The sequence below is a fragment of the Nonomuraea glycinis genome (assembly GCF_014646515.1).
Classification (GTDB): Bacteria; Actinomycetota; Actinomycetes; order Streptosporangiales; family Streptosporangiaceae; genus Nonomuraea; species Nonomuraea glycinis.
Window position 1 is genome coordinate 340902 of sequence record NZ_BMNK01000007.1, and the last position, 57671, is coordinate 398572.

33 protein-coding genes (2 of these 33 cut by a window edge) are annotated in these 57671 nt (G+C 72.6%); 21 read left to right on the forward strand and 12 right to left on the reverse strand.

The window, feature by feature from the left end:
• From IEY87_RS22065 to IEY87_RS22080, 4 genes are all read right to left on the reverse strand, one after another.
• Nucleotides 1–166, reverse strand: the 5' portion of a protein-coding gene (locus IEY87_RS22065; protein WP_189140618.1) for a PP2C family protein-serine/threonine phosphatase. 914 nt of this gene lie to the left of the window's left edge; only the first 166 of its 1080 coding nucleotides appear in the window; its start codon is at nt 164–166; its stop codon lies beyond the left edge, outside the window.
• Nucleotides 167–346: 180 nt separating this feature from the next.
• The gene (locus IEY87_RS22070) at nt 347–688 is read right to left on the reverse strand and encodes a TraR/DksA family transcriptional regulator (RefSeq protein ID WP_189140619.1); all 342 of its coding nucleotides are present in this window, start codon (nt 686–688) and stop codon (nt 347–349) included.
• Nucleotides 689–984: 296 nt separating this feature from the next.
• Nucleotides 985–1404: a TraR/DksA family transcriptional regulator gene (locus IEY87_RS22075; RefSeq protein WP_189140620.1), complete on the reverse strand. Its 420-nt coding sequence runs from the start codon at nt 1402–1404 to the stop codon at nt 985–987.
• A 132-nt stretch (nt 1405–1536) separates the two neighbouring features.
• Nucleotides 1537–1893 (reverse strand): hypothetical protein, encoded by a 357-nt coding sequence (locus IEY87_RS22080; protein WP_189140621.1) that lies wholly within the window; start codon nt 1891–1893, stop codon nt 1537–1539.
• A gap of 195 nt (nt 1894–2088) precedes the next feature.
• Between IEY87_RS22080 and IEY87_RS22085 the strand changes: the two genes are divergently transcribed.
• The 3 genes from IEY87_RS22085 (at nt 2089) to IEY87_RS22095 (ending at nt 6153) form a co-directional block, all read left to right on the forward strand.
• The gene (locus tag IEY87_RS22085) at nt 2089–2430 is read left to right on the forward strand and encodes a hypothetical protein (RefSeq protein ID WP_189140622.1); all 342 of its coding nucleotides are present in this window, start codon (nt 2089–2091) and stop codon (nt 2428–2430) included.
• A 51-nt stretch (nt 2431–2481) separates the two neighbouring features.
• Nucleotides 2482–4725, forward strand: a complete 2244-nt coding sequence (secD, locus tag IEY87_RS22090) for a protein translocase subunit SecD (RefSeq protein ID WP_189140623.1) — start codon at nt 2482–2484, stop codon at nt 4723–4725.
• Between the two features lie 189 nt (nt 4726–4914).
• The gene (locus IEY87_RS22095) at nt 4915–6153 is read left to right on the forward strand and encodes a PP2C family protein-serine/threonine phosphatase (protein WP_225277240.1); all 1239 of its coding nucleotides are present in this window, start codon (nt 4915–4917) and stop codon (nt 6151–6153) included.
• Nucleotides 6154–6215: 62 nt separating this feature from the next.
• Here the strand turns inward: IEY87_RS22095 and IEY87_RS22100 are convergent, their stop codons facing one another.
• Complete coding sequence (locus IEY87_RS22100) at nt 6216–6842, reverse strand: FMN-dependent NADH-azoreductase (protein ID WP_189140624.1); 627 nt, start codon at nt 6840–6842, stop codon at nt 6216–6218.
• 78 nt (nt 6843–6920) lie between these two features.
• Between IEY87_RS22100 and IEY87_RS22105 the strand changes: the two genes are divergently transcribed.
• The 3 genes from IEY87_RS22105 to IEY87_RS22115 all read left to right on the forward strand — a co-directional run bounded on the left by IEY87_RS22105 (nt 6921) and on the right by IEY87_RS22115 (nt 10038).
• Nucleotides 6921–7472, forward strand: coding sequence for a TetR/AcrR family transcriptional regulator (locus tag IEY87_RS22105; protein WP_189140625.1), 552 nt, complete (start codon nt 6921–6923; stop codon nt 7470–7472).
• Between the two features lie 280 nt (nt 7473–7752).
• Entirely contained in the window at nt 7753–9138 is a 1386-nt protein-coding gene (tnpB, locus tag IEY87_RS22110; protein ID WP_189140626.1) for an IS607 family element RNA-guided endonuclease TnpB, read from the forward strand.
• A 57-nt stretch (nt 9139–9195) separates the two neighbouring features.
• Nucleotides 9196–10038: an FRG domain-containing protein gene (locus IEY87_RS22115; RefSeq protein WP_225277241.1), complete on the forward strand. Its 843-nt coding sequence runs from the start codon at nt 9196–9198 to the stop codon at nt 10036–10038.
• Between the two features lie 34 nt (nt 10039–10072).
• Here the strand turns inward: IEY87_RS22115 and tnpA are convergent, their stop codons facing one another.
• Nucleotides 10073–10501, reverse strand: a complete 429-nt coding sequence (gene tnpA, locus IEY87_RS22120; RefSeq protein ID WP_189140627.1) for an IS200/IS605 family transposase — start codon at nt 10499–10501, stop codon at nt 10073–10075.
• A 23-nt stretch (nt 10502–10524) separates the two neighbouring features.
• Between tnpA and IEY87_RS22125 the strand changes: the two genes are divergently transcribed.
• The 10 genes from IEY87_RS22125 to IEY87_RS22170 all read left to right on the forward strand — a co-directional run bounded on the left by IEY87_RS22125 (nt 10525) and on the right by IEY87_RS22170 (nt 41571).
• On the forward strand, nt 10525–11793 hold the full coding sequence (locus tag IEY87_RS22125; protein ID WP_225277242.1) for an RNA-guided endonuclease InsQ/TnpB family protein: 1269 nt from the start codon (nt 10525–10527) through the stop codon (nt 11791–11793).
• A 109-nt stretch (nt 11794–11902) separates the two neighbouring features.
• A complete protein-coding gene (locus IEY87_RS22130; protein ID WP_189140628.1) occupies nt 11903–13042 on the forward strand; it encodes a carboxylate-amine ligase in 1140 nt (379 codons plus the stop codon).
• A 1095-nt stretch (nt 13043–14137) separates the two neighbouring features.
• Nucleotides 14138–15430 carry a thioesterase II family protein gene (locus tag IEY87_RS22135; protein ID WP_189140629.1) on the forward strand — a complete coding sequence of 431 codons (1293 nt, stop codon included), beginning with the start codon at nt 14138–14140 and terminating at the stop codon, nt 15428–15430.
• Nucleotides 15431–15443: 13 nt separating this feature from the next.
• Nucleotides 15444–20429, forward strand: coding sequence for a non-ribosomal peptide synthetase (locus IEY87_RS22140; protein WP_189140630.1), 4986 nt, complete (start codon nt 15444–15446; stop codon nt 20427–20429).
• Nucleotides 20426–25903 (forward strand): type I polyketide synthase, encoded by a 5478-nt coding sequence (locus IEY87_RS22145; protein WP_189140631.1) that lies wholly within the window; start codon nt 20426–20428, stop codon nt 25901–25903. Before IEY87_RS22140 ends, IEY87_RS22145 begins: the two co-directional genes overlap by 4 nt.
• A 1-nt stretch (nt 25904) precedes the next feature.
• A complete protein-coding gene (locus IEY87_RS22150; RefSeq protein ID WP_189140632.1) occupies nt 25905–26096 on the forward strand; it encodes an MbtH family protein in 192 nt (63 codons plus the stop codon).
• Between the two features lie 11 nt (nt 26097–26107).
• Nucleotides 26108–29347 carry a non-ribosomal peptide synthetase gene (locus IEY87_RS22155; RefSeq protein ID WP_189140633.1) on the forward strand — a complete coding sequence of 1080 codons (3240 nt, stop codon included), beginning with the start codon at nt 26108–26110 and terminating at the stop codon, nt 29345–29347.
• A 5-nt stretch (nt 29348–29352) separates the two neighbouring features.
• A complete protein-coding gene (locus IEY87_RS22160; protein ID WP_225277277.1) occupies nt 29353–36411 on the forward strand; it encodes a non-ribosomal peptide synthetase in 7059 nt (2352 codons plus the stop codon).
• A complete protein-coding gene (locus IEY87_RS22165) occupies nt 36408–40325 on the forward strand; it encodes a non-ribosomal peptide synthetase (RefSeq protein ID WP_189140635.1) in 3918 nt (1305 codons plus the stop codon). The genes IEY87_RS22160 and IEY87_RS22165 overlap by 4 nt, the downstream gene beginning before the upstream one ends.
• Complete coding sequence (locus tag IEY87_RS22170) at nt 40303–41571, forward strand: MFS transporter (RefSeq protein WP_189140636.1); 1269 nt, start codon at nt 40303–40305, stop codon at nt 41569–41571. The genes IEY87_RS22165 and IEY87_RS22170 overlap by 23 nt, the downstream gene beginning before the upstream one ends.
• On the opposite strand, the gene IEY87_RS22175 is transcribed toward IEY87_RS22170, so the two are convergent.
• The 3 genes from IEY87_RS22175 to IEY87_RS22185 form a co-directional block, all read right to left on the reverse strand.
• Complete coding sequence (locus IEY87_RS22175) at nt 41561–42598, reverse strand: LLM class F420-dependent oxidoreductase (protein ID WP_189140637.1); 1038 nt, start codon at nt 42596–42598, stop codon at nt 41561–41563. The genes IEY87_RS22170 and IEY87_RS22175 overlap by 11 nt on opposite strands.
• Before the next feature lie 94 nt (nt 42599–42692).
• Entirely contained in the window at nt 42693–43226 is a 534-nt protein-coding gene (locus IEY87_RS22180) for a dihydrofolate reductase family protein (RefSeq protein ID WP_189140638.1), read from the reverse strand.
• A gap of 84 nt (nt 43227–43310) precedes the next feature.
• The gene (locus IEY87_RS22185; RefSeq protein ID WP_189140639.1) at nt 43311–44072 is read right to left on the reverse strand and encodes an SDR family NAD(P)-dependent oxidoreductase; all 762 of its coding nucleotides are present in this window, start codon (nt 44070–44072) and stop codon (nt 43311–43313) included.
• Between the two features lie 115 nt (nt 44073–44187).
• Between IEY87_RS22185 and IEY87_RS22190 the strand changes: the two genes are divergently transcribed.
• The gene (locus tag IEY87_RS22190) at nt 44188–46476 is read left to right on the forward strand and encodes a HelD family protein (protein WP_189140640.1); all 2289 of its coding nucleotides are present in this window, start codon (nt 44188–44190) and stop codon (nt 46474–46476) included.
• 13 nt (nt 46477–46489) lie between these two features.
• Here the strand turns inward: IEY87_RS22190 and IEY87_RS22195 are convergent, their stop codons facing one another.
• Complete coding sequence (locus IEY87_RS22195; RefSeq protein WP_189140641.1) at nt 46490–46936, reverse strand: MarR family winged helix-turn-helix transcriptional regulator; 447 nt, start codon at nt 46934–46936, stop codon at nt 46490–46492.
• A gap of 149 nt (nt 46937–47085) precedes the next feature.
• Between IEY87_RS22195 and IEY87_RS22200 the strand changes: the two genes are divergently transcribed.
• From IEY87_RS22200 to IEY87_RS22210, 3 genes are all read left to right on the forward strand, one after another.
• Nucleotides 47086–50274: an efflux RND transporter permease subunit gene (locus IEY87_RS22200; protein WP_229699372.1), complete on the forward strand. Its 3189-nt coding sequence runs from the start codon at nt 47086–47088 to the stop codon at nt 50272–50274.
• Nucleotides 50275–50355: 81 nt separating this feature from the next.
• Nucleotides 50356–51786 (forward strand): adenylosuccinate lyase, encoded by a 1431-nt coding sequence (purB, locus tag IEY87_RS22205; protein WP_189140643.1) that lies wholly within the window; start codon nt 50356–50358, stop codon nt 51784–51786.
• A 246-nt stretch (nt 51787–52032) separates the two neighbouring features.
• Nucleotides 52033–52593 carry a hypothetical protein gene (locus IEY87_RS22210; RefSeq protein WP_229699367.1) on the forward strand — a complete coding sequence of 187 codons (561 nt, stop codon included), beginning with the start codon at nt 52033–52035 and terminating at the stop codon, nt 52591–52593.
• A 139-nt stretch (nt 52594–52732) separates the two neighbouring features.
• Here IEY87_RS22210 and IEY87_RS22215 read toward each other — a convergent pair whose 3' ends face one another.
• Complete coding sequence (locus tag IEY87_RS22215) at nt 52733–53863, reverse strand: serine hydrolase domain-containing protein (protein WP_225277278.1); 1131 nt, start codon at nt 53861–53863, stop codon at nt 52733–52735.
• Between the two features lie 437 nt (nt 53864–54300).
• Here IEY87_RS22215 and IEY87_RS22220 point away from each other — a divergent pair, with 437 nt between their 5' ends.
• Nucleotides 54301–55359, forward strand: coding sequence for a DUF4037 domain-containing protein (locus tag IEY87_RS22220; RefSeq protein ID WP_189140646.1), 1059 nt, complete (start codon nt 54301–54303; stop codon nt 55357–55359).
• A gap of 55 nt (nt 55360–55414) precedes the next feature.
• Here the strand turns inward: IEY87_RS22220 and IEY87_RS22225 are convergent, their stop codons facing one another.
• On the reverse strand, nt 55415–57671 hold the 3' portion of the coding sequence (locus tag IEY87_RS22225; RefSeq protein ID WP_189140647.1) for an AfsR/SARP family transcriptional regulator. Its footprint extends 830 nt past the window's final position; only the last 2257 of its 3087 coding nucleotides appear in the window; its start codon lies off the right edge, out of view; it ends in the stop codon at nt 55415–55417.

Here is a 57671-nt window from a genome sequence, read left to right on the forward strand (position 1 = left end):
ACGCGAACGTCGGGCCGAGGGTGAGGAGCGGCAGGAAGCCGAGCGACGGCCCGGCGAGCAGGTCGATCACGGCCACCGCGAACAGCACGACGAACGGCAGCCACCGCAGCGCCCCCAGCGACGTCACCGGGCGCGTCCGCAGGCGGCCCGCGTCGCCTTCTCCCATGCTTGCAGCACTGTCCCCCCACACCGCCGGTCCGACACTGGGCAAGATTCAACCATGACACGGCCTGACAGCGCTGGTCTCACTGAGCACCGGGCCGACGCCGGGCGCCCGCACCGGGTCGACGTCGCGCGCCCGCACAGGGCTGTCGCCGCGCGCCCGCACCGGGCGCGCGGCCTGTCGTCAGCGAGCCTCGTGCCGCTGGCGGCAGGGCATGCAGTGGCGGGTCAACGGCCTGATCTTCAGCCGCTCGAACGGGATCGACGCGTCGCAGTCGACGCACCGGCCGTAGGTGCCCTCCGCCAGTCGCGCCAGGCTCTTGTTGATGTCGGTGATCATCCGCTCGGTGGCGGCCAGGTCGGCGAGCACGCTCTGCCGTGACCCGTCGTCCGTTCCACCGCTGTCCACCAGCGCCCTGAGCTCGTCCAGGCGCGACGTGCGCCAGATGAGCTGCGTGCGCAGGTGCTCGGTGATGGACTGGACCTGGGTGTCGCTGATCATGGTGAACTCGTCGTGCTGGGTCATGGGTGTTCCTTCGTGAAGTCGTGGCACGGCTGACCGGCCGTGCAGGTGTGATCGCCCGCAGGGCGTCGGAGCCCGTGCGAGGTGGGCGGGAATGCCGTGCGACGTCCGGCGTCGTCTCGTTCGACGGGCGCTCGCCCGTCACCGTCCGTCCCTCGCCGCGCGCGCCAGAACGGACGCCGGGGTCCGGCGCCCGATTCGTCGATGATCAGTGAGTGGCGAGGCCCGTCAACAGGGCCGGGGTATGCGGAGAACGACCGTGGCCCGGCGGTTCAGCTCGGGCGCGCGGTCGTCACCGATCACGCCGCCGTCCCAGCGCGCCCCGCGTCCGTCCGCACGGAACCCTCTGTCCGCGCGGAACCTTCCGTCCCCAGCGGGCTCTCGGCCCGCCGCGCGCTGCGCGTCCGCCCCGTGTGCTCTGTCCGTCCCGCGCTGCCGCAGCCGGCGCAGAGTTGTTCCTGCGGAGCGCGCAGCAGGACCTCGTACGGGATGAAGGCGCTGCACCGCCGGCAGGTGCCGTACAGGCCGCGGTCCATCCGCTCGAGCGCCGCCTCGATCGCGGCGACCTGTTCCCTGGCCGGCCCCGCCTGGCTTGGCACGGCGATCCCGGCCAGCACGTCACGGGCCGCGGTGAGCCGCTCCTCCAGCAGCTCGCGCAGCTCTTCCAGACGCGCCAGGTGGTGGTCGTAGTCCTGCATGAATGTCTGCAATGAAGCCATGAGTCATCGCTCCCAGCCTGAGGATTCCGGCGCGGTCCGCGAGGCGGATACGCCGATGAGCCCCGGTGCCGTCGGGCGCGTGGCGGCGCCGCAAAGCCTCGTGGAGGCGGCAAGGGGGAAGGACGGGGACCTCTAGAGGGCCGGCGGACTTCGCGAACCGGCGGCCCGGTGCCCGGGCTGCTGAGGCCCGCGGATGCTCGCCGAGTCGGCCTCGGACCAGGCCAGCGCGGGCCGCACGGACGCGGGCTGGGCCTCGTGGCGGGGCAGCCCCAGGCGCGGCAGGTGCTCCGGGCCGCGGAAAGGCTGCAACGGCAGGGTGGACAGGGCCGACACCTCGGAGCCCGGCGTCATCACGTCGGTGATGCCGGAACGCTCGGCGCTCCCGCTCGCCCAGGTGGGCGCGGAAGCGGCCATGACCAGGGCAAGCAGCAGCAGAACCACCACCGCCGGGAAAGCGGCGGAGGAACGAGAAGTGCCCCAGGTCGCCATGAGGCCGACCATAGCCCACTTTTCTGAGAAGGGCACTTGCCCGCGCTCCCGCTTTCAGGGACAAGGCCCACTTTGGGCCCCCGCACAGCGATGTCTCCAGCGGGCACGCCGGGCGCAGGCTACGGTGAGGAGGGCCCGCGGGACCGTACGCGGCCAGACGGACCAAGGCAGAAACCGAGACAGAGGGGAGGCGCCGTGCGGACCAGACTGCCCGCCGCGCTGCTCCTGCTGCTGTCCTGGTTCCTGCCCGCCACCGGGCACGCGCACGCCGCCGCCCAGGTCGGCGTCGTGCACGAGGCGACCTGGCACGCCGAGCAGCATCCCGGCGCACGGCAGTTGCCCTTCCATCCGGCCTCGGCGCACGCGCGGACCGGCCCGTACGACGTGATCGGCGGCGGGAGCGCCGTGCTCGCGTCGGGCGGCCCGCACGCGCGCACCACCTGGGCCGTCGTCGTGCGGCGGCCCGCCACCGGCGCCCCCGTCACCCGGCACCGCGACACCACGTCCGCGCGGGCGCCGCCCTCCACAGTGCGCTGAAGACACCTTTTCTTGCACTTTTGAGCCCTTTAAGCCCTGTGGAGGCTTTTCATGTCACGTGCGCCTTTGTGGCGCGCGCTGGCGGCGTTCGCCGTCATCGCCACCTCATTGTTCCTCGCCTTCAGTACGGAGCCGCGCCTGGGACTGGACCTGCGCGGCGGCACCCAGCTCGTCTTCGAGACCAAGGACTCGCCGACGGTCAAGGCGGACTCGGAGGCCACCGACCGTGCCCTTGACGTGCTCCGCCGCCGGGCGGACGCGCTCGGGGTCGTCGACCCCACCCTGGTCCGCTCCGGCGAGAAGCGGATCATCGTCGAGCTGCCCGGCGTGCTCGACCCCCAGCAGGCGGCCGAGGTCATCGGCCGCACCGCCCAGCTCGCCTTCCACTCGGTGGAGGGCCTGGCCGAGCAGGGCGACAAGACGGCGCTGCCCGACGAGAGCGGGCAGCCGCTCAAGCTCACCCCGCCCGTGATCAGCGGCGACGGGATCACCGACGCGGCGGCGGAGAGCGACCCGCAGCGCGGTCCCGGCTGGTGGGTCAGCGTCCAGTTCCGCGACGCGGCCGCCTGGCAGAAGATGACCGGCGAGGCCGCCTGCGCCCCCGCCGGCGACCCGAAACGGCGGGTCGTGATCGTGCTCGACAAGGAGATCATCTCCTCGCCGCAGGTCGACCCGTCCGTGCCGTGCCGCGCCGGCATCCCCGGCGGCGGCACCGACATCACCGGTTCGTTCACCCATGAGGAGGCCAACGAGCTGGCCGTGCTGATCAAGGGCGGCGCCCTGCCGCTGCCGATGGACCTGGTGGAGCAGCGCACGGTCGGCCCGACGCTCGGTGCGGACGCGATCGAGGCCAGCGCCAAGGCCGCCGTCGTGGGCCTGATCGCCACCACGCTGTTCATCATCATCGTCTACCGCCTCGTCGGCCTCCTCGCCGCTGTCGCGCTGGTCTGCTACGGCCTGATCGCCTACGCGGTGCTGGTGGCGATGGGGGCGACGTTCACCTTGCCGGGACTCGCCGGGTTCGTGCTGGCGATCGGCATGGCCGTCGACGCCAACGTGCTCGTCTTCGAGCGGGCCAGGGAGGAGTACCACCAGGCGCCGGCGCGCGGCCTGAAGTCGGCGCTCGACCGGGGGTTCAAGTTCGCCTGGAGCGCCATCGCCGACTCCAACATCACCACCCTGATCGCCGCCGGCCTGCTGTTCTGGCTGGCCTCCGGCCCGGTCAAGGGCTTCGGTGTGACGCTCGGGATCGGTGTGCTGGCCTCGCTGGTGTCAGCCATGGTGATCACTAGGGCGCTCACTCAGCTGGCCATCAACCGGATCGGGCCCCGCATCTCGGGTCTGGGCTCCATCGGCTCGGTCAGGACCTGGCTGACGCGCAAGAACCCGCAGCTCATGTCCGCCAGGAAGCTGTGGCTGATCGTGGCGGGCGGCATCGCGGTGGTGGCGCTCGCCGGGCTGTTCTCCCGCGGGCTGAACTTCGGCGTCGAGTTCACCGGCGGCAGGATCGTCGAGTTCGGCACGGCCCAGCCGCTGTCGGCGGACAAGGCCAGGCAGGCGGTGGCCCAGGCGGGCTTCCCCAACGCGGTGGTGCAGTCGTCCGGCGACGGCGTCTCCGTGCGGGCCGGCGCGCTCACCATCCCCGAGGTGGCCAAGATCGAGGCGGCGCTGGAGGGGCAGGCGGGCGAGGTGACCAAGCAGCGCGACGAGTTCATCGGCCCCAGCCTCGGCGAGGAGCTGCGGCGCAACGCCCTGATCGCGCTGGCCGTGGCCGTGGCGGCGCAGCTCGCCTACCTGGCCTTCCGGTTCAGGTGGTCGTTCGGCGCGGCGGCGGTGATCGCGCTGCTGGTGGACGTCTCCGTCGTGATCGGACTGTTCGCCTGGCTCGGCAAGCCGATCGACGGCGTCTTCCTCGCCGCGATGCTGACCGTCGTCGGCTACTCGGTCAACGACAAGGTGGTGGTGTTCGACCGGGTGCGCGAGCTGTGGGCGGCCCGGCGCAAGGCGCCGCTGTCCGAGGCGGTGAACGGGGCGATCCTGCAGACCATGCCGCGGACGGTCAACACCGGGCTGGGCGCGCTGTTCATCCTGGTGGCCCTGGCCGTCTTCGGCGGGGACTCCCTGCGCGACTTCGCCATCGCGCTGGTCGCGGGCATCGTGGTCGGCACCTTGTCGTCGTCGTTCGTGGCGGGGCCGATGGCGATCGTGCTCGGCAGATTCGACGGGCAGTCGCCCCCCGAGCCGCCCAAGCCGCGGGCCAAGCGGTCGCGCGAGGGCTCGGGCGCCGTCGTGTGACCAGGTCCTGAGGGGGCGTGACCACCAGGTCACGCCCCCTTGCGTTCCGCGTCACGATGCGGGTACGGCGAAGCGCTCCTGGTTTTCCTGGGCCGTTTAACCACCTTTGACATGGGCTTTCACGAATCAAGCGGGTGAGGCGCCGATAATTGTCAGCAAGAATCAGCCGAAACAGGGGCAAACAACGCCATGAACGGCCCTCGCAGCGTGGATCGGATGCTGGTCAGCCTGCTGGACCTCGGCGGGCAGGCCACCCTGGAACGACTGCCGTCCCTGGTGGGACAGCACCTTCCGGCGGCGGGCATCCGGGCTTGCCTGATCTACCTCGCCGACCTGCAGCAGACCAGGATGCGCCTGCTTCCTGACCTGGACGCCCCGGTGCCCGAAGGAAACGACAAACCGCCCGAAGAGCTGCGCATCGACTCCACCTACGGCGGCCGCGCCTTCCAGGAGGACCGGATTCTGCGCCATCGTGACGAGAACGGCCAGGGCTGCTGGTGGGTGCCCTTGCGCAACGGCGCCGAACGCCTGGGCGTGCTGCACGTCCTGGCCGACCGGCCCGACGACGTGGACGAGCAACTCGTCCGCGCGCTGGCCGCGATGGTGGCGCTCTTCGTGGCGAGCAAACGCGCCTTCAGCGACGCCTACCCCCGCCTGGTGCGTTCGCGGCCGATGAACGTGGCGGCGGAGATGCTCTGGCACCTGATGCCCCCGCTGACATTCGCCAACGCCGAGGTGACGGTCGCCGGGATGCTGGAGCCGGCCTACGAGATCGGCGGCGACGCCTTCGACTACGCGCTGGCGGACGACATCGTCCATCTGGCGATCTTCGATGCCATGGGGCACGACCTGGCCGCCGGGCTGGCCGCCAACCTCGCCCTGGCCACCTCCCGCAGCCTGCGCCGGCGGGGCGCGGATCTGGCCGCCAACAGCGAGGGCATCGAGAGCCTGCTGCTGAAGGAGCTGGGGGAGAGCTGCCGGTTCGTCACCGCCGTCATGGCCGACTTCGATCTGCGCACCGGCGTGCTCACCTGGGTCAACCGAGGCCACCCCCCGCCCATCCTCATCCGGGGCGGCCGGTGGATCACCGCGCTCGACTGCCCGCCCGCGCCACCGCTGGGCCTGGGCCTGGACCAGCCCGTCAGCGTCTGCCGCGAGCAGCTCGAACCGGGCGACCGCCTGCTTCTCTACACCGACGGCATCATCGAGGCCGGCAGCCATCAGGGGAAGGAGTTCGGGGTGGCCCGCTTCGTCGACTTCATCCTGCGCCACTGCGCCGCCCGGCTGCCCGTCCCCGAGACGCTGCGCCGGCTCATCAAGGACGTCCTCGACCACCATGACGGCCGGCTCCACGACGACGCGACCGTCCTGCTCACCGAATGGCACGGGCGCACGGGCACCTGCGAGGTGAGAAGCGGCCTCTCCTGAGGCTTCCTCCGCACCACGCCGGCCCCGGCCGACGCCCCGGGACACTCCTCAGGACCGGCCGGCTATCCGGCGGCCTCCTTCAGCGCCGCGGCCAGCGACTCCTCGTGCCGCTCACGCAGGTGCGCCAGCGCCGGGTCGAGGCGGGCGTTGGCCAGCTCGGCGTGGATGAACCGCACGTCCTCGACCCGGAAGTGCCCCTGGAAGAAGTCGCGCAGATAGCGCTCCTGATGGTCGTACGGCTCGCGAGGAGTGCCGGGGCCGTACGCGCCGCCGCGCGCGCTGGTCACCACGAACGACCGGCCCGCGAGCGACATCCTGGGAAAGGTGATCTGGTCCAGCCAGGCCTTCAGCGCCGAGGGGATCGAGTAGTTGTACATCGGCGTGCCGATGAGGATCACCTCGGCCGCGACCACCTCGTCGAGCAGCGGCTCCACGATGGCCCAGGCCGCACGCTGGGCAGGGGTGCGGACCGCCTCCCGATAGCGCGAGATGTCGGTGATCTCGTGTTCGAGGATGTGGTCGCACAGCTCGGTCCAGGCCTCGCCGATGTGCGGCACGGGCCGTGCGGCCAGGTCGCGGTAGACGTAGCCGGCTCCGGGATGGGCGGCCCGCCAGGTCTCGGCGTACACGCCCGACAGCTTTCGCGAGATCGACGCCCCGCGGGCACTGCCGTCCAAGTGAAGCAGCATGAGGTCTCTCCCCGTCGTATGTGGACACGGTGTCCGGTTGACTATAACCGGACGGCGTGTCCACATACAATCGGGCGTATGGAGAGAGCCGACGCCGCGCACAACCGCGCACGCATCCTCGAGGCGGCCGCGCTGCTGTTCGCGGAGCGGCCCCCGCAGGACGTGACGATGGACGACATCGCCAAGAAGGCCGGGGTGGGCCGGGGCACCCTCTACCGCCGTTACCCCGACCGGGCGTCCATCGCCGTGGCGCTGCTCGACGACCACGAACGGGAGCTGCAGGAGCGCCTGCTGCGCGGCGATCCGCCGCTGGGCCCGGGAGCGCCGCCCGCCGAGCGGCTGGCCGCCTTCTACGCCGCCATGGTGCGCCTGCTGGAGGACCACTCCCACCTGGTGCTCGGCTCGGAGGTGGGCCGCTCCCGCTTCGAGACGGGCGCGTACGGCTTCTGGCGCGCCCACGTGCGCGCGCTCCTGTCCGCCGCGGGCACCCCCGGCCCGGACGCGCTGGTCGAGGTCCTGCTCGCCCCCCTGGCCCCCGAGGTGTACGGCTACCAGCGCAGGGTGCTCGGCCTCAGCCCGGAGCAGATCGCGCGGGCGCTGGCCCGGCTCACCCGCATGCTGGATCGGTGACCCCCGGGGGTTGGCAACCGCTGTGCTTCGTATCAGTGTTCGTCAGTCTTATCTGGTTTTCTCTAGCGTGATCGCGGTGTGTCACGTGGTGATCCGGGGGCTGCGAGCTGATGGCCGGCATGACGAAGCACTGAAGGGGCCTGCGAGTTGGCGCAGCGCCTGCCCGGCGCTGCCCACCCCACCTTCGCCGTTGCGGTAAGCATGCAAAAAGTTACTCAACGTACGGTCATACTGGTAGAGTCGTTCGCACATACTCTCGAATGCGGGGGACGGGATCGTCGTGCGGGTCGTGCAGGCCTACCGTTTCGCGTTGGATCCCACGCCACGTCAAGTTGCTGTGCTGGCGTCGCATTGCGGGGCGGTGCGGGTGGCGTTCAACTGGGGCCTGGCGCAGGTGAAGGCGAATCTGGCGCAGCGGGAGGCCGAGCGCTCCTACGGCATCCCCGAGGATCAGCTCACCCCGGCCCTGTCGTGGTCGATGTACAGCCTGCGGAAACGCTGGAATCAGGTCAAGGACGAGGTGGCGCCGTGGTGGGCGGGCAACTCCAAGGAGGCCTACGCCTGCGGGCTGGCCCGCCTCGCCGACGCTCTGGCCAACTGGCGTGACTCCCAGAGCGGTAAGCGCAAGGGCCCGAAGGTGGGTTTTCCCCGGTTCAAGACCAAACGCCGCGCGGCCCGGTCGGTGCGGTTCACCACCGGGACGATCCGGCTGGACGGCAATACTCACGTGGTGCTGCCGGTGCTGGGCCGGATCAGAACGCACGAGCCGGTCGGCAAACTCGCCCGCCTCCTAGCGGAGGGTGGGGCGCGGATCGCCTCGGCGACGGTGCGCTGGGTGGAGGGCCGCTGGCATATCAGCTTCACCGTGCACACCGAACGAGCGGTGGCCTTGCCTGCCCGGCCGGACGCGGTGATCGGGGTGGACCTCGGCCTCAAGACCCTCGCGGTGTTCTCCGACGGACGCCCCCCGGTGCCCAACCCCCGCCACCTGACGACGGCCGCGCGTAAGTTGCGCCGTCTGTCGCGGGCGGTTTCCCGCAAACACGGCCCCGACCGGCGCACCCGGCAACGGCCGTCGCAGCGGTGGCTGCGGGCGAACTCCGCCCGTAACCGGGCGGAGTATCGGGTGGCGGCGTTGCGCCGTGACGGCATCCACCAGCTCACCACCAGCCTGGCACGGACGTACGGCACCATCGTGGTCGAAGACCTCAACGTGGCCGGGATGATCCGCAACCGGCGGCTGGCCCGCGCCCTCTCCGACGCCGGGTTCGGGGAGATCCGCCGCCAGCTCGCCTACAAGACCACCTGGCACGGCGGCCGGTTGCTGGTGGCGAGCCGCTGGTTCCCCTCCTCCAAGACGTGTTCATCTTGCGGTGCGGTGAAAGCCAAACTGCCGCTGCGGGTGCGCACCTACGTCTGTGAGGGGTGCGGCCTGTCGATGGACCGCGACGAGAACGCCGCGCGCAACCTCGCCTCTTTGGTGGAGCGTACGGTCGCCGGGAGTGGCCCGGAGACCCGAAACGGACGTGGAGCCGACCTTAAGACCCCGCCCGGCGGGGCAGGTGGCCGTGAAACGTCAACCCCGCACCGGGCACCCACTGCCCGGATCAGACGAGGACCTTCGCCCACACCGGGCGAATCACTGAGAACCCTTGAAACTCAATGAACGGCAGGTGTGGGGACGAAGGCCCGGGGCAGCGGAGGCCGGGTGAGGATGAAAGAGGTGTCCTCCTGGAGGGAGCTCGACGACGCCATCTGCGAGGCCAGCGGATCCCGCCGGCCGGGGCTCGCGCATTCGACGCTGGTCTTCCGCGGCCTGGCGAAGAGCTCGTTCTCACACGTGTCCAGCCTGGCGCGGCTGGAGGGTGACTACGCGGCGCTGGAGCCGCATCTGGTGCGTAACTTCCGCAAGTACGCCCACCGCGCGATCCCGGGCCCGACCGTGTGGGACTGGCTGGCGCTCGGCCAGCACCACGGACTGCCCACCCGGCTGCTGGACTGGACCTTCTCGCCCCTGGTGGCCCTGCACTTCACCACCGCCTCCTGGCCCGAGGAGGACGGCACCCTGCTCGCGGTCGACTGCGACCGCACCCACCGGCTGCTGCCCGAGTCGCTGCGCGCGCCGCTGGAACGCGAAGGGGCGCTGGTGTTCACCACCGAGATGCTGGGCGAGGCGGCCCGCGATCTGGCGAGCTTCGACAGGCTCACCACCGACCAGCCGTTCCTGGCCTTCTTCGAGCCGCCGTCGCTGGACGAGAGGGTGGTCAATCAGTCGTCGGTGCTGTCGGCGACGTCCCGGCCGACGTTCCAGGTGGAACAGTGGCTCGGCGAGCATCCCCGGCTGTGCCTTGGATGGACGGTTCCGCCACGGGTCAAGGCGGAGATCAGGGAGCGGCTCGACCAGGCGGGCGTCACCGAGCGGATGCTGCTCCCCGGACTGGACGGGCTGGCGGCCTGGCTGCGCCGCTACTACACCCCCGGCACCATCGAGCAGGGCGAGGCCGACGGTGGCGGGTCGATGGGCGGCAGGGACCGGGGCCAGGGGGAGGGACGGATGAGCGCGTGACAGCCGGTTTCCCGGTTCTACCGTCCACCCCCGATCAGACCGGCCGGTTCTGCTGCTCGATGTACTGCTTGACCACAGTCAGCGGGGCCCCGCCGGCCGACCCGGCGAAGTAGGAGCCAGACCAGAAACGGCCACCGGACTGGTGGTCGCGGACGTGCGTGCCGAACTCCTTGCGCAGCATCCGAGCTGAAACCCCCTTCAGCGAGTTGACCAGCTTGGACAGGGCGACCTTGGGCGGATAGTGGACCAGTAGGTGAACGTGGTCGTCTTCGCCGTTGAACTCGCGAAGTTCGACCTCGAAGTCGGCGCAGACCTCCCGCATGATCTGTTCGCAGCGGACCAGCATCGGGCCGGTGAGAGCCCCCCGCCGGTACTTGGTGAGGAACACCAAATGGGCATGAAGGTGATATTCGACGTGCCTTCCGGTGCGCACATCAGGGTTCGGTTCCCATCTTGGTGACATAAACCAAATGATACGATCACGGTGTGGAGTTGGTGAAACAAGCGCGGGCGCAGGTGGCCCGGCTGGAGTTGAGCGCGGCCCAGGTGGCGGTGCTGGACGGTCAGGCGCACACCGCCCGCGCGTTGTGGAACCTGCTGCACGAGTACGTCACCTTCCGGCAGGGCCGCCTGGCGACGTTGAAGCAGTGCGATGCGGCGATCCGGGCGGCTCGCCGGGAGATCGACTGGCTGGGCCGCCTGCCCGCTCAGGCGGCTCAGGCGGTGTTGAAGACCTACCGGCAGGCGTGGGCGAACTTCTTCAACCCGGAGCATCCCGCCGAGCGACCGACGTTCAAGGCCCGGTTCCGATCACGGCCGGCCGTCGATGTGCCGCAGGCCCGCGATCTGCAGATCAAACGGGTCAACCGGCGGTGGGGCGCGGTCAGCCTGCCCAAGGTCGGGCGGGTGCGGTTCCGCTGGACCGCCGGCCTGCCCGGCGTCACCCAGGGCGGCCCGGCCGGGCGGATCACCGGAGCCCGGCTGGTCAAGGACGCCTTCGGCTGGCAGATCGTGTTCCGCACCGAGACCATGGCCGCCCCGGTCACCGGCGCCCATCCCGGTCCGGCTGTGGGGATCGACCGGGGGATCACCGTCGCCCTGGCGTTGTCGGACCAGACCACACGCGAGCACGGCCCCTGGTTGAGCGCCGGTGAGAAAGAGCGCCTGCGCCGCTTGGAGAAGAAATCCGCCCGCCGGCGCGGCGCCCGCACCCCCGGACAGCCGGCCTCGCGTCGGCTGACCCGCACCTACGACCAGATCGCCAGGCTCCGCGCGACAGCCAAGCGCCGAGCCGTCGACTGGCAGCACCGGACCACCACCGAACTCGCCGCCACCTTCAGCGTGGTCGTGGTGGAAGATCTGAAGATCACGAACATGGTCCGCTCCGCCAAGGGCACGATCGAACGACCCGGCCGCAACGTGCGGCAGAAAGCCGGGCTTAACCGAGCCATCACCGGCGAGGCGTGGGGCCGCACGGTCACCCTGCTGGAGTACAAGACCCGTGATCGCGGCGGGCTGGTGGTGAAGGTCCCCGCCCCGGGCACGTCGCAGACCTGTCACCGGTGCGGGCACCGCGACCCGGCCTCCCGTGACGGCACCCGGTTCTCGTGTGCCAACCCCGGGTGCGGGTGGACCGGCCATGCCGACACCAACGCCGCGATCAACATTCGCAACGCCGCAGGAACTGTGGTGTCAGGACGTGGAGACCTCGGGGCTGCCCGGTCCGCGAAGCGTCAACCCCCGCGCGCCGCCTAACCGCTACGCGACGGGAGGATCTCCGGCTTCAGGCCGGGGAGGAGTTCAAGTGCGAAGTCGTCATTTCGGGGGAGAGGAGCGGAAGCGGTACAGGCGTGGGGTGGTGGCGATGACGCCTTCAGCGGGAGAGATCACGCTCGGTGTGGAGGAGGAGTTCCACATCGTCGACGCGCGGACCCGGCACCTCGTCTCCAAGGCGGGCCTGCTGCTCGACATGCTGCCCAAGGACCGCTTCACCAAGGAGCTGCAACGCTCCACCCTGGAGGCCAACAGCGCGCCCTGCGCCCGGCTGGAGGACCTCGGCCGTGACCTGGGCCGGATGCGGGCGACGGTGATCGCGACGGCGGCGGAGGTGGGCCTCGGCATCGTGGCGGCGGGCAGCGTGCCGCTGGCTGACCTGGAGCAGATGAAGATCTCGCCGGACGCGCGCTACGAGCGGATGCTCGACGACTATCAGGTGCTCACCCGCGAGCAGCTCATCTGCGGAACCCAGGTGCACGCCCAGATCACCGACCCGGATCTGGCGATCGCCGTTGCCCACCGGGTGGGGCCGTATCTCCCGCCGCTGCTCGCGCTCAGCACCAGCTCGCCGTACTGGCTGGGCGCCGACACCGGATACGCCAGCTACCGCACCCTGGTGTGGCAGCGGTGGCCCACCGCCGGGCCGATGGCGAAGTTCGCGTCGGCCGCCGCCTACCGGCGGATGATCGAGGAGCTGATCCGGTCCGGGGTGATCAGCGACCCCGGGATGATCTACTACGACATCCGGCCGTCCGCGCACGTGCCCACGGTGGAGCTGCGGATCTGCGACTCCTGCCCGCGCGTGGAGGACATCCTGCTGATCGCGGGACTGTTCAGGGCGCTGGTGCTCAGGGCGCTGGCCGAGGTGCGCCGTGATCCGGACGGCGAGGTGCAACTGGAGCCGGTGCGCGCCGCCACCTGGCAGGCGGCCCGCTCGGGGCTGGAGGGCGAGCTGGTCGACCCGGTCGAGGGAACGCCCGCCCCGGCCGCCCAGGTGATCACCCGCCTGGTGGCGAGCTTGCGCCCGGAGCTGGAGGAGTGCGCGGACTGGGCGTTCGTCTCCGCTCTGGCCGCCGACGCGCTCCCCCGGGGCAGCTCGGCGGCACGCCAGCGCCGGGCGTTCGCCCGCCGCGGGGAGCTGGCCGACGTGGTCGACCTGCTGCTGACCGAGACCAGGCCCGGCGGGTGGGGCAATGGCGGCCACTGCTCGCCGGCGGCGTCAGGGTGACCGCTCGCTCGTAGGGGCGTGTGTAACGGCCCAGCCGAAACTTTGGACCGTCCAGAAACCTCGCGAGAGGTCGCCGCATTCGCGTGCGCGGGTTGAAGTCGGCGTCATTGCGCGGGGCCGCTGAATGGTAAAGCTGATCACCGCGTAGTTCGTACGAAGTGAAAAGCGAGGTGAAAAGGACGCGGCATTCAGGCGTCGCGAATCGGGGTGTCTCAACACGGGTGGTCCGGACCGTGGCTGAGTTGTGTCAGGTCGGTGGTCTCCGGGGCGGGTTTCGGTGCGGCGCGAGCTGGGATTATGGTGCGCAGGGGCGGGGCCCAGGCCGATATGCAGGCATATTTTGGGTTCTTGACAAGTCGGATTTTTCGCGGTCGGGAGCCCAGTCGATGGCGGGACGCCCGCTGTGGCCATGCTGAATGATCTCTGTTCGGGTGACATAGGTCGCCGGCAGTGGATCTTGGTCGCTCGAAAATGGTCGCCCGCGTGTACGGCGGAACTTCTTTCGGTGCGGGCCTGCCCTTGGAGTGGGGCGAGAAATGCGGTGATCACGGCTTACTCGGTGGGCCGGCGCGCTTGGCCGCGGCGTCCCCTGCGCGAGAGAGTGCGACAGATCTGATCAATGTGGTACAAAACGGGATAAGTCGGGCATGGGGAGTGTTCTGGGGGGCCGGAATGGAGTTTCGGTCAAGTCGGGTGTGGGGCCATCTATCATCGCCGATCTGACAGATCAAGTGCCCATCGAGGTTTGATGTGCGTTTCGCGGGACTACGGTTCCCGGCCTGGTTATCGTGCCGTTGACTCCAGGCTCCAAAGATAGATATAAGAGTCACTGTCGAACTTCGGTGCGACATCGTATGAAATCTCGTAACTGTTCGTAGTAAATCCTTTTCGATGTTGTTTTGAGGCATTTGTCGAGGAGCGCCGTAACATGGCGATTGACGACCTCTGTATTCAGCGACGAATCGAGCTTCCGCCGTCCTTGGCGGCAGCGCGGCCGGCAGCGACCTCATACCGGGGAGGTGCGGGGCGATCACAGGCCAGCTGACCGCGGCGCCGCACGGTTCCCACCCCTCGAACCCATGCTCCGCCCGCACGATGTTCTGCCTGCCGTACGCCGGAGGAGGCGCGAGCGCCTACACCGGGCTCCTTCGCGAGCTCACCGATCTCACGGTGGTCCCCATCCAGCTTCCCGGCCGGGAGAACCGCATAGCCGAACCCCCGGCTTTCACGATCCAGGAGATCGCCGACGAGATCGCGCCCGCCACGGACGCGCCGTACCTGCTGTACGGCCACAGCATGGGCGCGCGGATCGCCTTCGAAGTGGCCCGTGAGCTGCGCCGTCGCGGCCTGCCGGGGCCCGCCGGGCTGTACGTCGGCGGCGCGCACCCGCCGCATCGCAAGGTGCCGCTGGCCGCTTCCGCCGATCTGCCCGACGACGCCTTCATCGACCAGCTCGTCCGCCGATCGGGTGCGCTCCCCGAGCTCAAGCACGTCCCCGAGCTGCGCGAGCTGCTGCTGCCGGTGCTCCGGGCCGACTTCGCCTGGATCAAGAACTACCGGTACGCGCCCGAGCCCCCGCTGGACTGCCGCATCGTCGCCTTCACCGGCCTCGACGACGGCGAGGTGGGCGCGGAGGAGATGCTCGGCTGGGCCCGGCACACCACGGCCGGCTTCCACCTGCGCACGCTGCGCGGTGGGCACCTCTTCGTCAAGGACCGCCCCGCCGACCTGGCCGCTCTCGTCACCGCGGACCTGACGGGCCGGCACGCCCCGCCGGAGCCCGACGAGGTGCACCTCTGGCTGGACCAGGACTCCGGCCCTGCGAGCCGCGACCGGGTCCTGCGCCACTACGACGGCCAGGCCACGATCACCGTGAGCCACGCCGACGGCCTGACCCTGCTGGCCGCGGCCGCCGGCCCCGAGGTCGGCGCCGCCGTGCTGCGCGCGGGCCACTCCGCCACCCTGTCCCCGCCGCCACATTCCCCGCCGCCACACCCCTCGCCGCCACACCCCACGACAGCGCTGTCCGGGTCGCCGGGCGAGACGGCTCAGCGTGGCATGGCGGAGTTGAGCGCGGCCGAGCGGGAGCAGATCGAGGACGCGGCCGAACAGGACCGGCAGTGGCTGGCGCTGCGGGCCGTCGCCGCCAAGAGGGCGTTGCTGGCCGCCGACGGCCAGGGCGCCGATCCCGCGCTGGCCGGCTTTCCCGACCTCGCCGACCCCGGCCCCTGGCGTGCCCAGGGCGGCCCGGGGCTGGACCGGCTCGCCCGGTGGCGGGTCGTCCACCTGACTCTGCACACCTCACGGGGGGAAGCGTTGGCCGCAGTCGCGGTGCCGTACGACAGGGTGCGGCTGAGATTCGACATGCCCGCCGAACAGGCCGAGTGACGGGGTGACCGGGATGAGCATCGGGCCACTGCTGCATGACCTCGTCCTGGCCCAGGCCAGGCGTACGCCGGACGCGCCGGCCGTCCGGCAGTGGGACCGGACGCTGACCTACCGGGAGCTGACCTCGGCCGCCTCGGCGCTGGCCCGCCGCCTGCGCGCGCTGGGGGCGGGGCCCGAGGTGCGGATCGGCGTCTGCGGCCGCCGTACTCCCGAGCTGCTGATCTGTGTGCTGGGTGTGCTCATGTCCGGTGGCGCGTACGTGCCGCTGGACCCGTCGCACCCGCGACGGCGGCTCAGCGGGATCATCGAGGACGCGCACATCACCACGGTCGTCGCCGATGGCACCGGCGTGGAGCTGCTGTCCGGGCTCGCCGTCGACCTGATCACCCTGGCGGAGGACGCGCCCCCTCCCTCGGCCCAGGCGCCGGATTCGCCCGCGATCCCGGCGGGGGCGGCGGCCTACGTGCTCTACACCTCCGGCTCGACCGGGCGGCCCAAGGGGGTCGTGGTGAGCCACGCCTCGGCGGTGTCCTTCGTCACGATGGCGGGGGAGGTGTTCGGGCTCGACGCCGGATGCCGGTCGATCGGGTTCGCCGCGCTCGGGTTCGACGTGTCGGTGCTCGACGTGTTCGCGCCGCTCGCTCGTGGCGGGTCGGTGATGTTCATCCCCGACGGCGATCGGGTGGACGCCGTACGCCTGCAGCGCTTCCTGGAGCGGCACCAGGTGACGTGGGGGACCATCCCGCCCGCGCTGCTCCCGCTGCTCGACCCGGAGCGGCTGCCCGCGCTCCGCGACCTGCTGACGGCGGGGGAGCCGGCCGGGCCCGAGCAGGTCGCGCGCTGGTCGAAGCCGGGGCTGCGGCGCTTCCACAACTGGTACGGGCCCACCGAGACGACCGTGTGCGTCGTCGGCACCAAGCTCGACGGCGCCTGGGACCGGCCGCTGCCCATCGGGCACGCGCTGCCCGGCTGCACCGCGTACATCCTCGACGACCTGCTCCAGCCCTGCCCGCCCGGCACGCCCGGCGAGCTGTGCATCGGCGGGCCGCAACTGGCCCGCGGCTACCTGCACCGGCCGGAGCTGACCGCCGAACGGTTCGCGCCCGACCCGTACGGCGAGCCCGGCGCGCGCCTGTACCGCACCGGGGACCAGGTCGTGCTGGACGACGAGGGGCGCATCGGCTTCATCGGGCGGCTGGACCGGCAGGTGAAGGTCCAGGGTCAGCGCGTGGAGATCGGCGAGATCGAGGCGGTGCTGCGCGCTCACCCCGACATCCACCAGGCGGTGGTCGACGTGGACACCGGCGCGACCGGCCTGAAGGAGGTCACCGCCTACCTGGCGCCTGCGGCCGCGCCCGGCGTGGCGGACGTACGCGCGCACTGCCTGGAGAACATGCCCGCGTACATGGTCCCCACCAGGGTGGTACGGCTGGCGGCCCTCCCGCTCACGGTGGCGGGCAAGATCGACCTGGCGGCCCTGCGCGCCCACCGTCCCGCCGGGCCGGAAGCGGCGTCCGGTGTGGAGGGCGAGGCCGGACGTGGGGTCGCGCGGGCGTGGGCGGCGGCGTTCGGGGGCGGGGAGCCGGGGCCAGGCGACGACTTCTTCGCCTGCGGCGGGCACTCGCTGCTCGCCATGCGGCTCACCGCCCTGCTGCGGGCCGAACTGGGCAAGGACCTCGCGGTCGAGGACGTGCTGACCGGCCGGACCGTGGCCGGCATCGTCCGCCGCGCCGAGCTCGCCCCGCCCGTGCGGGACGAACCGCCGGGCGAGGCCCCGGCCGCGCTGTCGGCGATCCAGCGGCGGATGTGGTTCGTGGAGCGGCTGGCCCCCGGCACCCCCGCGCACAACATCGCGATGGCCCAGCGCCTGTCGGGCCCGCTCGACGTGGCGGCGCTGGAAGCCGCGCTGGCGGTGGTGGCGCGGCGGCACGAGGTGCTCAGGTGGCGGGTGCCGCAGTCCGGCGGGGTGCCGGTCGTCGCGGTCACCCGGCCGGGACCGGTGCCGCTGCCCGTGCGGGACGTGCCCGAGCGGGAGGTGGACGAGCACCTGCAGGCCGAGGCGCGGCAGCCCTTCGACCTGGAGTCGGGGCCGCTGTGGCGGGCCCTGCTGCTGCGCGTCGCCGACGACGAGCATGTCCTGGCCATCACCGCGCACCACCTGGTGTTCGACGGGTGGTCGCAGAAGGTGCTGTACGACGACATCGGCCGCGCCTACCGCCGCGAGACGCTCACCCCGTTGCGGGCCTCGTACGGCGGGTATGTGGCCTGGCTCGCCGGGCGGGACGGCGAGACGGACCTGGAGTGGTGGAGCGCGCGGCTGGACGGCGCGCCCACCGTGCTCGACCTGCCCCGCGACCATCCGCGCCCGCCCGTGCAGACCTTCGAGGGGGCCGCCGCCTCCGCCGAGGTGACCGCCGGCGTCAGCGCCGGCGTCCGCGACCTGGCCGCGCGGCTGGGCGGCACACCGTACGCGGTGCTGCTGACCGCGTACGCGCAGGTGCTGCGGCGGCTCACCGGGCAGCACGACCTGATCGTCGGCACCCCGGTCGCCGACCGCCGTGACCCGGTGCTGGACCCGCTGGCCGGCTGCCTGGTGCACGTGCTGCCGGTGCGGCTGCGCATCGAGGACGGCACCGCGTTCGACACGCACGTGCGGCGTTGCCAGGAGGAGCTGTCCGGCGCGCTGGCCCACCTCGACGTGCGGCTGGAGCGGCTGGTCGACCGGCTCGGGCCGGGGCGTGACCTGTCCCGCAACCCGCTGATCCAGGTCCTGTTCAACATGTACGACTTCACCCTGCCCCGGCTGGACCTGCCGGACGTCACCGCCCGCCCACTGCCGCCCGGGCTGCCGGGCGCGCTGTTCGACCTCACCCTGTACGTGGCGGAACAGGACGGGCGCTACGTGCTGCAGGCCGTCTACAACCCCCGGCTGTTCCGCGCCGAGCGCGTCGAGGCGCTGCTGGACGGCTACCTCCGGCTGCTCGCCGACCTGGTCACCGCCCCGGACCAGCCGGTACGGCACGCCTCCCTCCGCCCGTCGGCCGTGCCGGCGAGCCTGCCGGACGGGACGCGCGCGCTGGCCGCCTGGGACGGCCACGGCGTGGTCGAGCGCGCGCTCAAGCAGGTGGCCGACGGCCCCGACCGGGTGGCGGTCGCCGGCGAGGACGGCGAGCTGACCTACGCCGAACTGGCCGAGCTCGCGGCCACGACCGGCGCGGCCGTCACCGCGGCCGTCCGGCCGGGCGAGGCGGTGGCGATCCTGGCGGCCCGCACCCGCGAGCTGCCCGCGCTGATGTTCGGCGTCCTGACGGCGGGCGCCCGCTGGGCCGTGCTCGACTCCGCCCTCCCCCCGGCCCGCCTGGCGGCCCAGGCCCGCTCGGTACGAGCCCGCGCGCTGATCGCCTGCCCCGGCGTCCCGGTGCCCCCCGAACTGGCCTGGCTGCCCCGCCTCGGCGAGGCCGGTCCGATCGGCACCACCGTCCTTCCTGGGGATGGTGCCGCTCGGCCTGGCGGTGTTACCGGTCTCGCCGGGCATCCCGCCCGGCAGGGAGGCCCGGCGGGATGCCCGGCGGTGACGGAGGTGCCGCTGGAGCGGCGCGGGTATCTGTCGTTCACCTCCGGCACCACGGGCGAGCCCAAGCCGGTGCGCGCCGCCGAGCGCCCCTTGGCCCGCTTCCTGTCCTGGTACACCGCCGAGTACGGCCTGACAGCGCAGGACAGGTTCGCGCTGCTGGCCGGTCTGGCCCACGACCCGCTGCTGCGCGATGTCTTCACCCCCTTGGCGCTGGGCGCGCGGCTGTGCGTGCCGGGCCAGGACCGCGTCCGCGACCCCGCCCGCCTGGCCTCCTGGCTGCGCGCGCACCGCGTCACCGTCGCCCACCTCACGCCGCAGCTCGGCACGCTGATCGCCGCCGCCGGGGTCGAGCTGCCCGACCTGCGGCTGGTGCTGTTCGGCGGCGACCGCCTCACCTACGCGGACGTGGCCCGCTTCCGGGCCGTGGCGCCGGCGGCCCGCCTGGTCAACACCTACGGCACCACCGAGACCCCGCAGGCCCAGTCCGTGCACGAGATCACCGGCGAGCCGGCCGGCACGGGCGATCCGGTGCCGGTCGGCCGGGGCGTGGACGGGACGGAACTGCTCGTCCTGGACGCCGGCGGCGCCCCGGCCGCCACCGGAGAGCTCGGGGAGGTGGTGGTCAGGAGCCGCCGCCTCGCGGAGGCGTACCTGGACGACGAGCTCACCCGGCAGCGGTTCAGCCGCGAGCCGGACGGCGAGACGGCCCGCTACCGCACCGGCGACCTCGGCCGCTACGACGCCGAAGGCCGCGTCGTGCTGGCCGGGCGGGCCGACGGGCAGGTGAAGATCCGCGGCTACCGCGTCGAACTCGGCGAGATCGAGGCCGTCCTGGTGGCCCATCCCGGTGTCCGGGCCGCCGCCGCCACGGTGGCCGAGCAGCCCGGGGGAGCGGTGCTGCACGCCTACGCGGTGCCGCGGAACGCGGCCGTCCAGTCCGGTGAGCTGCGGCGCCACCTCGCGGCCGGCCTCCCCGACCATGCCGTCCCCGCCGAAGTCGTCCTCCTGCCTGCCCTCCCCCTCACCCCGAACGGAAAGGTGGACAGAGCCCGCCTGCCCGCTCCCCCGCACCGTCCCGCCGCAGGGCGGGGCCAGGAACCGGCCACGGCGACGGAACGGCTCGTCGCCGGCGTCTGGCGGGAGGTGCTCGGCCTGCCGAGGATCTCCGCCGACGCGAACTTCTTCGAGATCGGCGGGCATTCGCTCGCCACCGCTCAGGTCCAGGCCCGGCTGGCCGCCTCGCTCGGGCGCGAGGTGCCGATCGTGGACCTGTTCCGCTTCCCGACCGTACGGACGCTCGCCGCGCACCTCGACGGCGAGCGCCGGCCGGCCGGTTCGGAGCGCGCCGCGCGGCGGGTCGCGGCGCGCCGGGCACGACCCGCACCACAGCGGCCTCACCAGGCCAGACGGGAGAGCACCGAATGACGTACCACGATGAGGAGCCTGGGGTCGAGCCGATCGCGGTCGTGGGGGTGGCCTGCCGGCTGCCCGGAGCGGAGGACGCACCCGCGTTCTGGCGCAATCTGGTGGACGGCGTCGAGTCCGTCAGGTTCTACACCAGGCAGGAGCAGGAGGCTCTCGGCGTCCCCGACTACCTGCTCGACGATCCGACGTTCGTCCCGGCGGCCGCCATCGCGGCCGACTACGGGGCGCTCGACGCGGCCTTCTTCGGCATGTCGCCCCGTGAGGCGGAGTTGCGCGACCCGCAGCAGCGGATGTTCCTGGAGCTCGCCAACACGGCGCTGGAGGACGCCGGGTACGATCCCGCCCGCTACAAGGGGGAGATCGGGGTATACGGCGCGATCGGCTCGGACGAATACCAATGGATGTACATCCGGCCGAACAAGAAGGTGTTCGCCTCCGTCGGCAACCTCGCCATCTACACCGGCAACCACCCCGACTACCTCGCCACGCTGGTGTCGTACAAGCTGGACCTGCGCGGACCCAGCGTGACCATGCACACCGCCTGCTCCTCCTCGCTCGTCGCCCTGCACGTCGCGTGCGAGGCGCTGCGCACCGGCGAGTGCGACATGGCGCTGACCGGCGGCGCCTCCCTGGAGATGCCCGCCGAATGGGGCTACCAGTACCACCAGGACGGCATCTACGCCCCCGACGGGCACTGCCGCGCCTTCGACGCTTCCGCGACCGGCACGATCTGGGGCGGCGGCGGGGGCATGGTGCTGCTCAAGCGGCTGTCCGACGCCGTCGCCGACGGCGACCACATCCGCGCCGTGGTGATCGGCAACGCCATCAACAACGACGGCGCCAGCAAGGTCGGCTTCTCCGCGCCGAGCTCCGAAGGCCAGGCGGCCGCCGTCGCCCAGGCGCTGGGCGTCGCCCAGATCGACCCGCGCACCGTCACCTACGTCGAAGCCCACGGCACCGGCACCTCGCTCGGCGACCCGATCGAGGTCGCCGCCCTGTCCAGCGTGCTCGGCGCCGGCACCGACGAGGCCGGCTGGTGCGGCATCGGCTCGGTCAAGACCAACATCGGCCATCTGGGCCCCGCGGCCGGCATCGCCGGGTTCATCAAGACCGTGCTCTCCCTGGAGAACGGCCTGATCCCGCCGTCGCTCAACTACGAGCGGCCGAACCCGCGCATCGAGTTCGGCACCAACCCCTTCCACGTCGCCGACACCCTGACCAAGTGGGACACCGACGGCTTCCCGCGCCGCGCCGGCGTCAGCTCCTTCGGCATCGGCGGCACCAACGCGCACGTGGTCCTGGAGCAGGCGCCGCCCGCCCCGCTGCCGCCCGCGCCGCCCCGCCCCGCCCACCTGCTGCACCTGTCCGCCCGCACGCCCGCCGCGCTGGACGCCGCCGTGGCCAGGCTGGCCGCGCACCTCACCGACCGGGAGATCGACCTCACCGACGTGGCCTACACCCTGCGCGTGGGGCGGCGGCAGTTCGCCCACCGCGCCGCCGTGGTGGCCGCCGACGCCGCCGACGCGGTCGCCGCGCTGGCGGACTCCCGGCGCCTGCTGAAGGGCAAGGCGGGCACGCCCCGGGTGGCGTGGCTGTTCTCCGGCCAGGGCGCGCAGTACGCGGGCATGGGCGCCGAGCTCTACCGCACCGAGCGGGCCTTCGCCGCGGCCGTGGACGAGTGCGCCGAGATCCTGGCCGACGAGCTCGGACTCGACCTGCGTACCCTGCTCTTCCCCGCCGAGGACGAGCGCGAGGCCGCGAACGAGCGGCTGCGCCAGACCGCGCTCACCCAGCCCGCGCTGTTCACCGTGGAGTGGGCGCTGGCCTGCCTGTGGCGCTCGTGGGGGGTGGAGCCGGCCGCGATGATCGGGCACAGCATCGGCGAGTATGTGGCCGCCACCGTCGCGGGCGTCTTCCCGCTGCCCGACGCGCTGCGCCTGGTCGCCGCCCGCGGCAGGCTCATGCAGAGCATGCCGGAAGGCGCGATGCTCGCCGTCCGCCAGGACCACGACGAGGTGCGCGGCACCCTGCCGGAGGGCCTGTCGATCGCCACCGTCAACGGCCCCGGCACCTGCGTCGTGTCCGGCCCCGGCGAACTCATCGCCCAGTACGCTGCTCAGCTGGACGAAGCCGACATCCAGCACACCGCGCTGCGCACCTCGCACGCCTTCCACTCCGCGATGATGGACCCGATCCTCGGCGACTTCCACGACGCCGTCGCCCAGGCGGCCCGGCACGCGCCCAGCCTGCCGTTCCTGTCGAACGTCACCGGCGCCTGGATCACCGCCGAGGAGGCCACCGACCCGGCCTACTGGACGCGCCACCTGCGCGAGGCCGTCAGGTTCGGCGACTGCGTGAGCACCCTCGCCGCCGACGGCGAGTGGCGGCTGGTGGAGTGCGGGCCGGGCCGTCAGCTCGCCGGCCTGGCCAGGGGCCAGCTCGCCCGGACCGCCCCGGCGCCGCTGGCCAGCCTGCCCGGCCCCGCCGACGCCAAGTCCGACCTGGAGATCATCTACGCGACGGCCGGCACCCTGTGGACCACCGGCGTCCCGCTCGACACCGAGGCCCTGGCCGAGCCCGCCCGCCGCGTCCCGCTGCCCGCCTACCCCTACGAGCGCGCCCACCACTGGGTGGACACCCCGGTCGACCCGGAGCTCGTCTTCCCCCGGCCGCCGAGCACGGGCGCGCAGCCGCTGGAGGACTGGTTCTCCCTGCCGGCCTGGCGTCAGGCCCCCGTCGCGCCCGCCTCGCCGTCCGTCCTGGCCGGCGTCCGCTGCCTGGTGTTCGCCGGTCCCGCGGCGCAGCCGCTGCTCGACGGGCTGCGCGCGGCCGGCGCCGACGTCGTCGCGGTGGTCGCGGGCAGCGCGTACGGCACCACGCCCGACGGCACGATCACCGTCCGCCCGGCCGAGCGCGACGACTACGAGACGCTCATCGCCCGCACGGGCGTGCCCCAGCGGATCATCCACGCCTGGGCGCTGGACGGCGACCCCGCCCGCGACGCCGCGCAGACGCGAGCCGCCCAGGACGTGGGCTTCTTCAGCCTCCTCGCCCTGGTGCAGGCCCTGGCGGCGGCTGAGCGGGACGCCGGCGTCCGGCTCGACACGCTCACCGCGAGCACCCAGTGCGTCATCGGCCAGGACGTCCGCAGGCCCGAGCACGCCACCGTCGCCGGCATCACCGGCGTCGTCCCGCTGGAAGCCCGCTGGCTGGCCGTCCGCCACCTCGACCTGGAGTCGGCGGCCTACGACCCGGCCGCCGTGCTGGCGGAGCTGGCCGCCGAGCACGCCGACCCCGAGGAGGGCGTGCCGCCCTCTCCCGTCGCGCTGCGCGCCGGCCGCCGCTGGGTGCGCGGCTTCGCGCCGGTGCCGCTCGAGCCGCAGGACGACCCGCTGCGCCGGCACGGCGTGTACGTCATCACCGGCGGACTCGGCGGCATCGGCCTCACCCTGGCCGAGGACCTGGCCGTGCGGGCCGAGGCCAGGCTGGTGCTGCTCGGCCGCTCCGGGCTGCCGCCCCGGGAGGAGTGGGACACCCTCGACGGGGCGCCGGAGCGCACCCGCCGGGCCGTCGCCGCGATCCGCAGGATGGAGGCGGCCGGCGCCGAGGTGGTCGTCCTGGCCGCCGACGTGACCGATCCCGCCTCCCTGCGGCGCGCCAGGACCGAGGCGCTCGACCGGTTCGGCCGCGTCGACGGCCTCATCCACGCGGCCGGCGTCCCCGGCGGCGGCATGGCCGAGGTCAAGGAGCGCGAGACGGCCGAGAACGTCATGGCGCCCAAGATCACCGGCACGCTGGCGCTGCGCGAGGTGTTCGGCGAGCTGCCGCTCGACTTCGTCATGCTGTGCTCCTCGGTGACCGCCGTCGCGGGCGGCTTCGGCCAGGTCGACTACTGCGCCGCCAACAACTTCCTCGACTCCTACGCGCATACCTGGCCCGGCCACGTCGTGTCGGTGAACTGGGGAGCCTGGCTGGAGGTCGGCATGGCGGCCGAGGTCGCCGCCCCCGTGGCCTTCCGCGCGCTGCAGCGCGGCGACCGGGTCACCCGCCTGGACCACCCGGTGCTCAGCCACCGCCACGAGAGCGCCGGCCGCCGCCCCTGGTACGCCGCGACCCTCTCGGCCGAGACCCACTGGGTGCTGAACGAGCACCGCGTCGCCGGCGTGCCCGTCATGCCCGGCACCGGCTACCTGGAGACCGCGCGCGCCGCCTTCGCGGCCGCCGTGCCCAGCCCCGCCCCCGGCCACGTGATCGAGCTGCGCGACGTCGCCTTCGTCGCGCCGCTCCCGGTCGCCGACGGGTCCACCGCCGAGCTGCGGGTGCTGCTCACCCCCAGCGGCGACGGCATGGACTTCGAGGTGGTCAGCGTGACAGGAGGCGCGTCCACCCAGCACGCCCGGGGCTCGGCGGTGTGGGTGGCCGCCGAGGAACGGCCCGGCGACCTCGCCGACGTCCGGGCCCGCTGCGCCTACGGCTCGGCGGACGCCACCGCGTTCACCTCGGCGTCCGGACTGGTCACCTTCGGGCCGCACTGGAACAGCCTGCGCGCCGTACAGCTCGGCCAGAACGAGCAGCTCGCCCGCCTGGAAGCCGGCCCCGACGTCGCCGCCGAACTGGACCGCCTGCCTCTCCACCCGGCGCTGCTGGACGAGGCGACCGCCTACATCGCCGTCTCCGGCGAGCACAGCTACCTCCCGCTCGGCTACGGCCGCATCACCGTGCACGCCCCGCTCCCGGCCCGGTTGTGGAGCCACGCCCGGCACCGCGACACCGGCGGCGGCGAGGTGCTCGCCGCCGATCTCACCCTGTACGACGACGCGGGCGAGGCGGTGGTGACCATCACCGACTTCGTCCTGAGGCGCATCGACAAGCAGGCCGTCACCAAGACCGTCGGCGAAGGGGCCCGGCAGGGCGCCGAGGAGGCGGCCGTCAACGAGGAGTCCGCCACCGCCGGCGTCGCCCTCGACCTCGACGGCGCCAAGCGCGGCATCGCGCCGGCGGACGGCGCGGAGGCCTTCCGCCGCCTGCTCGCCGCCCGCCTGGGCCCGCAGGTGGTCGTCAACGCCACCGCGCTCCCGGAGTTCGTGGCGGGCGTCCGCGAGCTGACCCAGGACACCGTGGCCGACGAGCTGGACGCGGCCTCCGCCGCCGGCGGCCAAGACGCGCTGCCGTCCGACCACGTGGCACCGCGCAACGACCTGGAGAGCACCCTCGCCGGGCTGTGGGGCGAGGTGATCGGCGCCCGCCAGGTCAGCGTCGAGCAGGACTTCTTCGAGCTGGGCGGCAACTCGCTCGTCGCGGTCCAGCTCATCGCCCTCATCAGGAAGAAGATCGGCGTCCGGCTGCCGATGCGCAGCCTCTTCCAGGTGCCGACCGTCGCCGGTATGGCGGCCCTCGTGGAAGAGCTGCGCGGCCAGGACGCGCCCCAGCAGGCAACGACGATCACCAGGCTCCCCCGCACGGAAAGGCGCTGACATGCGAGACGGCCAGTACAAGGTCGTGGTCAACGACGAGGAGCAGTACTCCATCTGGTTCGCCGAACGGCCCCTGCCGCAAGGCTGGCGGGAGGCTGGCTTCGACGGGCCCAAGCAGAGCTGCCTCGACCATATCGAGCAGATCTGGACTGATATGCGCCCGCGCAGCCTGCGCGAGGCCATGGACCACTAGGGGAGCGGCCTGTGACCGGCACGTACGTCTTACCGGCGTCGTTCGCGCAGGAACGCCTGTGGTTCCTCGCCCGGCTCGACCCCGACGCGCCCGCGCACCACGTCAACGCCATGATCGAGCTCCCCGGGCAGGGTGATCCCGACCGGTGCGCGCAGGCGTTGCGTGAGCTGGTCAGGCGGCACGAGACGCTGCGTACCGCCCTGACCGTCGAGGACGGAGCCCTCGTCCAGGTCGTGCACGTCGACCTGCCGGTCACCCTGCCCAGCACCGACCTGCGGCACCTGCCGCCCGAGCACGCCGAGCGGGAGTACCGGGCCCTCGCCGTCGCCGAGGCCAGGCGGCCGTTCACCCTCGACCGGCCGCCGCTGTGGCGGGCGCACCTGGTGCGGATGCCGGGCGACGAGCAGCGGCTCGTGCTCGTCGTCCACCACGCCGTGTTCGACGCCCGCTCCGGCACCAACTTCGCGGCCGAGCTGCGTGAGCTCCACAACGCCGCCGGCGCGGGCCGCCCGCCCCGGCTGCCCGACCTGCCCGTCCAGTACGCCGACTACGCCGCCTGGCAGCGCGAGCACCTCGCCCAAGGGGTGCTCGCCGACCAGCTCACCTACTGGCGGCAACGGCTCGCCGGGCTGCCCCGCGACGCCGGACTGCCCACCGACCGCCCCAGGCCCGCCACCCGCGGCCACGACGGGGCCGAGTTCCACCTGGCGCTGCCCGCCGACCTGGTCGACCGCCTCGAAGCCCTCGCCAGACAGCGCGGCGCCACCCTGTTCATGGCACTGCTGACCGGGCTGAAGGCGCTGCTCGCCCGGTACTCGGGCCAGTACGACGTCGCCGTCGGCACGCCGGTGGCCGGGCGCGACCTGCCCGAGTTCGAGCCGCTGATCGGCATGTTCGTCAACACCCTGGTGCTCCGCACCGACCTGACCGGCGACCCGCCGTTCGAGGAACTGCTCGGCCGCGTGCGCGGCACCGTGCTCGACGCCCTGGACCACGCCGAGGTGCCCTTCGACCAGCTCGTGCAGGCACTCCAGCCGGAACGGGACCCGAGCCGCACGCCGCTGCACCAGGTGGGCTTCAACCTGCTGCCGATGGAGTCGCGCGGGCAGTTCCCCAACGGCACCGCCCAGCTCGACCTCAGCCTGGACGTCGTCAGGACGGCCGAAGGGGCCGGGGTCTACTTCGAATACAGCACCGACCTGTTCGACGAGGACACCATCGCCCGGCTGGCCGGGGCCTACGAGCTCATCCTCGCCGCCGCCGTCGCCGAGCCCCGGACCCGGCTGTCGGAGTTGCCGTCGATGGCGCCGGAGCGGCTGCGGGAGATGCTGACCGGCTGGAACGACACCGCCGCGCCGTACCCTGACCTGCCGCTGCACGAGCTGGTCGGCGAGCAGGCGGCGCGCACTCCGGACGCGGTGGCGGTGCGGGGCGCGGACGGCGCGGAGCTCACCTACGCCGAGCTCGACGCGCGGGCGCGGGAGCTGGCGGGGCGGCTGGGGGTGGGCGTGGAGTCCTGCGTGGCGGTGTGCCTGCCCCGTGACCCGGGCCTCATCGTGACGCTGTTCGCCGTGCTGCGGGCGGGCGCCTGCTATCTGCCGCTCGATCCGGCTTACCCGCAGGAGCGGCTGGCGTACCTGCTGGAGGACTCCGGCGCGGCCCTGCTGATCACCGACTCCACCTACCGCGACCGCCTACCGGCCCACCGCCCACCCGAACTGCTCCTCGACCAGCCCCCCTCCGACCCTCCGCCCACCCGTCCGTCACTTGAGCGTCCGTCACTTGAGCGTCCGTCACTTGAGCGTCCGGCCGACCAACCAGCGCCAGCGTCTACGGGGGAACTGCCCTCCGTGGGCCAGGACCACTTGGCCTACCTCATCTACACCTCCGGCTCCACCGGCCGCCCCAAAGGGGTGCAGGTGCCGCATCGGGGCGTCGTCAACCTGGTCACCGATGTGATCCGCCGCCTGGGCGGGGGCGACACGCTGCTGATGACGTCCCTGTCCTTCGACATCGCCGCCTTGGAGATCTTCACGCCGCTGCTGTCGGGCGGCACCCTGCTGCTCGCCCCGGAGGACGCCGCCCGGACGCCCAAGGAGATCCGCCGGGCCGCCGAGCACGCCGACCTGGTCCAGCTCACCCCCTCGGTCGCCGGCCTGGCGGCCGAGCACCTGCCCGCCGGGCTGCCCCGAGCCATCCTCGGCGGCGAACCCCTGCCTCTCGACGTGGCCCGCCGGATGCTCCAGGTCACCGAGGAGCTGTGGAACTTCTACGGCCCGACGGAGACCACCATCTGGTCCACCGCCTACCGGGTGCCGGACGGCGTCACCACGATGCTCATCGGTACACCAGTGGCCAACACGACGGCGTACGTGGTGGACAGGGACCTTCGTCCGGTGCCCGTCGGCGTGGCCGGAGAGCTGTTGCTCGGTGGCGCGGGCGTGACGCGGGGATACCACGGCCGGGCGGGGTTGACGGCTGAGCGGTTCGTGCCGGATCCCTTCGGCGGCGGCGGGGGCCGGTTGTATCGGACGGGTGACCTGGTCCGGTGGTGCGCTGACGGGTCGCTGGAATATCTCGAGCGGCTCGATGACCAGGTGAAGGTTCGCGGGGTGCGGATCGAGCTGGACGAGGTCGCGGCCGTGCTGCGTGAGCATCCGCTGGTGGGGCGTGCGGTGGTGGCCGTTCGGGAGGATGCTCCAGGCGGGCGCGGCTTGGTCGCCTACGTGGTGCCGGCACAGAGCGACGACGGTTCGGGTGATGTGGACGCCGAGGATCGCGAAGCGGAGGCCGCGGCCGAGTCTGTGCGCGAGCATGCCGCCGGTGTGTTGCGTGCTCATCTGCGGGCGAGGTTGCCGGAGGCGATGATTCCGGCCGCGTTCGTGCTGGTGGACGACTTCCCGGTGTTGCCCAGCGGCAAGCTCGACCGTGCCGCCCTCCCGCCACCCGAGCCAGGCCCCGCGGCCGCCGCGTTCGTCCCGCCGCGTACCCCGATGGAGGAGACCCTGGCCGCCATCTGGGCCGACCTGCTCGGCAGGGACCGTATCGGGGCGAGCGATGACTTCTTCGCCCTCGGCGGCCACTCCCTGCTCGTCGTCCGCCTCGTCGGCCGCATCACCGACGAGTTCGGCGTGGAGCTGCCGCTGCGCCGCTGCTTCGACGCCACCACCGTCGAAGAGCAGGCCCTCGCCGTGCTCGAACACAGCCTGACAGAGGCCGACCTGCTGGAACTCCTGGAGGATGAGCTTTGAGCGACGTGGACGGCGTACGCGAGCGGCTGGCCCGGCTCAGCCCGCAACAGCGCGCCGCACTGGAGGCCCGCCTCGCCCGCTCCGGGAACGGCCGCCCGGCTCGCCCACGAGACCCACGAGACGACGGCCCGCCATCCATCCCACGCCGGTCAGGTGCCGCCGCGCCGCTCTCCGACGCCCAGCGGCGCCTCTGGCTCGTCGACCAGCTCGACCCGGGCAACCCCGCCTACACGCTGTCGTGGGCGTACAAGATCGAAGGCGACCTGGACGCCGCCGCGCTCGCGGCGGCCTTCGACGCCCTCGTGGAGCGGCATCCGATCCTCGGGTACGTCATCGACGCCCGCGACGGCGAGCCACACCAGCTCCCCGGCCCTGTACGGCCTGCGCTGCTGGTCGAGACGCTGCCCACCGCCGAAGCCGACGCCGCCGCCCGGCACGAGGCCCGCTTCCGCTTCGACTTGAGCACGGGCCCACTGACCAGAGCCCGCCTGATCCACGTGACCCCCGCCCCCGGAGAGCAGCGCCCGTCCGGTCCGGGACAGGGGCCGCAGGAGCATCTGCTGGTTCTCACGGTTCACCACATCCTGGCCGACCGCTGGTCGGTGGCGATCCTGTTCGAGGACCTGTTGCGCCTCTACGCCGGCGACCCGCTCACCGCCGTGCCCGTCGCCTACGCCGACTACGTGGCTTGGCGGGCCGAACGACCGCAGAGCTCGAAGGAGGACCTCGACCACTGGCGGCAGGCGCTCCAAGGGCTGCCGGACGTACTCGACCTGCCCGCCGACCGGCCGAGACCCCCCGCACGGACCAACGAGGGCCGGCGGCTGCTGTTCGACCTGGACAAGCGGCTCGCGGATGATCTGCGCGAATTCGCCGCCGGGCAGCGCGCCACCCCGTTCATGGTGCTCGTCGCCGGCCTCCAGGCGCTGCTCGCCCGCTACACCGGCCAGCCCGACATCCCGCTCGGCACCCCGATGTCCGCCAGGCCGTACCCCTCGCTCGACCAGACCGTCGGCCTGTTCCTCAATACCGTCGTCCTGCGCGGCGACCTGTCCGGCGATCCCACCTTCACCGAGCTGGTACGGCGCACCAGGGAACGGGTGCTGACCGCCTTCGACCACGCGAGCGTGCCGTTCGAGACCCTCGTCGACGACCTGGCCACCGGCCGGGACCTGTCCCGCAACCCGCTCTTCCAGGTCATGATCGCCTACCAGAGCACTCCGGCCCTGCCGGGCGACTCCCGTGGCCTGCGCCTCGAACGCCTGGACGTCCGGCCCGGCACCGCCATGTTCGACCTGGACCTCATCGTCGAAGAGCGCCCCGACGGCGGGCTGCTGTGCGTCCTGGACTACGCCACCGACCTGTTCGACGACGACCGCATCGAACGCCTGGCCGCCCACCTGCGCACCCTGCTCACCGCCGCCGTCGCCGACCCGGCCCTGCCGCTGTCGCGCCTGCCGCTGATGGGCCCCGGCGAACTCCACCGCACCCTGCGCACCTGGAACGACACCACGCTCGCCCACCCCGAGCGCGGCATCCACGAACTCGTCGCCGACCAGGCCGCCCGCACCCCGACGGCGGTGGCGGTCGAAGGCCCGGACGGCTCCACCCTGACCTACGCCGAGCTCGAGTCCCGCGCCGCCGCCCTGGCGGACCGGCTCGGCCGGCTCGGCGTCACCCGGGAGACCCGGGTCGGCGTCTGCCTGCCCCGCGACCCCGGCCTCCTGGTGGCGCTGCTCGCCGTCCTCAAGGCCGGAGGCTGCTACGTCCCCCTGGACCCCGCCTACCCCCCGAACCGCCTGACCCAGATCCTCACCGACTCCGCCGCCACCCTGGTCCTCACCGCCACCCCCTTCACCGACCGACTCCCCGCGAACCCTCCCCTCCTTCTCCTCGACCACCCCGACACCCTTCACCGCGCCGACCAGCCCGATCATCCCGATCCACAGGGGCGGATGGCGGCGCGTGCCTTCCACCTCGACCAGGCCGCGTACCTCATCTACACCTCCGGCTCCACCGGCCGCCCCAAGGGCGTGGTGGTGCCGCACCGCGGTCTGGTCAGCCTGCTCTCGGATGTACGGACCCGTCCCGGACTCGCTCCTGGCGCCCGCTATCTGTTCCTGACCTCCGTGTCCTTCGACATCGCCATGATCGAGATCTACGGCCCACTGGTCACCGGCGGGACGGTCGTGATCGCCTCCACGGCCGACATCGACCGAGTCCACCACCTCATCCAGCACGGCGACCTGCACACCGTCCAGACCACCCCCTCGGTGCTGGAGGGCCTGCTGCCCGCTCTCGCCCACGGCGGCGTCCCCCGAGTGGTCAGCACGGGCGAGGCCCTGCCCGGCCCGCTCGCCGCCCGCCTGCTCAAGGTCACCGGCGAGCTCTGGGACCTGTACGGCCCGACGGAGACGACCGTCTGGTCCACCCGGCTCCAGGTCACCGACGGCACCGGCGGCTCCATCGGCACACCGGTGGCCAACACGACCGCATATGTAGTGGACAGGGACCTTCATCCGGTGCCGATCGGGGTACCTGGGGAGCTGCTCCTGGGCGGCGTGGGCGTGACGCGCGGCTATCACGGCCGGGCGGGGTTGACGGCTGAGCGGTTCGTACCGGATCCGTTCGGCGGCGGCGGGGGCCGGTTGTATCGGACCGGGGACTTGGTCCGGTGGTGCGCTGACGGGTCGCTGGAGTATCTGGGGCGGCTTGATGACCAGGTGAAGGTTCGCGGGGTGCGGATCGAGCTGGACGAGGTCGCGTCCGTGCTGGGCGAGCATCCGCTGGTGGGGCGTGCGGTGGTGGCCGTTCGGGAGGATGCTCCAGGCGGGCGCGGCTTGGTCGCCTACGTGGTGCCGGCACAAGGCGACGACGTCCCTGGCGGTGTGGTGCGGGCGGATGACAACGGTCCGGGCAGTAGGGACGCCCAGGATCGCGAGGCGGAGGCCGCGGCCGAGTCCGTGCGTGAGCATGCGGCCGGTGTGTTGCGGGGTCACCTGCGGGCGAGGTTGCCGGAGGCGATGATTCCGGCCGCGTTCGTGCTGGTGGACGACTTCCCGGTGTTGCCCAGCGGCAAGCTGAACCGCGCCGCCCTGCCGCCACCCCCGATGCCGAGCACCGGAGGCCCCCGCCTGCACCCGCCCCGAACCCCGGCGGAAAGCACTCTGCACGCCATCTGGACCGAACTCCTCCAACGCGACGACATCGGCACCGAGGACGACTTCTTCGCCCTGGGCGGCCACTCCCTGCTCGCCATGCGGCTCGTGGTCAGACTCAGGGACAAGCTCGGCGCCGAGGTATCGCTCCGGCAGTGCTTCGAAACCCCGACGATCGCCGGACTGGCCGACCTCATCACCGCCAGGACCGGCGCGACCATGGAGAGCTCGTTCGCCAAGGCCGCCGGCCGGGCGCGTGACGGACAGGTGCCGCCGTCACACGCCCAGGCCCGCCTGTGGTTCCTGGACCAGCTCGACCCCGGCAATCCCGCCTACAACGTGGCCTGGGCCGAGCACCTGACCGGCCCCCTCGACCCGGACGCGATGACCGCCGCGTTCGACGCGCTGGTGGACCGGCACGAGGCCCTGCGCCTGGTCATCGTGGCGCAGGACGGCGAGCCACTGCTGCGCGAGGGCCAGCACCGGCCCCGCCTGTCCGTACGAGATCTCTCCAGCTCACCGGAGCCCCCAGGAGAAGGGCCCGGCACCGCCGAATCAGGCGGGGATCAACGTGCTGCGACCGATCAGGAGCCCGCGACCGATCACCTTGTCACGTCCGATCGGCCTCCCGCGCCAGGTGTCGTCGTGATCGGGCGGGAGGAGGCGCGCCGTCGGTTCGAGCTGGGGGAGGGGCCGCTGGTGCGGGCGCTGCTGGTGCGCAGCGGGCCGGGTGAGCATGACCTGTTCCTCACCCTGCACCATGTGATCGCCGACCGGTGGAGCCTGTCGATCCTGCTGCGCGACCTGATGGAGCTGTACCGGGCCCAGATCACCGGCACCCCGGCCGAGCTGCCCGAGCTGGCCGCCGGATACCGGGACTTCGCCGTCTGGCACCGGGAGCGGGTGTCGGGCCGGGCCGCCGATCTGGCGTACTGGAAGGACGCGCTCGCCGACGCGCCCGCGACGCTGGATCTGCCCGCCGACCGGCACCGGCAGGGGCTGGCGAGCCTGGAGGGGCGGCGGCTGACGTTCACCATCGACGCGGAGACCGTGGCCGCCGTGCGGGCCTGCGCGCTGGAGCGGCAGGTGACGCCGTTCATGGTGCTGCTGGCGGCGTTCCAGGCGGTGCTCGCCCGCTACACCGGGCGGTATGACATCCCGGTCGGCACGCCGGTGTCCGGGCGGGCGCATCCGGAGGTGGAGGAGATCGCGGGGCTCTTCCTCAACACGCTCGTCCTGCGCGGCGACCTGTCCGGCGAGCCGAGCTTCGCCGAGTTGCTGCGCCGCACCCGAGACCGGGTGCTGGACGCGCACGACCATGCCGAGCTGCCGTTCGAGGTGCTGGTGCAGGAGCTCGCCGAGGAGCGGGACCTGGCCAGGAACCCGCTGTTCCAGGTGATGCTCGCCTACCAGAACGTGCCGCCGTCGCCGCCGGAGGTGGCGGGGATCGGGCTGCGCACCCTGGACATCGATCCGGGGGTCACGCAGGCGGACCTGCACCTGGTGGTCGAGGAGGCGGACGAGCGGCTCGCGGGAGTGCTGCACTACGCGACCGACCTGTTCGACCACGACCGGATGGAGCGATTCGCCGATCACTTCCGCGCGTTCCTCGCGGCGGCGGTGGCCGACCCCGAGCGCCCGGTGGCCGACGTGCCCATCCTCACCCCCGCCGAGCTGACCACCATCCTGCACGCGAACGACACGACCACCACCTTCGGGTACGCCATCTCATCGGCCCCGGCGGAGCCGGTCACCGGCCCGGCCGCCGACGGTCAGGCGCTCGCGACGCTGCCCGCGCTGGTGGCCGAGCAGGCGCTGCGGACCCCGTACGCGCCCGCGCTGGGTTTCGAGACCCCGCAGGGGGGCTGCGCGTGGCTCACCTACGAGGAGTTCACCGCCAGGGTGAACCGGCTGGCCAGGCGGTTGCGCGCGCTGGGCGCCGGACCAGACCAGGTGGTGGGGGTGTGCCTGGAACGGGGGCCGGAGCTGGTCATCGCGGTGCACGCGGTGGTCGCCGCCGGCGCGGCCTACCTGCCGCTGGAGCCGGACCACCCGGCCGATCGGCTGGCGGGCATGCTGGCCGACGCGGGCGCCCGGCTGGCCATCTCGACCGGCGGCCACGCGGCGCGGCTGCCGAACGAGGTCACCGCCGTACTGCTCGACCGCGACGCGGAAGCAGTCGTACCCGACCGCGACGCGGAAGCAGTCGTACCCGACCGCGACGCGGAAGCAGTCGTACCCGACCGCGACGCGGAAGCAGTCGTACCCGACCGCGACGCGGAAGCAGTCGTACCCGACCGCGACGGGGAGGCCGTTGTACGCGACCGCGACGGGGAGGGCGTCGTACTCGATCGCGATGCCGAAGCCGTCGTCGGCGCGGAGTCCGGACCGGTCGGCGTCCCGATCCATCCGGACTCGCTCGCGTATGTGATCTTCACGTCGGGCTCCACCGGCAGGCCCAAGGGCGTCGGCGTCTCCCACCGGGCGATCGTGAACCGGCTGCGCTGGATGCAGGACGTCTTCCGGCTGACCACCGACGACCGCGTCCTGCACAAGACGCCCTTCTCCTTCGACGTGTCGGTGTGGGAGCTGTTCTGGCCGCTGATGACGGGGGCCGGGCTGGTCGTGGCACGGCCCGGCGGCCAGGCCGACCCCGCCTACCTGGCCGGCCTGCTCGGCAGCGAGGCGGTCACCACGGCGCACTTCGTGCCGTCCATGCTGGACGCCTTCCTCGCCGAACCCGGCCTGGACGAGCGGCTCGGCGGGCTGCGTACCGTGATCTGCTCGGGGGAGGCGCTCGGCGCCGACCTCGCGGACCGGTTCGCGGCCGCGCTGCCCCGCGCCGGCCTGCACAATCTGTACGGTCCGACGGAGGCGGCGGTCGACGTCTCCTGGCACGCGTGCCGGCCGGGAGAGCCCGCGATCCCGATCGGGCGGCCGGTCGCCAACACCCGCCTGGAGATCCTCGACGAGCGGCTGAACCGTGTGCCGATCGGGGTGCCGGGCGAGCTGTGGATCGGCGGCGTGCAGCTCGCCCGGGGGTACGCCGGCCGGCCGGGGCTGACGGCCGAGCGGTTCGTCCCCGACCCGCACGGGCCGCCCGGCGGGCGGTTGTACGACACCGGCGACCTGGCGCGGTGGCGGCCCGACGGCGAGATCGAGTATCTCGGCCGGTCCGACCACCAGGTCAAGATCCGTGGCATGCGGGTCGAGCTCGGCGAGATCGAGACGGCCCTGACCGGCCTGCCGGGCGTACGCGCCGCCGCGGTACGCGCGGTCCGGGACGGCGCGGGGCTACGCCTGGCCGGTTACGTGGTCCCGGAGAAGGCGGCCGCCGATCACGTGGTCACCGACAAAGACACGCAGCCCGGCGGGGGCCTGGCCGAGGGTGGCACGCCGTCCGGCGGAGGCCGGTCGGCTGAGGATGTCCCGGCCGGTCGTGACTGGGCCGGGCTGCTGCGGGACAGGCTGCCGGATCACATGATCCCCAGGACGTGGACCGTGCTGGACGCGCTGCCGCTCAACCGCAGCGGCAAGCTGGACCGCAACGCCCTGCCGGACCCGCGGGCGCCGAGGGCGACGGTGCACGCCGAGCCGGAGGGCGCCGCCGAGCTGGCCGTCGCCGCGGCCTGGCGCGGCGTCCTCGGGCTGGACCAGGTGTCGGCGCACGACAACTTCTTCGCCGTCGGCGGCGACTCCATCCGCAGCCTCAAGGTGGTCGCCCGCCTGCGCGAGGCCGGCTACGCCGTGCGGCTTGAGCAGCTCTTCCTCCACCAGACCGTCCGCGAACTCGCCGGACGGCTCCTGCCCGCCCAAGCAGCCGAACGCCCCGAGGCGGCGCCCGCGGCGTTCGGCCTGCTCAACCCCGAGGATCTGGCACGAATGCTGGAAGGCGAGAAGCGATGACAGTGACGACGGGAGCCGCACGCGGCCTGGAGGACGCCTATCCTCTGGCCGCGCTGCAGGCAGGCATGCTCTACCACAGCGCGTACGAGCCGGACGCGACCACCTACCACGACCTGACCACGATGACGCTGCGCGGCCGGTTCGAGCGGGAGGCCTTCGAGGCGGCGCTGGCCGAGGTGACGGCCCGCCATCCGGTGCTGCGCACGTCGATGGACCTGACGGGGTTCAGCGAGCCGCTGCAGTTCGTGCACCGCTCGGCCGTGCTGCCGCTGGAGGTGACGGATCTGTCGGGCGATCCGGCGGCCCGCGAGGAGGTGGCGCGGTGGGCGGAGGAGGAGAAGCGGCGGCCGTTCGACTGGGCGACGCCGCCGCTGGCCCGCGCGCACGTCCACCTGTTCGAGGACGACCTGTTCGCCTTCAGCCTGAGCTTCCACCACGCGATCCTCGACGGGTGGAGCGTGGCCGCCCTGATCACCGAGCTGTTCCGCCGCTACCACGGGCAGCTGACCGGCGAGCCGCTCCCGGTCGAGCGGCCTGGGGCCGCCTTCCGGGAGCTGGTCGCCACCGAGCGGGCCACGCTCGCCTCCGCCGAGGCGCGCGACTTCTGGCACGCCCAGGTGGCCGACGCCCCCGACACGCGCCTGCCCCGCCTGCCGGACCGGCCGGGGGGCGAGGGCGTCGAGGTGCTGCGCCTGCCGATGGAGCTGGAGCGGGTGGAGGAGGCGGCCCGGCAGCTGAAGGTGCCGCTGCGCACCGTGCTGCTCGCCGCGCACCTGCGCGTCCTGGCGCTGCTCACCGGCGAGAGCGAGGTGCTGACCGGCCTGGTCACGCACAGCCGCCCGGAGAGCGAGGCGGGCGAGGAAGTGCTCGGCCTGTTCCTGAACACCGTCCCGCTGCGCGTCGACGTGGCCGCCCCGACCTGGGCGGAGCTGGTACGGCGGGTGTTCGACGCGGAGGTGGCGCTGCTGCCGCACCGGCAGTATCCGCTGTTCGAGATCCAGCGGGCGGCCGGCCGCTCGCCGCTGCTGGACGTGCTGTTCGACTTCCGCGACTTCCACGTCTACCGGGGCATGCCCGGCATCGACATCGTGGAGCAGGACTTCTTCGAGCAGACGGACCTGCCGTTCGCGGCCGGATTCACCCGCTCGCGCGAGCACGGCGGCTTCGACCTGACCATCACCTACGACCGGGGCCAGTTCGGCGCCGGGCAGATCGCCCGCGCCGGTGAGCTGTACGCGACGGCGCTGCGGCAGGCCGCCGACGTCGGCGCCGACCCCCGCGACACCGCCCCCTACCTGACCGGTGACGCCGCGGCCATCGACGGCTGGAACGCCACCGCCCGCCCCTACCCGGCCGCCACCCTGCACGAGCTGATCGCCGAGCAGGCCACGCGCACCCCGACCGCGCCCGCCGTCTGCTACGACGGCACCTGGCTCACCTACCGGGAGCTGGCGGCGCGCGCCCGGGCGGTCACCTCCCGGCTGCTGGCGGTGGGCACCGCCCCCGGCGACGTCGTCGGCGTCTGCCTGGAACGCGGGCCCGATCTGCTGCCCGCGCTGCTCGGCGTGCTCGGCGCCGGCGCCGCCTACCTGCCGCTGGAGCCGGAGCTGCCGCCGGAGCGACTCGCGTACATGATCGAGGAAGCGGGGGCGCGCGTCGTGCTCACCGGCGCGGCCGGGGCGGCGGGGCTGCCGGACGGTGTCGCCCTGCCCGTGAGCGGCCCCGCGCCGCAGGCAACCGCGCCGCAGGCCGCCGTGGCGGCGCGCGCGCACCCGGACTCACTCGCGTACGTGATCTTCACGTCGGGCTCCACCGGCAGGCCCAAGGGCGTCGGCGTCTCCCACCGCGCGATCGTGAACCGGCTGCTGTGGATGCAGGACACCTTCCGGCTGGCCCCCGGCGAGCGCGTCCTGCACAAGACGCCGCTGTCGTTCGACGTGTCGGTGTGGGAGCTGTTCTGGCCGCTGACGGTCGGGGCCGGGCTGGTCGTCGCCGAGCCCGGCGCGCACCGCGACGGCGCCCGCCTGGCCGCGCTCGCCACCGAGCAGCGGGTCAGCACCCTGCACTTCGTCCCGTCCATGCTGGAGCTCTTCCTCGACGAGCCGGACCTGCCGGCCGCGACCCGCGTCATCTGCTCCGGCGAGGCGCTCAGCGCCGAGCTCGCCGCCCGCTTCCACGAACGCCTCCCGGACACCGCGCTGCACAACCTGTACGGTCCGACCGAGGCGGCGGTCGACGTCACCTGGCACGCCTGCGCGCCCGGCGAGAGCCTGGTGCCCATCGGCGGGCCGGTCGCCAACACCCGCCTGGAGATCCTCGACGCCGACGGCCGCCGGGTCCCCGTCGGCACGCCCGGAGAGCTGTGCCTGGGCGGCGTCCAGCTCGCCCGCGGCTACGTCAACCGGCCGGGACTGACCGCCGACCGGTTCATCCCGGATCCGTACGGTCCGCCCGGCGCCCGCCTCTACCGCACCGGCGACGTGGCCCGCTGGCTGCCCGGCGGCGAGGTGCAGTACCTGGGCCGGACCGACTTCCAGGTGAAGATCCGCGGCCAGCGGGTGGAACTCGGCGAGATCGAGGCGCTGCTCGCCGCCCACCCGGCCGTCCGCGCCGCCGTCGTCGTCCTGCGCGGCGAACGCCTGGTCGGCTACATCGTCCCCGAAGGCAAGGAACACCCCGACGGCGAGGAGCTGCCCGGCGGCGAGGAGCTGCCCGACCTGGCTGCGGTCCTGCGCCGGCAGCTGCCCGACTCCATGGTCCCGGCCACCTGGGTGCGGCTCGACGCGCTGCCCGTCACCGCCAACGGCAAGCTCGACCGGGCCGCGCTGCCCGACCCGGGCGACGCCGGCCGCGCCCCGTACCTGCCTCCCCGCGACCCGTTCGAGGCCAAGCTGGCCACCCTGTGGGAGGAGACGCTCGGCGTCGACGCCGTCAGCGTCCACGACGACTTTTTCGCTCTGGGCGGCCACTCCCTGCTCGCTCTGCGCCTGACCATGCGGCTGCGCAAGGAGCTGGGCCGCGACGTGCCGCTGTCCACGGTGCTCACCGCGCCGACCGTCGCCCAGCTCGCCGTCGAGCTGCGCCGCCCGCAGGACAACGACGGCGCCCCCCAGCGGATCGTGCCGCTGCGCCCGGCCGGGGAGCGCGACCCGCTCTTCCTGTTCCACGCGCTCGGCGGCCAGGTCTTCCGCTACCTGCCGCTGACCCGCCACCTCGGCACCGACCAGCCGGTCTACGCGGTGCAGGCGGCCGGCCTGGCCCCCGGCGAGCGACCGCACGCGACGCTGGCGGAGATGGTCGACGACTACACCGCGCACCTGCTCCAGGTCCGCCCGCACGGCCCGTACGTGCTCGGCGGCTACTGCATCGGCGGCAACATCGCGCTGGAGACCGCCCGGCGGCTGCGCGCGATGGGCGAGCAGGTGCCGCTCGTCGTCCTGTTCTACTCCGACGCCGCCGAGCCGGTGCTGCGCGCCTCGCTGGAGGACGACGCGGTGCTGCTCATGCACGCGCTGGCCGGCGGCCCGGTGCAGGTGAACCTGGACGACCTGCACCAGATGGACCCCGACGAGCGGCTGCTCGCCGTGATCGACGCCGCCGCCCGCGCCGACAAGCTGCAGCCCGACACGGCCGACCTGCGCCAGGCGCGCCGCTTCGTCGAGGTCTTCCGCGCCAACGCGCACGCCGTCGGCCACTACCGGCACGAGCCGTACGACGGCGACGTCCTGCTGTTCTCACCCACCGCCGAAGGCGTCGCACCCGACGACATGGGCTGGGGCGACGTCGTCACCGGACGGCTGCGCATCTCGCCCATCCACGGCGAACGTTTCACCGTCATGTACGAACCCAGGGTCGCCCTCGCGGCCGCCGAGTTGAGGAGCAGCGTCGACCATGGCCTCACCCCCCACGACTGAACCCACAACCCTCTGGAGGAACAGGGACTTCCTCAAACTGTGGTCCGGCGAGAGCCTGTCCCTGGTCGGTTCCCAGGTCACCGTGCTGGCCATGCCGATCGTGGCCTACCTGTGGCTGAACGCCTCCGTCGCCGAGATGGGCGTGCTCGGCGCGCTGGCCAGGCTGCCCATGGTGCTGTTCTTCGTGGTGGGCGTCTGGGTGGACCGGATGCGCCGCCGCCCGGTCCTCATCTGGAGCGACGTCTTCCGCGCGTTCATGCTCGCCACCGTGCCGGTGCTGTTCGCCATGGACATGCTGACGCTGTGGTGGCTGTACGTGGTCGTGTTCGCGATGGGCGTGGCGGGGGTGCTGTTCGAGATCGCCTACCGCTCCTACCTGCCGATCCTGGTGCCGCCGGAGCACCTCGGCGACGGCAACAGCAAGCTGCAGCTCAGCGACTCGGTCTCCAAGGCGGTCGGCCCCAGCCTGGCCGGCGTCCTCATCGCCACCCGCTCGGCGCCGCTGGTCATCCTGGTGGACGCGGTCAGTTACGTGCTGTCGGCGCTGTGCCTGATCTCCATCCGCAAGCGGGAGGACCCGCCGCCGCCCGACGACGGCGGCACCATGATCGCGGCCATCCGGCAGGGGTTCGGCTTCGTGATGTCGCAGCCGATCATCCGCCCGCTGGCCATCGCCAGCGCCGTCTACTCCTTCTTCGACATCGGCATCCTGCAGACCCTCTACATCCCGTACGTGATCGACGGCGCCGGGGTGCCGGCCGGCTGGGTCGGGGCGGTGCTGGCCGTCGGCGGGATCGGCGCGATCGCGGGCGCGTGGCTGTCGGTGCGGCTGATGAAGCGGGCGGGGCCGGGGCCGACCATGTTCTGGTCGACGGTCGTCGGCAACAGCGCGCTCATCCTGGTGCCGCTCGCGGGCGGCCCGCTGTGGCTGGCGATCGGCATCCTGGCCGTGTCCCAGCTGCTCGTCGGCCTGTGCACGCAGATCTTCGTGGTCAACAACATCACCGTGCTGCAGTCGGCGGCGCCGCGCGAGCTCGTCGGCCGGGTGATCGCCACCATCTGGGCGATGGGGCTGGTGCCCGCGCCGCTGGGCGCCCTGGTCGCCGGGCTGCTCGGTCAGGCGGTGGGCATGCGGCCGGTGGTCCTGGTCGCGGCGGTGATCGGCGCGGTGGTGCCGATGATCGTGCTGGCCAGGTCGCCGATCCCGAAGATGCGCGAGATGCCGCAGGCGCCGCTCACGAGCTGAGCTCTGCGAGCCAGCCGAGCTGCTCGGCGCGGTCGTCCACGGTGGGCGCGTTGAGTCCGACGATCAGCCTGGTCGCGCCCGCCTTGCGGTAGGCGGCGAGCCGCTCGCGCACCCGCTCGGGGGTGCCGCACAGGGACAGGGCGTCGACCAGGTCGTCGGGCAGCTCCTCCACGGCCTCGCCCAGGTCGCCGTCGAAGTAGGCGTCCTGGACGCGGGTGGCGGCTGGGCCGAAGCCGAGGCGGTGGGCCAGCCGGTTGTAGAAGTTCACCCCCCGGCTGCCCATGCCGCCGAGGTAGAGGGCCAGCATGGGCCGGATGAGGTCGCGGGCGTAGTCGGCGTCGTCGTCCACCATGGCCATCACCATGGGCGACACCTCCACCCGCGTCACGTCCCGCCCGGCTCGGGCGGCCCCGGCGCGCAGGTGCTCCATCGTGTCGGCGAGGTGCTCGGGCGGGAAGTGGATGGGCAGCCAGCCGTCGGCGATCTCCCCGGCCAGCTCGACCGCCTTCGGCCCCATGGCCGCCAGGTGGACGGGCAGGGGCTTGCGCACCGGTGAGACCGTCATGCTCAGCGCCTTGCCGCGGCTGTCGGGCAGCGGCAGCACGATCTCGGGGCCGTCGTGCTCGACCGGCCGCCCGTCCAGCGCGGTCCGTACCACGCTCACGTAGTCGCGCAGGTGGGCCAGCGGCCGCTCGTAGCGGTGCCCGTGCCAGCCCTCGGCCACCTGCGGCCCGGAGGCGCCGAGCCCGAGCAGGAACCGGCCGCCTGACAGGCGGTCGACGGTGGCGGCGGCCATCGCCGCGGAGATCGCGGTACGGCCCGACACCTGCAGCACGCCGGTGCCGAGGTTGATGCGCTCGGTGCCGGCCGCCAGCCACGCCATCGTGGTGACCGGATCGACCCCGTAGCCTTCGGAGGCCCACACCGAGTCGTAGCCCAGCCGCTCGGCCTCTCGCACGAGCTTCAACTGGGCCTCGTGGGTGGCCGCCACCGGCCCCAGGGTGCCAATGCTGAATCCGAGCCGCACTGCCGCCTCCTCAACGCCGGGGATCTTGCCACTTTCCCGCAGAATGTCCGGCAAATCCAGGGGTCCGCGGGTCCGGAAGGCCCGGGTCCGCGCGTCAGGAGTCGACGGTGTAGGTGGACTGGACGACGCCCGCGCCGAACACCTGGGTGAACCGGTGGGTGAGCGAGACGTCGCCGTCGAGCGGGCCGAACAGCGGCAGGCCGGTGCCCAGCAGGACGGGCACCGTGGTGATGGTGAGATCGTGGATCAGCCCCGCCCGCAGGAACGAGCGGATCACCTGGCCGCCGTCGGCGTAGACGCGCTTGACCCCGCTCTCGGCCAGCCCCTCGATGAGCCGGTCGAGGTCGCGGTAGACGGTGACGCGCGGGTCCGCGCCCGGCTCCAGGCGGGTGCTGAGCACGGCGACCCGCATCCCTTCGTACGGCCAGGAGTCGAACCTCAGCCCCGCCTCGTAGGTGCCCCGGCCCATCACGACGGCGTCGATGCCGGCGATGAACTCCTGGTAGCCGAGGTCCTCGCCGGCGGCCTCGCCCCGGCTGGTGAGCCAGGCGAGGTCACCGTCGGGCCGGGCGATGAAGCCGTCGAGGCTGGTGCCGATGAACACCGAGGCGGTGAACGGTGCGGTCATGGTCGTCTCACTTCCCGGCGGACAGGGCGGCGTTACCTTCATAAACTGGATCGCACGGATCTACTTTGTAAAGCGCGAGGCGTCTCAGTGCACGAAGAAGCCGCCGTCGACGAACAGCATCTGGCCGGTGACGAACGCGCTGGCGTCGCCGGCCAGGAAGACGGCGGCGCCGGCGAAGTCCTGCGGCAGCCCGTTGCGGCCGGCCATGTGCCGGGCGGCGAGCTGCTCGACGCGGCCGGGGACGGCCTGGGCGGGCTCGGTGAGCGGGGTGAGCACGAAGCCGGGGATGATCGTGTTGACGCACACGCCGCGCGGCGACCAGGCCTCGGCCTGCGAGCGGGTCAGCCCGCCGAGGGCGGCCTTGGCGGCGCCGTACACGCCGCTGTCGCCGAAGGCGCTGACGGTCTGCTGGGAGCCGATGTTGATGATGCGGCCCCAGCCGCGCTCGGCCATGCGCGGGCCGAAGTGCTGGCCGAGCAGGAAGGGGGCGGTGAGGTTGACCGCGATGGTCTGCTCGTAGTCGTCGGCGGTGAGCTCGGCCATGGGTTTGCGGATGTTGTTGGCGGCGTCGTTGACCAGGATGTCGATCCGGCCGGCCGCCGCGCAGACCCGCTCGACCGCCTGCCGGTCGCCCAGGTCGGCGCTGATGCTGGAGGCTCGCACGCCGTGCCCGCCGAGCCGCTCGACGGCCTGGTCGAGCTCGGCCTGCCTGCGCGCCACGATCACCACGTCCGCGCCGGCCCGCCCGAGGGCCTCGGCGATGGCCTGGCCGATGCCGGAGCTGCCGCCGGTCACGAGGGCGCGCCGGCCGGCGAGGGAGAACAGATCGCGGAGGTAGTCAGCCACGACCGGAGAAGGTAGCACGGACCCGCGCTCGACCCTTGCCTGGGGAGCACACGAAAGGTACGCTGAACCGCCCGTTGACAAAAGGCAACCGTCCCACTAGGGAGTATAGCAGCTAATGGCTAATCGTCAAGATGCTCTTGCTGAAGCCCTTGACACCGAACAGCGTGTCGTCTCGGCGCTGTACGACCGGCTCGACCAGGCCAGGACGCGCGCGCGGGCGACGCTGCGCCAGGTGCACGGCCTGGGCGGCGCGAGCGGCACCCGCCAGGCCATGGTGGAGCGCGAGGTGATGGCGTCGGAGCAGGCCAGGAGGCTGGCGCAGCTGCACGCCGTCGAGCGCGGCCTGTGCTTCGGCCGGATCGACGACCGCTCGGGCCGGACCGTCTACGTCGGCCGGATCGGGCTGCGGGACGAGGAGCACGAGTCGGTGCTGATCGACTGGCGGGCCCCGGCCGCCCGCGCCTTCTACGTCGCCACGGCCACCGACCCCGGCGCCGTGCTGCGCCGCCGCCACCTGCACACCAGGGACCGCCAAGTGGTGGGGCTCGACGACGAGGTGTTCGACCTGGCGGGGCTGAGCGACGGCGACCGACGCACGCTGGTGGGCGAGGCGGCCCTGCTGGCGGCGCTGCGCCGGGGCAGGACGGGCCGGATGAGCGACGTGGTGGCCACCATCCAGACCGAGCAGGACCGGGTGATCCGCGCCTCCATGCAGGGCGCCCTGGTGGTGCAGGGCGGGCCTGGCACCGGCAAGACGGTGGCCGCCCTGCACCGCGCCGCCTACCTCCTCTACACCCACCGCGCCACGCTGGAGCGCCGCGGCGTGCTGGTGGTGGGCCCGAACGCGATGTTCCTGCGCTACATCGGCCAGGTGCTGCCCGCGCTGGGGGAGACGCAGGTGGTGATGGCCACGCTCGGGGAGCTGTTCCCGGGAGTGCGCGCCACCGCCGCCGACGAGCCGCGGGCCGCGGTGGTCAAGGGCGACGCCCGGATGGCCGCCGTGGTGGCCGGGGCGGTGCGGGAGCGGCAGCGGGTGCCCGACGGGGACCTGGAGGTGGTGACCGACGGGCTCACGCTGCGGGTGCCGTACGAGGTGTGCGCGGGGTTGCGGGCGCGCGCGCAGGCGGTGCGCCTGCCGCACAACATGGCACGCAAACTGTACGTCCTGGAGATGCTCAAGGAGCTGGCCCTGGCCGAGGCGCGGGCGCTGGAGGCCTCGCTGCGGCTGGAGGAGATGGAGCTGGAGGACCCGGAGCTGGCCGGGCCGCTGGATCTGGAGGGGGAGCTGGACGAGGTCGACCTGCGGCTGAACGGCCGGCGGCTGTGGGCGGAGCCGGAGGTGCGCCGGGCGCTCGACGCGCTGTGGCCGGAGCTGACGCCGCAGCGGCTGATCGCGTGGCTGCTGGCCTCGCCGCGGACGCTGCGGGCGCTCGCACCGCCGGGGCTGGACTGGCGGGCGCTGGTGCGGCCGGCGGACGCCGCCTGGACGGTGGACGACGTGCCGCTGCTGGACGAGGCCGCCGAGCTGCTGGGCGAGGACGACTCGGCCGAGCGGGAGGCGAGCAGGCGGCGGCGCGAGGACTGGCAGGAGCAGGAGCTGTACGCCGCGGAGGTGCTGGAGTCGACGGGACTGGCGCGGGAGGGCATCTTCCAGCGGGCGGAGGTGCTGGCCGAGCGGCACGCCGGCGACGGGGAGGAGCTGAGCACCGCGGACCGGGCCGCGCGCGACCGGACGTGGGCGTACGGGCATGTGATCGTGGACGAGGCGCAGGAGCTGTCGGCGATGGCGTGGCGGCTGGTCATGCGCCGGGTGCCGGCCAAGTCACTGACGGTCGTGGGCGACATCGCGCAGACGGGTTCGGCGGCGGGCGCCCGGTCGTGGGGCGAGGTGCTGGACCCCTACCTGGAGGGGCGCTGGCGGCAGGAGCGGCTGGAGGTGAACTACCGGACCCCGGCCGAGATCATGCGCGTGGCGGCCGACGTCCTGCGCGCGATCGATCCGGCGCTGCGGCCGCCGGAGTCGGTGCGCGAGGGGGAGGCCGAGCCGCGTGCGGTCCGTTCGGGCGTGGCGGGCCTGCCGGAAGTCGTGGCGCGGGAGCTGGCGGCGATCGGCGAGGGCCGGCTCGGCGTGGTGACCTCCGATGCCGTGCACGGGCGGGTGGCGGCGCTGTTCCCGGACGGGGGTCTGGACGCGCCGGTGACGGTGCTGACGGTGACGCAGGCCAAGGGGCTGGAGTTCGACGGGGTCGTGGTGGTGGACCCGGCGGGGATCATGGCGCAGTCGCCGATGGGGACGCGGGACCTGTACGTGGCGATCACCCGGGCGACCAGGCGGCTGACGGTGGTCCACGAGGGCGAGCCGCCCGCGCTGCTGGACCGCCTCGTCAACGAATCTACAATGTAAAGGCGCCGGCCGGTCACGTTCCGTACAGATCCTCGGCGACCTCGCGCATGCGATGGCTGACCTGGCTCAGGCAGTGGAGCATGTCGGTGTCGAGGTAGTTCATGATCGACTGGTATTGCTGCAGGCCGGCGTCGTTGATCTGCTCGACGAGCTTCAGACCGGCCGGGGTGAGCTCGACCCGGCGCACGCGGCGGTCGTGCGGGTCCTCGTGCCGGCTGACGAGGCCGTGGGCGACCAGCCGGTCCACGATGCCGGTGACCGTGCCGAGCGCCACGCCGAGGTGGTGGGACAGCTCCTGGCCGGTGGCCGAGCCGCGCACCGACACCATCATGACCACCGTGAGCTGGCGCATCGTCAGGTTGGAGGAGAACAGGGGAGACTGCAGCCGGGAGAAGGCCTTGACGATGCCGCGCTGGTTTTCGAGGATCCGCCGGGTCAGTTCTTCACGTTCGTCGTTCACATTCGCCTCTCGTTCCTGAGAAGGTTATCAGGAAAGTCACGTTGTCCTAATATTTCGTTCAAGGCGAAGTGTTAGTCTCTGGGCAATATATTTTCGAAGGGACGCCGATGACCGCACTCGCCCGGTTAAGCCTCGCCAATCGCAGTCTTGTGATCTTGCTCGCGGTGGTGCTGACCGCCTTCGGCGCGTTCACGATCCCGCAGCTCAAGCAGCAGTTGCTGCCTTCCCTGTCCTTCCCGGGCGCGTTCGTGGTGGCGTCCTACCCCGGCGCTTCGCCGGACATCGTGGAAGAGCAGGTTACCCAGCCGATCGAGGACTCCTTCCAGGGCCTGGACGGCATGGAGACGCTGACCTCGACCTCCAAGGAGGGCCTGGCGCAGATCCAGGTGGCCTTCGCGTTCGGCACCGACGTCGAGGCGTCGGTGAACAAGATGCAGCAGGCGGTGTCCCGGATCCAGGGCCAGTTGCCGGCCAACGTCGAGCCGCAGGTGGTGGCGGGTAACACCGACGACATCCCCGTGCTGGTGCTGAGCGTGGGCGACGGCGGCGATCCCCGCGCGATGGCCGACGAGCTGCGCACGATCATGGTGCCGGAGCTGCAGGCCGTCGACGGGGTCCGCGAGGTCCAGGTCACCGGCGTCCGCGACGAGGTGGTGACGATCACCCCCGACGTGAAGAAGATGGCGCTGGCCGGGGTGTCGCCGGCGCAGATCCCCGAGGTGCTGCGGGCCAACGGGACGCCGATCCCGGCGGGCGCGCTGGTCGACGACGGCAAGTCCCTGACGGTGCAGGTGGGCACGCGGGTCGACTCGCTCGCCAAGCTGCGCGGCCTCTACCTGACGCCGGCCCAGCCGCAGGCCCAGACCCAGCAGCCCCAGCAGTCCCAGCCGCAGCAGGCCCGCCCCGGCCAGCCGCAGGCCCAGACACAGGCTCAGGCGCAGCCGGTGGTCAAGCCCAAGCCGCTCAAGCCGGTGAAACTGGGCGACGTGGCCACGATCGAGCGTGACCTGGCCGACGCCACCACCATCACCCGCACCGACGGCAAGACCAGCCTCGGCGTGTCGGTGACGATGTCACCCGACGGCAACGCGGTGACGATCTCGCACGACATCGCCGCGAAGCTGCCCGAGCTCGGCCGGGCGCTCGGCGACAGCTCCGACAAGGCGGTGGAGATCGTCTTCGACCAGGGCCCGTACGTGGAGGAGTCGATCGAGAGCCTCACCACCGAGGGCCTGCTCGGCCTGGGCTTCGCGGTGCTGGTCATCCTGGTCTTCCTGCTGTCGGTGCGCTCCACCGTGGTGACCGCGGTGTCCATCCCGCTGTCGGTCGTGATCGCGCTGATCGCCCTGTGGGCGGGCGACTACTCCCTCAACATGCTGACGCTCGGCGCGCTGACGATCGCGGTCGGGCGGGTGGTGGACGACTCGATCGTGGTGCTGGAGAACATCAAACGCCACCTCAGCTACGGCGAGGCGAAACAGTCCGCCATCCTCGCCGGTGTGCGCGAGGTGTCCGGCGCGGTGACGGCGTCCACGCTGACGACGGTCGCGGTGTTCGCGCCGATCGCCATCGTGGGCGGCATGGTGGGCGAGCTGTTCAGCCCGTTCGCGATCACCGTCGCGGTCGCGCTGCTGGCCTCGCTGGTGGTGTCGCTGACGGTGGTGCCGGTGCTGGCGTACTGGTTCCTCAAGGCGCCCGACCTGACGCCGGAGCAGGCCCGCGCCCAGCGGGACGCCGCCGAGGCCAAGGAGCTGCGCAGCCCCCTGCAGCGCGCCTACCTGCCGGTGCTGCGCTTCGCCACCCGCTTCAAGCTGGTGACGGTGCTGATCGGGGTGGCGGTGATGGTCGGCACCATCGGGCTGGCCGGCGGCCTGCGCACCAACTTCCTGGACTCCTCCGGGCAGAACACGATCTCGCTCAGCCAGCGGATGCCCGTCGGCAGCGACCTGGTGACCACCGACAAGGCCGCCGCCAAGGTCGAGGACGTCCTGGCCGGCCTCGACACGGTGGAGTCCTACCAGGTGAACGTGGGCGGCGGCAACGCCATGATGGGCGGCACCGGCGGCGGCGCCGACCGGGCCTCCTACTCGGTGACGCTCAAGGAGGACGCCGACACGCCCCAGGTGGAGCAGCAGCTCCGCGACAAGCTCGCCACCCTGTCGGGCATCGGCGAGGTCACCGTCGGCGGCGCCGGCGGAGGCGGCGGCGGGTTCTCCAGCGACACCGTGGACGTGATCGTGCGGGCCCCCGACACCGACGCGCTGCGCACGGCCGCCGACGCGGTCACCGCGGCGATGGGCCAGGTGACCGGACTGCGCGACGTGGCGTCCAACCTGGAGACCAGCGCCCCGCGCATCGAGGTCCGCGTCGACCGGGAGGAAGCCGCCGAGCGCGGGCTGTCGGAGGCGCAGATCGGCCAGGCGGTGGCGCAGGCGTTCCGCGGCGCGCCGCTGGGCGAGCTCACCCTCGACGGCCGGGCCAGCGACCTGGTGCTGCGCGGCGACGACGCGCCGGAGAACGTCAAGGCGGTCAAGGACCTGGAGCTGCCGACCGCCGCCGGCATGGTGAAACTGTCCACGGTGGCCGACGTCGAGCAGGTCGCCGGTCCCACCCAGATCACCAGGATCGACGGCGAACGGTCGGCGACGGTGTCGGCCAAGGCATCCGCCGCCGACCTGGGCGCCGTCACCCAGACCCTGACCACCAAGCTCGACGGGCTCGGCCTGGCCGCCGGCTCGTCGTACGAGATCGGCGGCGCGTCCGCCGACCAGCAGGACGCCTTCGCGGATCTGGGGCTGGCGATGCTGGCCGCCATCGCGATCGTGTTCATGATCATGGTGGCGACGTTCCGGAGCTTCGTGCAGCCGCTCATCCTGCTGGTGTCGATCCCGTTCGCGGCGACCGGCGCGGTGGGCCTGCTGGTGGCGACGGACACGGCGATGGGCGTCCCCGCGCTGATCGGCATGCTCATGCTGATCGGCATCGTGGTGACGAACGCGATCGTGCTGATCGACCTGATCAACCAGTACCGGGACCAGGGCATGGGCATCGTGGAAGCGGTGATCGAAGGCGGCCGCCGCAGACTGCGGCCGATCCTGATGACCGCGATCGCGACCATCTGCGCCCTGATCCCGATGGCGCTCGGCGTGACCGGCTCCGGCGGGTTCATCTCGCAGCCGCTGGCGATCGTGGTGATCGGTGGCCTGGTCACCTCGACGCTGCTCACGCTCGTCCTGGTGCCGACGCTCTACACGATGGTCGAGCGGGGCAAGGAGCGGCTGCGCCGCACCCCCGCCCCCGCCCAGCCCGACGTCAAGGTGCTGACGCCGACGCCGTGACCCCCGCCCCGGCCGGGGCGCCGTCCGCCCGTACGACCTGCGTGCCGTACGGGCGGACACGGGTGAATACACTTGTCCGACGTGACTTCCAAGCCGCTTATCCCCGATGTTCTGGCCGCCCGATACGCCTCGCCCGAGCTGGCCCGCCTGTGGTCGCCCGCATACAAGGTGGTCGCGGAGCGGCGGCTGTGGCTGGCGGTCCTGCGCGCCCAGGCCGAGCTCGGCGTCGCGGTCCCCGAGCAGGCGATCGGCGACTACGACAAAGTCGTCGACCAGGTCGACCTGGCCTCGATCGCCGAGCGGGAGCGGGTGACGCGCCACGACGTCAAGGCGCGCATCGAGGAGTTCAACGCGCTGGCCGGGCACGAGCAGGTGCACAAGGGCATGACCTCCCGCGACCTGACGGAGAACGTCGAGCAGCTGCAGGTGCGCGACAGCCTCCTGCTGGCCCGCGACCGCGTGGTCGCCCTGCTGGCCCGCCTCGCCGCGCTGGCCACCGAGCACGAGGCCACCGTGCTGGCCGGCCGCTCGCACAACGTGGCGGCGCAGGCCACCACCCTCGGCAAGCGGTTCGCCTCCGCCGCCGACGAGCTGCTCGTCGCCTACCGCAGGCTGGACGAGCTCATCGCCCGCTACCCGCTGCGCGGCGTCAAGGGCCCGGTCGGCACCGCCCAGGACATGCTGGACCTGCTGGGCGGCGACGCGGGCAAGCTCGCCGAGCTGGAGGACCGGGTGGCCGGCCACCTCGGCTTCACCCACCGCTTCACCAGCGTCGGCCAGGTCTATCCCCGCTCGCTCGACTTCGAGGTGGTCACCGCCCTGGTCCAGCTCGCCGCCGCCCCCTCCTCCCTCGCCAAGACCATCCGGCTGATGGCCGGGCACGAGCTGGTCACCGAGGGGTTCAAGGAGGGACAGGTCGGCTCCTCGGCGATGCCCCACAAGATGAACACCCGCTCCTGCGAACGCGTCAACGGCCTGACCGTGGTGCTGCGCGGCTACGCCTCCATGGTCGGGGAGCTGGCCGGCGACCAGTGGAACGAGGGTGACGTGTCCTGCTCGGTGGTGCGCCGGGTGGCGCTGCCGGACGCGTTCTTCGCCTTCGACGGGCTGATGGAGACGATGCTGACGGTTCTGGACGAGTTCGGCGCGTTTCCGGCGGTGATCTCCGCCGAGCTCGACCGCTACCTGCCGTTCCTGGCCACGACCAAGATGCTGATGGCGGCCGTCCGCTCCGGGATGGGCCGCGAGCAGGCCCACGAGCTGATCAAGGAGCACGCGGTCGGGTCGGCGCTGGCGATGCGCTCGCGCGGCGCCGCCAACGAGTTGCTCGACCGGCTGGCCGCCGACGACCGCTTCCCCCTGGACCGGCCGGCGCTGGACGCTTTGCTGGCCGACCGGGTGTCGTTCACCGGAGCGGCAGGCGGCCAGGTGGCGGCGGTGGCCGAGCGGGTGGCCCAGGTCGCCGCCGCGCACCCCGACGCGGCGGCCTATCGGCCGGGAGCGATCCTGTGATCGACCGGCGTTCTCCGCTGGGCGCGGAGGGCCTCTGACCTGCCGCCGCGGTGCCCGCCCAGGCACTGCGGAAGGGTACGGGGCTCGCGGATTCGCCCGCCGAGCTCCAGCGGCACGGTGCGGTTCTGCCGGGTCTGCTCGGCCACGGGGATTCCGGTGGCTTCTTCGACCGTCAGGCAGGGGGCGAGCGCGTCGCCTCAGGCACGAATCCGTCACGACATCCGCAGGTCACGCCACCAGATCGCGATGGGGATGCACACCGCCTTCGTGGCTGTCGGGTACGCCATCGGGCTCGGTGCACCTTCCCGATGTGACGTTTATGATCGCGTCAGTAGCCAGACGATCATCGGCGGAAGCGAAGGCGATATGACTGTCGTTCAGCGACCCTTAGCCGTCAGCCTGCTGGTCTGCAGCCTGCTGACCGTGTCGTGTGGCAGCGGGCTGAGCGAGGGCAGCAGGCATGCATGCCTGGCCGGCGATGCGGTGGCGGCCTACGTGGAAAGCATGGCGAAGAGCTTCATCCCGCAGCTGATGGTCCAGGTCGCGCCGGTCGGTAAGAACTCCATCCAGGAACTGTCCGAACGCGCCGACGACCCAGAGATCAAGGCGGCGGTGACACGCCTGGCCGACGCAGCAGGGTCCTACAAGGGTGAAGACACCTACACCGACCCCTCGATCGAGCGGAATTACAAGGCCCGCCTCGCCAAAGCCCGGCAGGACCTGCGCGACCGGTGCGACTTGGCGCCTGAGGACTACGCCGAGTATGCCAGGAGTCGTGCGTCCTCCTCGCCGGCCCCGACGAAGTAGGTCGGGCGAGGAGGACTGCCCACGGTCGCGGACTGCACCCGAGCGGAGACCTCCTTGTCCCATGGAGTGTGTCTGCTCATGGTGTCGGCCTACCGGACGCGCCCGTAGGGCCGCCAACCGTCGGGCCGGGCTTCACGCCCTACGGGCAGAGGACGGCTTCGCCGGCTTTGGCCATCGCGGGGATGACCACGCTGTCGTCGGCGGTGCTCCGCGTGACGGACATCTCGAACTGCTGCCGGCCATCGGTCGAATAGAGGATCAGTGTGGTGTAGCCGGGCGCCGAGCCGCCCTGTATTCTCATGTCTCCTTCGCACTGGCCCGCGCGCTTCCGCGAGCCGCCCTGCTGCCCGCCGCCCTGCTGGGCGCCGCCACCGGGGCCACCGGTGAGGATCTCCTGCAACCACGGCGGCAGCAGCTTGCCCTGGTCAAAGGCCCGCTGGAAGGTGCTGACGTCACGCGTGGTCGAGATGACGCCGCCGGCCCCGTTGCCCCAGCTGGCGTTGAAGCGGTCCACGTCACGCAGGATGCCGGCGGAGTCGGGGTAGTAGCCGTGCCCGTGCGGGCCCTCGATGCCCTCCGGGGGCTTGGTGGCCATGTAGGTCAGGGTCATGCCGAGCGGGCGGAACAGACGCCCGTTGAGCTCGCCGGCCAGGGTGTGCCCGGTCACCTTCTCGATGATCATGCCTATGAGGGTGAAGTTGGTGTTGGAGTAGGTGAACTTCTCGCCCGGCTTGCCGGTGCGCGGTCGGCCCCGCGTCATCTTCACGATGTCGATGGGCCGGTAGTAGGTGGTGAAATCGAAGACGTCGAACGCCGGTTCGGTCGAGTCGCCCTCGTAGAACCAGTCGGGGATACCGGAGGTGTGCTGGACCAGCTGCTGGACGGTGATCTTGTCGGCTTGTGCCACCAGCCCGTCGGCGGCCACCTCGGGCAGCAGGTCGGCGAGTTTGTCGTCCAAGCCGAGCTTGCCCTTCTCGACGAGTTGAAGGAGCACGGTGGCCACCATCACCTTGGATTGCGAGCCGATGCGGAAGCGGGAGTCCGCCAGGATCGTGCCGCCTTTGCCGTTGAGCAGCCGCGACCCAGCGGTGCCACGGCCGGCGAGCTTGCCGTCCACGTACGCGCCGCCGATCGCGCCCACGATGCCGGGCGTCTCGGCCAGCTTCTCCATGGCCTGCTGGACGTCGCCGACCGCGATGGCGCCGGCGGCCGTCGCGGGCGAGGCGGTGGCCAGCAGCAGGGCTGCCACGGTCATGGCGGCAACGGACATGTACTTCAAGACAACAACTCCTTCGAGGGGACGAAAAGGGTCAGGAAAACGGGCGGGCCACGCTCCGTACGCTCCCGCCGTCAACCCGATCCACTGTCGGCCAGCCGTGTCCCCGCCTCGTCCGCGCCGTGTCATGGGGGCATCACAGGTCGCGCCGTCGATGGACGGTGACACGCGGCGGACAACGCGCGCACCATCGGCGCCAACGTCGGTCGTGGCCTTGATGCCTGGTCGGCGCCGTCGGTGTCGCCGCGCACGGGCGGGCGACCCTGATGGTCGACGACGACAACCTCACGGCCACCGCCGTCTACGAGCGCCTCGGCTGTCGCCGCCGCCCCGTGCCGGCGTCGTACGCCATGACCTGCGGTTGACCGCCCGCTGACCTGGCCGCACGTAAATCGGATGAGCTTCGCGGGGTGGTCAGGCACAGTGGACGAATGATGACCGATTTCGTACCTGGTATCGAACTGTCCCGTGCCTTTTACGCCGAGGCGGTGGCGCCGCTGCTGGCCGGGGTGCCGCACAGTGCCGCGTTGATCGGGCCGGGCTCAGAGGTGCTGTCCTTCGACACGAGCCGGTCCGCCGATCATGACTGGGGCCCCCGGGTGCTGGTCTTCGTCCCCGATGGGCTGGTGACCGCCGTCGAGGCCGAGGTCGCCGCCGGGCTGCCCGCGCGTTTCCGAGGCTTGGCCACCGTGTTCGACTACCACGGCGAGGTACGGCCCGGCGTCGTGGTCGCCGAGCTGGGGGAGTGGCTGGCGGGGCAGCTCGGGTTCGACCCGCGCCGGGGCATGTCGCTGCTGGACTGGCTGTCGGTGCCGTGGCAGCGCCTGGCCGAGGTGACCCAGGGCGACGTGTTCCACGACGGGCTGGCGGACGAGCCGTCCTCGGCGGGCGGGCTGGAGGCGGTCCGGCGGGCGCTGCGCTGGTATCCCGAGGACGTGTGGCGTTACGTCCTCGCCTGTCAGTGGCGGCGCATCGCTCAGGAGGAGCCGTTCCCCGGCCGCTGCGGCGAGGTGGGCGACGAGCTCGGCTCGGCCGTCGAGGGGGCACGGCTGGCCCGGGACGTGATGCGCCTGGCGCTGCTGCTGCGCCGGCGCTACCCGCCGTACGCCAAATGGCTCGGCAGCGCGCTGGCCCGGATGCCCGGCTCCACCGAGCTGGGGGAGTCCCTCGGGGCGGCGCTGGCGGCCCGGTCGTGGTGGGATCGGCAGGACGGCCTGTCGGACGCGTACACCCGGCTGGCGGCGCTGCAGAACCGGATCGGGCTGGCCGGGCGGCTCGACGAGCGGGTGCGCGGCTTCCACGACCGGCCGTTCCAGGTGATCGGCGGCGACCGGTTCGCCGACGCGCTGATGGCCGGGGTCTCCGACCCGGTGATCAAGCAGTTGCCGCCAGTGGGATGCGTCGACCAGCTCTCCGACTCCGTCGACCTGCTCGTACGTCCGGGCAGCGCCCGCACGGTGACCGCCGCGGCCCTGGGCCTCACCGCCTGATCGCCGGCGGGACCAGCGCGAACACGCTACCGCCGGCCACCGAGCAGGTGCTTCCTCAGGTGATCGTCTCGTCCAGGGTCTGGTGGCGGCCGGCGGCGTACTCAGCGGTGAAGATCTCGTCACCCAGGATCCGGCGGCACGTCGCGGCGATCCGGTCGGCGTCGGCACGTTCCGCAGGGGACCGGGGGAGGGCGGTGGCCTCGCGGGACGCGGCCGCCGCACCGAGGAGCCGGGCGGCGTGGGCGTGGGCGCCCGCGAGGGCCACGGCCCCGGCCAGACCCTCCGCGGCGGCGACCGCGCTGTGCGGGGAGTCGAGCTTGCGTGCCGCGCCGTACGCCTCCAGGTGCAGGGCGCGGGCGGCGTCGGCGTCGCCGCGTTCCTCGGCGGTGAAGCCCAGCTCGACCAGGACCATCGAGAGGTACAGGGGCTCGGCGCCGCCTCCTGACCTCGCCCGCCGTACCAGGTTGCCGAGGTGTTTCTCGGCGAGATCGAGTTCGCCCCGACGGCGGGCGGCGTAGCCGAGGCCGATCTCGGCGAGGATCTCGCCGCCCGCGTAGTCCTGCTCCGTGGCGAGGCGGAGGGCGCGCTCGCACAGCTTCCAGGCTGTCGCGTAGTCGCCGCGTTGCACGTGGGTCCAGCCGAGCCAGGCGAGTTGACCGCTGACCTCCGGCCACAGGCCCAGCTCCTCCGCCCTGCGCACGCCTTCCTCGTGCAGCCTGGCGGCGCGGTCGTTGTCGCCGGTCAGCTCGGCCAGGCCGCCCAGCCAGCCCGACGCCTGCAGCTGACCCCATCGGTCGCCGAGCTCGGCGAACAGCTCCGCGCTTGTGGTCGCCGCCCGCTCGAGGACGGCCAGATCACCGCGTACGTGCGCGAACTGGGCGCGCGTGCTCAGCGCCGCCGCCTCGCCCCACCGGTCACCCGCGGCGCGCAGGGCCTCCAGAGCCCTGTCGAGCAGGTCTTCGGCGGCTTCCATCTCCCCCAGGTCCACCAGCGCGGAGGCCAGGAACCACGCGGCCCTGGCCCGCTCGCCCAGCTCCCCGGCGAGAACCTCCGCCGCCTGCTCCCGGTGTGCCTCCCACGCGGCACTCCCGCCCTTCAGCACGGAGATGCCCATCAGCCACGCCCTCGCCGCAGACCGCCCCCCGCCATCCGCTGCGGTGAGGGCGGTTTCGAGGGAGCGACCGGCTTCGGTCAGGCGGCCGCGGAGGTACCAGTACCAGGTGAGGGCTTGGGCGAGACGGAGGGACAGCTCCGGGTGGGCGCCGTCCACGACGGCGCGGAGGTTGGCGGCCTCCGCGTCGAGCAGGCCGAGCCACCGGCGCTGGCCGGGGCCGTGCAGGTGGGGGGCGGCTCGTTCAGCGAGCTCGGTGTAATAGGCGTGATGCCGGTGCCGTACCTCGTGCAGGTCGCCCGCCTCGCGCATGCGGTCCACGCAGTAGGCGGCGACGGACTCCAGCAGGCGGAAGCGGTTTCCCGCCCTGGCCACCAGCGACCGGTCGACGAGGCGGGCGAGCAGGTCGAGGACGTCTTCGGCGGCCACGCCGTCGCCGGGGCACACGGCCTCGGCCGCCTCCAGGACGCACCCGTCGGCGTGCACGGCCAGGCGGCGCAGCACGAGCCGCTCCTGCTCGGTCAGCAGCTCCCAGCTCCAGTCGATCATGGCGGTCAGCGTCTTCTGGCGGGGAGGCGCGCCCCGATGCCCGGTCGCCAGCAGCCTGAAGCGGTCGTCCAGCCGGTCCACCAGGCCGTCCACGCCCAGCGCCCGCACCCTGGTGGCAGCCAGCTCCAGCGCCAGCGGGATCCCGTCCAGCCGCCTGCACAGCAGCGAGACGGCGGGGGCGGTCGTGTCGTCGAGCCGGAAATCGCTCTGCGCGGCCGCCGCCCTGGCCGCGAACAGCCGGACCGCGCTGCCGTGCTCCAGCGGCGGCACGTTCCACACCACCTCGCCGGGCAGCGCCAGCGGCTCCCTGCTCGTCGCCAGGATGCGGAGCTCCGGCGCGGCCCGCAGCAGCGCCTCCGCCAGGTCCGCGACCTGTTCCACGACGTGCTCGCAGTTGTCCAGCACCAGCAGCATCCGCCGGTTGCGCAGCGCCCGCGCCAGCCGGTCGCTCGCCGAGAGCGGCTCGCCGCCCGGGTCGCGGATCTCCATGACCGCCATCACGAGCTCGGCCACCTCGCCGGACCGGGGCATGGCGGCCAGCTCGACCAGCCAGACCCCGTCGGCGTGGGCGGAGACCAGCCGGCCCGCCGTCTCCACGGCCAGCCGCGTCTTGCCCACCCCGCCGGACCCGCAGAGCGTCACCAGCCGATGC

Bases quoted from the DNA above. Each gene is read 5' to 3' on its own strand.
- IEY87_RS22070 (WP_189140619.1), bottom strand. From the start codon at position 688: ATGACCCAGCACGACGAGTTCACCATGATCAGCGACACCCAGGTCCAG.
- IEY87_RS22075 (WP_189140620.1), bottom strand. From the start codon at position 1,404: ATGGCTTCATTGCAGACATTCATGCAGGACTACGACCACCACCTGGCG.
- IEY87_RS22080 (WP_189140621.1), bottom strand. From the start codon at position 1,893: ATGGCGACCTGGGGCACTTCTCGTTCCTCCGCCGCTTTCCCGGCGGTG.
- secD (WP_189140623.1), top strand. From the start codon at position 2,482: ATGTCACGTGCGCCTTTGTGGCGCGCGCTGGCGGCGTTCGCCGTCATC.
- IEY87_RS22095 (WP_225277240.1), top strand. From the start codon at position 4,915: ATGAACGGCCCTCGCAGCGTGGATCGGATGCTGGTCAGCCTGCTGGAC.
- IEY87_RS22100 (WP_189140624.1), bottom strand. From the start codon at position 6,842: ATGCTGCTTCACTTGGACGGCAGTGCCCGCGGGGCGTCGATCTCGCGA.
- IEY87_RS22105 (WP_189140625.1), top strand. From the start codon at position 6,921: ATGGAGAGAGCCGACGCCGCGCACAACCGCGCACGCATCCTCGAGGCG.
- tnpA (WP_189140627.1), bottom strand. From the start codon at position 10,501: ATGTCACCAAGATGGGAACCGAACCCTGATGTGCGCACCGGAAGGCAC.
- IEY87_RS22130 (WP_189140628.1), top strand. From the start codon at position 11,903: ATGACGCCTTCAGCGGGAGAGATCACGCTCGGTGTGGAGGAGGAGTTC.
- IEY87_RS22135 (WP_189140629.1), top strand. From the start codon at position 14,138: ATGTTCTGCCTGCCGTACGCCGGAGGAGGCGCGAGCGCCTACACCGGG.
- IEY87_RS22140 (WP_189140630.1), top strand. From the start codon at position 15,444: ATGAGCATCGGGCCACTGCTGCATGACCTCGTCCTGGCCCAGGCCAGG.
- IEY87_RS22145 (WP_189140631.1), top strand. From the start codon at position 20,426: ATGACGTACCACGATGAGGAGCCTGGGGTCGAGCCGATCGCGGTCGTG.
- IEY87_RS22150 (WP_189140632.1), top strand. From the start codon at position 25,905: ATGCGAGACGGCCAGTACAAGGTCGTGGTCAACGACGAGGAGCAGTAC.
- IEY87_RS22165 (WP_189140635.1), top strand. From the start codon at position 36,408: ATGACAGTGACGACGGGAGCCGCACGCGGCCTGGAGGACGCCTATCCT.
- IEY87_RS22170 (WP_189140636.1), top strand. From the start codon at position 40,303: ATGGCCTCACCCCCCACGACTGAACCCACAACCCTCTGGAGGAACAGG.
- IEY87_RS22180 (WP_189140638.1), bottom strand. From the start codon at position 43,226: ATGACCGCACCGTTCACCGCCTCGGTGTTCATCGGCACCAGCCTCGAC.
- IEY87_RS22190 (WP_189140640.1), top strand. From the start codon at position 44,188: ATGGCTAATCGTCAAGATGCTCTTGCTGAAGCCCTTGACACCGAACAG.
- IEY87_RS22210 (WP_229699367.1), top strand. From the start codon at position 52,033: ATGGGGATGCACACCGCCTTCGTGGCTGTCGGGTACGCCATCGGGCTC.
- IEY87_RS22215 (WP_225277278.1), bottom strand. From the start codon at position 53,863: ATGTCCGTTGCCGCCATGACCGTGGCAGCCCTGCTGCTGGCCACCGCC.
- IEY87_RS22220 (WP_189140646.1), top strand. From the start codon at position 54,301: ATGATGACCGATTTCGTACCTGGTATCGAACTGTCCCGTGCCTTTTAC.